Below are 56,635 nucleotides of genomic sequence, written 5' to 3'. Positions count from 1 at the left end.
CCGGTTGGGGCGTAGCCGGATGGAGAAGACCGGCGAGAGCCATACCAAGGCCTGCCGTCGCCGCGTTGAAGGTACTGCTCGAGTCGAACGGAGACCACCGATGACCATGACATTCATCAACCTGCCGGTGCGCGACCTGGCCACCGCCGCCGAGTTCTACCGGGCACTCGGTTTCACCGGTGACCAGGCGGAACTGGACGGGGACAGCATGATGCTCACCATCTCCGACAACACCCGGCTGATGCTGCACCTGCACTCGGCCTTCGAGGCGTACACCGGGGTCGCCGCCACCGACACGGCCACCAGCCGGGAGGTCATTGTGGGGCTGTCGGCGCAGAGCCGGGAGCAGGTCGACGAGCTGGTCGACCGGGCGGCGGTCGCCGGTGGGGAGGCGCTCGGGCCGGGGATGACCAACGGGCCGATGTACATGCGCGGCTTCCGGGACCTTGAGGGCCACCAGTGGTCGTTCCTGCACATGGCCAGCTGAGCGGAGGTCCGGCGGCGGCCATGTCAACCGCCGCCGGCCCCCGCTCAGTCCCGACTGCGCGCGGCGGTCGCGATGACGCTGGTGGGCACGGCCGCGGGGCGCTGGCGGCGGTTCAGCAGCACCAGGGCCACGATGAGGTACGGCCCGGCCGTCACCGCGAACGCCACCGCGTTGCCGGCCACCGTGGCGACGAGGCCATAGCAGGCGTACGTCCCGATGATCAGCACGTCGGTGGCCATCCCGGCCAGTGACGTGACGGTGGCCCGGCTGCTGCCGGTGATCCGAGCCTGGAGCCGTGCGTCGGCCAGGACGGTGGCCAGTTGCGCCGCCCCGAACGCCACCGCGAGCAGCACGAAGCCGCCCGGATGCCCGGTGAGGGCACCCCCGGCCAGCGCGACACCAACCAGGCCCAGCAGAGCGGCGTAACCCCGGTGGCCCAGCCGCTCCCCCGCCGGGGCGAGCAGCCCGCCGATGGTCACCCCTGCCCAGAGCAGCAGGAGCAGCAGCGGCACGGCCTGCGTCCCGACGCCGGTGTCCAGGGCAAGCAGCGGGGTGTACTCATCCAGGGCGCCCCAGTCGGCGGCGACCACGGCGACCAGCAGCACGGCTGCCCGTACCGGCGGGCGCGTGCGGACCTGCGCCACCCCGGCTCGCAGCGTGTCCCACCAACCCAGGTCACCGTCGTCATCCAGGTTGGCTGGTTCGCGCTCGCCGGCCGGAACGGGCGCGGCGGTCGGTGGGCGGTGCTCCGGAAACCGGGCGGCGACCGCCGCGGCGAGCAGGCAGGCGAGCACGCTGGCCACGCCGACCGCCGGGTACCCGCCGACGGCGAGCACCGGGCCGGCGAGCACTCCGGAGGCCACCACGCCCAGCACACCCGCCGTCCGCGCACGCCCGAGCACCCGCGCGTACCGGCCGACCGCGCCGAGCCGGTCCAGCTCGGTCCAGACCAGCGCCTCCAGTGCGCCAGAGACCAACGCTCCACCGGCGCCCCAGAGCAGGAAACCGACCGCGAATGCCGGGTACGACGGCACCAGCACCCAGATCGCATACCCGGCGGCGGTCACCAGCGGGGCAAGGCACAGCAGCAGCCGGCGGGACACCACGTCGGCCCACGCGCCGGAGGGCACCTCGAACAGGATGCCGGCAGCCGACCAGATGACGAAGAGCGACGAGATCTGCCCCACCGACAGCCCGGTGTCGGCGAGGAGCACCACGTACAGCGGGTAGAGCAGGACGAGGTCACTGAGGAACGCGTACCCGTAGAGGGTTGTCGTGAGCCGGCGGACCGCCGGGTCGGGCACGCGCGAGGCGATGCGGATCATGGGACCTTCCCGTGGGAGTGGAGACGGACACCGGACGTGCGGTGCCCGTGGTGGCCCACGGGTTCGGCCTACGCTGCTGGATCAATGTCGCCAGGTCATGCTCGCGATGCTAGACGCGCATCGCTGCACCGACCAACGCTTTCGGCGTGCCGGACAACGGGAAGCGGGGCGGGACCCCGAAGGGATCCCGCCCCGCCGCGTGCCGCCGCGTGTCAGCGCCAGTTCGGGTCGACCGGCGGGATGACCGTGGTGGACTCGCTGTCGTCGCTGGTGCGCTGGCCGGGCACCGCACCGCCGGCACCGGTGCTCACCACCTGGGTCGTGTCGGCATCGCCGCGGGCCGGGGTCACCACCTGGGTCGTGTCGGCATCGCCGCGGGCCGGGGTCACCACCTGGGTCGTGTCGGCATCACCGTGGGGCCGGGTCACCACCTGGGTGGCCTCCGGGTCGGCGGACGGACGTACCACTCCGGTGGCGTCCGGGTCGGCGGGGGCACCCACCACCTGCGTGGCGTCCGGGTTGACCGGCCGGGTCACCACCTGGGTGGCTTCCGGGTCGCTGGTCACGGTTGACGGTCGGGCCAACTCGGCCTCCGCGTCGCGGCGGCCGGCCCGGTAGGCGCGGGCGTGCGTGGCGATCAGCTGCGACTCCTGCTCCGCACGGGTCAGCCATCCCTCCCACCGGCTCTGCATCGGCCGGATCAGGCCACCGCCGACCCCGACGACGAGGATCCCGCCGACGGTGGCCAGCACGGCGATCAGCACGGGCGTGGTGACCGCGGTGGCCACACCGATCTGGTTCAGCGCAGCGATGACGCCGAGGCCGAGGATGAACACCGAGGCGATGTTGGCCAGCACCCGGCCGTACGACAGGCCGCCGAGCGCACCGCTGATGATGTCCTTGACGGCGTTGGCGATGGCGGCGGCGACCACGACGATGACGATCGCGACGAAGGCGCGGGGCAGCCACGAGATCACCGCGGCGAGCAGGTCGGAGATCGGGTTCGGCCCCCAGATGCCGAAGGCGAGCTGGAGGGTGAACAGCAGCACCGCGTAGTAGACGAGCTTCGCGACGATGTCGCTGGCGTCGTACCGGGAGCGACTCAACGCACGACGGATGCCGCCGCGTTCGACGGCGCGGTCGAAGCCCACCCGCTCCAGGACCTTCTCCACGATCTTCAACACGGCCTTGGCGATCAGCCAACCGGCCACCAGGATCGCCAGGAAGGCGACGGCCTTGGGCAGGAAGAGCATCACCGAGCGGAGCGCGTCACCCACCGCGTCGCTGACGTTGTCACTCATCGGGTCATTCCTCCACACGTGCGCAGCCGGGACGTCGACCCCGACCTACCCCCGCTGCCCCACGCGGAAACGCCGACCGCCCACCGCTGCCCACTGTTGGGCGGGGTCTGGCGCGCGGGTGAGGTCTGACAATATCCTTCGGGGCACGTGCGGCCACTGGAGCTACTTTTCATCCCTCGCCGTCGGCCGCAGGAGGAGATGTCATGCACGTCGACCATTCCGAAGTGGATCGCCGGACGCTGCTGCGGGCCGGTCTCGGCGCCGCCACGGTCGCCGTCGTCGGGAGCGAACTCGCCTTCCCGGGCACGGCCCAGGCCGCCCCGGGCACCGACCTGGACTGGATCATCAGCTGTGACGAGTGGGATGCCCGCCCACCGAAGGACCCGCTGTCGGTCAGCGCCATCGCCACCAACAAGATCATCGTGCACCACATGGCGTTCCCGAACGTGACCGACTACTCCCGCGAACAGGCGGTCAAACTGGCCCACGACTGCCAGGACCTGCACATCGACGGCAACGGCTGGTCCGACACCGGCCAGCACTTCACGGTGAGCCGCGGTGGCTACGTGCTGGAGGGTCGCCGGGGCAGCCTGGAACGCCTCGAAGCCGGCGACCGGCAGATGATCTCGGCGCACTGCCCGGGCGAGAACGGCCGGGCCATCGGCATCGAGAACGAGGGCACCTACGTCACCGAGACGCCACCGAAGGCACTGACCGACTCGCTGGTCAAGCTCTGCGTCGCCGTCTGCCGGCAGTACGGGCTGCACGCGCACGACATCTTCGGCCACTGGGACTTCCGCACCACCGCGTGCCCGGGCGCCGCCTTCTACCGGCAGTTCCCGGAGCTGCGTCGGCGGGTCCACGCCGCCCTCGGCACCAAGCTGGGTGAGGTTCCGGCGCGCCGCTGGCCGGACCTGTGGCGCTTCGTCAACTCCCCCTCGGTCCGGGTGGTGCAGCACCTGCTCGCCTACCGGGGCTACGCGGTGACGGTCAGCGGCCTGTTCGACGCCGCGACCGTGGCAGCCGTGCAGGACTGGCAGGCCCGCAACGGCATCGGAGTGGACGTGGACGCCACCCTCACCACACCAACCTGGGAGACGCTGGCGCCGGAACTGAACCAGCACGCCACCGGCGCGCCGGTCACGGCGGTGCAGGAAATCCTCGCCACCAAGGGGTACGCGGTCACCGTCACCGGGGCGTACGACCACGCCACCCGGGCGGCCGTGCAGGACCTGCAGGCGCTGCACGGCCTGCCCCGCAACGGCAAGCTCAGCACGAGCACGTGGTGCGCGATCGTCGGCGGGACGGTCCGCCAGTCGTTGCGGCACCGCTGATCCGGCAGCGGCGGTGCGGGGCCTACCCGCACCGCCGCCAGGCGCACCACCAGCACAAACACGGGCGCGCCTCGTTGTCCACCCTCCATCGGTCTGCGACGATGACGCCGACCAGGACCAAGGAGGGTGCTGTGCAGACGCGACTCAACCCGTACCTCAACTTCCCCGGCACCGCCCGCGAGGCGATGGAGTTCTATCACCAGGTCTTCGGCGGTGAGCTGAAGATGAACACCTTCGGCGAGTTCGGCAGCACGGAGCCGGGCCTGCAGAACCAGATCATGCACGCGATGCTGGAGGCGCCCAACGGTGTCACGCTGATGGCCTCGGACACCGCACCCGGGATGAACCACGTGCCCGGCACCAGCATCGCGATCAGCCTCAGCGGCGACAACGCCGACGAGCTGCGCGGCTACTGGGAGCAACTCTCCGGGAGCGGCACGGTGACCGTCGCACTGGAGAAGCAGATGTGGGGCGACGAGTACGGCCAGTGCGTCGACCGGTACGGCATCAACTGGATGGTCAACATCACGCAGCCACAGGCCTGACCAGCGACGAGCCGGTTTGGCTCGTGGCACGGGCGGAGAAACTGCCGGTCATGAGATGGGCCCGTCGAGCCGTACCCGCTGTCACCGCCGCCGTCGCGGCGCTCGCCGCGCGAGATCTGTTCCAGCGCGACCACGCGTTGCTGCGCAACTTCCCGGTGCTCGGCCGCGCCCGGTACCTGTTGGAGGCGATCGGGCCGGAGCTTCGGCAGTACATCGTCGCCGGCAACAACGAGGAGCGACCGTTCACCCGCGACCAGCGCCGCTGGGTGTACGCGTCGGCGAAGCAGGAGAACAACTACTTCGGCTTCGGCACGGACAACGACATCGAGTACACCTCCGGGTACCCGATCATCAAGCACCGCACGTTCGGCCGGGCCGTGCCGCCGTCGACCCCGACCGCCGGGCACGACGTGCGGCTGCCCTGCGCGAAGGTGCTCGGGGCGGCCCGGGGGCGGGCCCGCGCGTTCCGACCGGAGTCGGTGGTCAACATCTCCGGGATGAGCTTCGGTTCACTGTCCGGCAACGCCATTACCGCGCTGAACAAGGGGGCGGCGCTCGCCGGTTGCCTGCAGAACACCGGCGAGGGCGGCCTGTCGCCGTACCACCGCAACGGTGGTGACCTGGTCTTCCAGCTCGGTACGGCGTATTTCGGTTGCCGCGACGAGCATGGCCGGTTCAGCCTCGACCGGCTGAAGGACCTGGTCGCCGGCGCACCGGTGAAGGCATTGGAGATCAAGCTGAGCCAGGGCGCCAAGCCCAGCCTCGGTGGGCTGCTGCCCGGGGCGAAGGTGTCCGCCGAGATCGCCGCCACCCGGGGCATCCCGGCCGGACAGGACTGCGTCAGCCCGTCCCGGCACGCCGAGTTTTCCGACTGCGACAGCCTGCTCGACTGGGTGGAGCTGCTGGCCGCCGAGACGGGACTGCCGGTCGGCATCAAGTCGGCGGTCGGCGACCTGGACTTCTGGCAGGAGCTGGCCACCCTGATGCGCGACACCGGCCGGGGCGTCGACTTCGTGACGATCGACGGCGGCGAGGGCGGCACCGGCGCCGCGCCGCTGATCTTCACCGACTCGGTGTCGCTCCCGTTCCAACAGGGCTTCTCCCGGGTGTACAAGGTCTTCGCCGAGCACGACCTGCACGAGCAGGTGGTCTTCGTCGGCGCCGGCAAGCTCGGCCTGCCGGACAACGCCATCGTGGCCTTCGCGCTCGGCTGCGACATGGTCAACGTCGGCCGCGAGGCGATGCTGTCGATCGGCTGCATCCAGGCGCAGAAGTGCCACACCGACACCTGCCCCACCGGCGTCGCGACACAGAACGCGTGGCTCACCCGAGGCCTGGACCCGGCGTCGAAGTCGGTCCGGGCGGCCAACTATCTGCGGACGCTGCGCCGCGACCTCACGAAGGTCGCGGAGGCCTGCGGCGTGGAGCATCCCGGCCTGATCGACACGGACGCCGTGGAGATCCTGGACGGCCGCACCAGCTCCACCCCACTGCACGAGGTGTACGGCTACCGCCCGGAATGGGGGCTGCCCTCGGCGGCCGACCGCGCCGAGATCGTCCGGCTGATGGCACCGGAGGCACCGCGGGGCGGTAGTGCCCCGCCGTCGGCCACCGCCGTCGGTTGAGGGCGTGTTGTGGCGCTCTCCGCGCCGAGCCGTCGGATGCGTTAGGTGCCCCAGTCCCCAGGGATGCCAGTCGACGCGCGATAAACGTGTGGAGCCGTCGCCCGGGGGCACTCTATGGTGGCGCGGTGCTGATCAGACGCGAGACGCCCGCCGATGCCGATGCCATCCGGGCGGTGCACTCCGCCGCCTTCGCCAAGGCCGACGGCGATGGTGTACCGGTCGAGGCGACCCTGATCGACGCGCTGCGCGCCGACGAGGGCTGGCTGCCCGCGTACTCCCTGGTGGCGACCGACCTGGACGACCAGGTGGTGGGGCACGTGGTGGCCACCCGCGGTCGGGTGGCCGGCCAGCCGGTGGCGCTCGGGCTGGGACCGCTCGGCGTGCTGCCCGACTGGCAGCGGCGCGGCGTCGGCACGGCGTTGATGCACGCGGTGCTCGGCGCGGCCGACGCTCACGACGAGCCGCTGGTGGTGCTGCTCGGGCACCCCGACTACTACCCGCGGTTCGGGTTCCGGCCGGCCGTGGAGCTGGGCGTCACCCCGCCGCAGCCGTGGGGCCCGCAATACTTCCAGGCTCGCCCGATGAGCGCGTGGCGGGAGTCGATCCGCGGGGAGTTCCGCTACGCCCGCCCTTTCGAAAAGCTGTGATCCCCGCAAACATCCGCCGCCGCCGCGCCACCGATCTCGACGGCTGCGTCGCGGCGCTCGCGGAGGTTCACCGGGTCGATCGGTACCCGCTGAACTGGCCCGCCGAACCGCACCGTTGGTTACGCGAGCCGCACCCGGCGCGCGCCTGGGTCGCCGTCGACGCGGACGCGGCGATCGTCGGGCACGTCGCGGTGCACCGGGTGCCCGACCCGGCGGACGGGCCACCCACCCGGCCGACGGCCGAGGTGGCTCGTCTCTTCGTGTCGCCGGCCGCCCGGGGGTGGGCGCTGGGCAGCGCGCTGCTGGCCCGGGCCCGCCAGTGGGCGAGTGCGCGCGGGACCGACCTGGTGCTCGACGTGGCCTCCAGTGATGCTGCGGCCGCTGCCCTCTACGAGCGCACCGGATGGCGGTGCACCGGCACCAGCACGGCGTCCTGGACCGCGCCCGACGGCAGCCCGGTCCCGCTGCGCCACTACACGCTGCGCTCCGACGCCGCACCAGCCATCGCCGAGAGGCGGCGGGCGAGCAGGGCGGCGGCCTCGCGCAGCTCCGGAGGCTCCAGCACCTCCACCTCGTAACTCAGGCGGGCGACGTGCGCGGCGACCCAGTCCAGGCTCTCCCCGCCGACGACCAGCACACACCACCCGTCGCGGTCGTCCTCGACACGCCCCACCTGAGGCGGCACCAACGCCCGCACCCGGTCGGCCGGAGCGTGCACCCGCACCCGGGCGAGATACCGGTATGGCGCCTCGGTCACGGACCGCTGTACAAAGGCGACCGGGTCCGGGTGCTCGCGCGCCCGGAAACGCCAGGTCGTCGCCACCGCCGCCCGCATCCGGTCCAGGCGGAACGTGCGCCAGTCGTCGCGGTCGACGTCCCAGGCCATCAGATACCAGCGGCGGCCGGTCGTGACCATCCGGATCGGCTCGACCGTCCGTTCGCGCTCCCCACCGTCGCGGCCGGCGTAGGTGAACCGGACCCGCACCGCGTCTCGACAGGCCCGCGCGAGTGTCATCAGCAGCTCCGCGTCGATCTCGGCCACCGGGCCGATGAGGGTCTCCGTGGAGCCGTGCACCGCCCGCACCTCGGCGCGCAGCCGCGACGGCATCACCTGATCGAGCTTCGCGAGTGCCCGCAGCGCCGCCTCGCCCGCCCCGGCGACCGTGCCGCCCGAGGCGAGCCGCAGAGAGACCGCCGTCGCGATCGCCTCCTCGTCGTCGAGGAGCAACGGCGGCAGCCGGGTGCCCGCGCCGAGTTGATAGCCGCCGCCGACACCCGCCGCCGCGTGCACGGGATAGCCGAGCGTCCGCAGTCGCTGCACGTCGCGGCGCACGCAGCGGTCGGTGACCCCCAGTTCGGCGGCGAGCTCAGCGGCCGTCCAGGACGGTCGCCGTTGCAACAGCGCCAACAGACGCAGCACCCGCTCGGTCGTCGCCTCGACGGTCATGTGCCGATCGTTGCACGAATTGCGGAACGACCCTGTCCGCTAGGTGCGGGAGGCTGGGATCATGACCGACCAGATCAGGAATCAGGGAGCTGACATGGCCCGCGACATGCAGATCACGTTCGACTGCGCCGACCCGGCCGCGTTGGCGGCGTTCTGGGTTGAGGCGCTCGGCTACCAGGTGCAGGCCCCGCCCGGAGACTTCGAGTCGTGGGAGCAGGCACTGGAGGCGATGGGGGTGCCGCCGGAGAACCGTAACGACGCCTCAGCGGTGGTCGACCCCGAGGGCTCCAGGCCGCGGCTGTTCTTCCAACGGGTGCCGGAGCACAAGCAGGCGAAGAACCGCGTACACATCGATGTGCGAGCCGCTCCGGGGCTCGCGGGTGACGAGCGGATGGCGGCCCTGGAGGCAGAGGCCGAACGGCTCGTCTCGCACGGCGCCACCCGGCTCAGTCGTCACGAGCCCGCTCCCCCGCTGGGCGCCGGTCACCTCATCATGGCCGACCCCGAGGGCAACGAGTTCTGCCTCGACTGACCGCGCGTTCGCCCAGCTCACTGCCGTAATGGTCGGACGCCATGCGAACATGTGTACGTGTCGCCCGGCGCCAGCATCCTGCACGCCGACCTGGACGCGTTCTACGCGTCGGTCGAGCAACGCGACGACCCGCGCCTCCGCGGGCGGCCGGTGATCGTCGGTGGGGGCGTGGTCCTCGCGGCCAGCTACGAGGCGAAGGCGCGGGGCGTACGCAGCGCGATGGGCGGCCAGCAGGCGCGCCGGCTGTGTCCGGACGCGATCGTGGTGCCGCCCCGCATGTCGGCGTACACGGCGGCGAGCCGCGCGGTCTTCGAGATCTTCCGGCAGACCACCCCGCTGGTCGAAGGGCTCTCCATCGACGAGGCGTTCCTGGACGTGGGCGGCCTGCGGCGGCTGGTGGGGCCACCGGCCGACATCGCCGAGCGGCTGCGTCGGGAGGTTAGTGAACGGGTCCACCTGCCGATCACGGTGGGCGTGGCCCGCACGAAGTTCCTGGCGAAGGTGGCCAGCGGGGTGGCGAAGCCGGACGGGCTGCTGGTCGTCGCGCCGGACGCCGAGTTGGCGTTCCTGCACCCGCTGCCCGTGGAGCGGCTGTGGGGCGTCGGCCCGGTCACCGCCGCGAAGCTGCGGGAACGACGGATTCGTACCGTCGGCGAGGTGGCCCGACTCGGCGAGGCCGCGTTGGTGTCGATGCTCGGGGCGGGCGCCGGTCGGCACCTGCACGCTCTCGCGCACAATCGCGACCCCCGGGCGGTTCAGGTGGGGCGTCGGCGCGGCTCGATGGGCGCCCAGCACGCGCTGGGCCGTACCCCGCATGCCCCTGAGGAGCTGGATGCCATCCTCGCCGGGCTGGTCGATCGGGTCAGCCGGCGGATGCGGGCGGCCGGGCGGTCCGGTCGCACGGTGGTGCTGCGGCTGCGCTTCGGCGACTACACCCGGGCGACCCGCTCACACACCATCGGCAAGGCGACGGCGGACACGACGTCGCTGCTCACCGCCGCGCGAGCGCTGCTACGGGCCGCGCTGCCCGAGATCAATCGCCGTGGTGTCACCCTGGTCGGTGTTTCGGTGGGCAATCTGGACGACAACCCGGTACAGCCGGAGCTGCCGTTCCACCGCGAACCGGGTGCGGAGTTGGACGCCGCGGTGGACGCGGTCCGTGACCGGTTCGGATCGGCGGCGCTCACCCGTGCGGTGCTGCTCGGCCGGGATCCGGGCGTCGAGATGCCGCTGCTGCCGGATTGACCGGTCTGCGGGCCGAGTTCGGGCGACCGAGCTGCGACCGGAGACACATCACAGCAGGTCGGCGGTTTAGCCAGCCGCTGACGGGTGACCCTTGTGGGGTACAGCCTGACAAGGGGGGACCCACGATGTCCGACGACACCAGCAACCGACCGAGCCGTCACGCCGAGCGCCCGCACGACGTGACCGACCCTCTGCTCTGGCAGTTGGCGATCGACGTGCTGAGCGCCCACGAGCCGGACGACGAGGGGCAGTGCCGCAACCTCCAGTGCGCCGGGCAGTCCTGGCCGTGCACGGCTCGCACCGGCGCCGAGCAGTCTCTGCGCGTGTCCCGCAGCACGCCCGCCTCGGGCGAGATGCCCATGGACGGCGACGACAGTGACGATGTCGGCACGGCCTGGCCCGGAAAGGGCGCGGTACCGGCCCAGCGATGGGCCCGCAACGCCGACCCGGTGGCGTCGCATCGCGGGTCGAAGGCGTCCGCCTCGGCGGCGTGACGGCGGGGTGCACCGCCACGAACACGCGGCGCTGCTCAGCGCCACACACGCGAACGCTCGGCCGGTGACCCGGCCGAGCGTTCGCGTGTCATCCGTCAGAGGCTGAGCCGCTGGCCCGGGAAGATCAGACCCGGGTCGGCGCCGACCAGCTGCCGGTTGTGCTCGTACAGGGCCTGCCAGCCGCCGGCCACCCGGTGGGTGACGGCGATCTCCGACAGGGTGTCGCCCGGCTTGACCAGGTACTGGTCGCCCGCCGTCGGCGCGGTGCGCTCGTGGTTGCGGGTCGCCGGCTGCTCGCCGCGCGACGACCGCTCCTGCGGCTTGGTGGACTTCCCGGTCGACTTCGTCGATGACTTCTCGGTGGACTTGGTCGACGGCTTCGCGGTGGACTTGGTCGCGGAGCCGCCCTTCTTGCCGCAGGTCGGCCAGGCGCCGATGCCCTGCCCGTCGAGCACCTTCTCGGCGACGGCGATCTGCTCGCCGCGGCTGGCCAGGTCAGCGCGGGCGGCGTACTTCTTGCCGCCGTAACCGGCCCAGGTGCCCTGCGAGAACTGCAACCCGCCGTAGTAACCGTTGCCGGTGTTGATCTTCCAGTTGCCGCCGGACTCGCACTGGGCGATCGCGTCCCAGTTGACCGCGGCCTGAGCCGGGGCGGCCGGCCCGAAAAGGGCGACGGCGCCGGTGACCGCACCGACGGCCAGGGTGCCGACGGCGAGACGGCGGGTGGTGACCCGTCGATGACGGGGGGTGTAGACAGACGTCATGTGAGCTTCCTCCACGCCGGCGAGGTGAGCTGTCGGGTTCGGGCCGAGGAGCCCGGCCGCACGGTGGCGGCTTCACCCCGAGGTGACATGCACCGAGGAACGTTGGGTCCCCCGCTCCTGCCCGGTGACTGGGTTCCGACGACCGGGGGCAGGATTTGGCGTTGCCGGCCGTGGTGTCCGCAATGGCGAACCCGACCGACGTTAGGCACGTTCGGTGACGGTCGCCCACCCCCTGTGAACTTCTTCACCGGGCCACGCGGGGCGGGTCGCGCAGCGGTTGCGAGCGATCGACGTCTGTGCAGTCACCATCATGGACCGTTTCCGATCAGACGTCGGTCCCGGTGGTGCGTGCCGAGACGAGCGGGTGTGTGTCACCGCCCCGCTGGAACCGCTGTTGGCGAATTGACGTTCGAGCAAGAAACGGTAGATCGATGGTCGCGATGCTTCTGGGCATGCCGGGTTGACCCGAGCAGCCAAGCCCGCTCAGGAGGAGATCATGCCGATCCACCAGAACCGCACCGGGCGCCGCAGCGCCGCCGCCATCCTGCTGACCGTGCTGGCCAGCGCCGGACTCGCCGCGCTCGCGCCGACCGCCGCGCAGGCCGCCACCACCTGCACCAGCCTGACCTACTACAAGGTCGGTGGTTACCCGGGTGAGATGCACGTGCCCACCGTCGGCTGGCAGGACGGTAACAAGACCTGCTACCTGAAGTACGGCAACTCCAACAGCGCGGTCAAGGTGTTGCAGGAGGCACTGAACAACTGCTACTCGCAGTCGCTGCGGCTCGACGGCCAGTACGGCACCAACACCCGCAACGCCGTCTTGTACGCACAGCGAAAGATCAACGACACCTGGGCGTGGGCGAACATCGCCGAGGACGGCGAGTACGGCCCGCAGACCCGGGCGTGGATGGGCTTCGCGACCTTCGGGGTCAACGGTGGCCCGGTCATCCCGAACGTCTGCTACTACCCGGGCTGACCCGCGCGACGGCGCCGGTCGGAATCCCCCGTTGGATTCCGACCGGCGCCGTCGTGGCGTCTCCGGTCCCTCCCCCGCACCGGAGACTCCGGCCCTCAGCACACCCGTACGGCCTCGATACGCGTGTTCCAGGTGCCGCCGATCGCGGCCGAGTCGTACGCCAGGTTCGCCCGGTAGCCGTAGGCGTGCTGGTAGCCGAGCAGGCCGGTGGCGTTGGCGTTGTCCCAGAAGGTGGAGACGGTGCCGGACGCCCGGTTGTTCTTGATCGACTGGGCCCTGTTGCGGAAGTACGAGGGCAGCGTCACGTCGTTACAGCCGTTGTACGGCCCGTCGAGGTAGAAGACGTCACCGGAGAAGTTGATCCCGGCGTAGAGGCAGAGCAGGTTCGAGGGGCAGGCGTAGTTGGCAGCCTGGGCCGGGCTCGGGGCGGCGCCGAACGCGGCGGTCAGGGCAACCGTGGCAACCAGGGCGGACGTGAGCCTTCGCCGAATGCTTCGCACGTGAGTGACCTCCAGGTCTCGTCACGACCGCGTCGGCCGTGAGTCGAATTGCCGACATCGGATTGAGAGATGTCGCTGTGCCTACGATGATCTGCGCGGAAGGTCGACGGATTCCTGCCGGAACCTCAATCCGGCTGTGCCGGCGGGGTTGGCCGACCGGCGGCACGGGGGCGAGCGGCGATTCATGGAGATTCGAATCCTCGGACCAGTCGAGGTGTGGTCGGACGGCCAACTGATCGACGCGGGAGCGGCCCGGCAACGCGCCGTCCTCGCCGCGCTGGCGGTCGACGTGGGCCGGCCGGTTCGCGCTGAATCCCTGGTGGATCGGGTCTGGGGTGACTCCCCGCCTCCCCGGGTCCGGCACAACCTGCACGTCTACCTCGCTCGGATCCGCCGGGTGCTGACCGCTGCCGGGGCGCCGGACGCGCTGGTCCGCCGCTCCGGCGGATACCTGCTGGACCTACCGCCGGAGACGGTCGACGGACAGCACTTCGACGCACTACGGCAGCGGGCCGTCGAGCTAACCGACGACGACCCGGAGCGGGCAGCGCTGCTGCGCCGGGCAATGGTGCTGTGGCGCGGCGAGCCGCTGGCCGGGTTGCCCGGCGAATGGGCAGCCCGGGTCCGGCAGGACTGGCACCGCCGGCACACCGAAACCGTCGTGCAGTGGGCCCGCAGCCTGCTGCGCCGGGGTGAGCCGGAGGCCGTGATCGACCCGTTGACCCGGCTCGCCGACGACGACCCGCTCGACGAACCGGTCGCCGCCGCGCTACTGCAGGCGCTGGCCGCCGCCGGGCGGAGCGCACAGGCGCTGGCGTACTACGCCCGCTTACGGGACCAGTTGGCCGACGCGCTCGGCGCGGACCCGAGCACCGAGCTTCGCCAGCTGCACCAGGCCATCCTGCGCGGCGAGATCACCGTGCCGACACCCCCCGCCGAGCCGACCCCGACGCACACTGCGGCCGGCCCCGTCGCGCGGCTGGACCAGGCACACCCGGTCCCGGCGCAGTTGCCCTCGGACGTCCGGGGCTTCGCCGGACGGGCGGCGGAGCTGACCCAACTGGATGCGCTACGGACGGCTGCCGAGGCGCATCCGGGTGCGGTGCCGGTGGCGGTGATCTCCGGGCTGGCCGGGGTGGGCAAGACGGCGCTGGCCGTGCACTGGGCGCACCGGGTGGTCGAGCATTTCCCCGATGGGCAGCTCTACGCCAACCTGCAGGGCTACAGCCACAGCGGCGTGGTGCGCAGCGCGGAGCAGGTGGTGCGCGGCTTTCTGACGGCGCTCGGGGTGTCGCCCCGGGAGCTGCCGTTCGACCCGCAGGAGCAGACAGCGCTGTACCGTAGCCTGCTGGCCGGCCGACGGATGCTGATATTGCTGGACAACGCCCGGGACGCCGCGCAGGTCCGGCCGCTGCTGCCCGGGTCCGCCCACTGCCTGGTGCTGGTGACGAGCCGGGACCGGCTGACCGGCCTGGTGGCCACCGAGGGCGCCGAGCCGCTGGTGCTGGACCTGCTCACCGCCGCGGACGCGGAAGCACTGCTGCACGCACGGATCGGGGTGCGGGCCGCGATGGAACGAGCCGCCGTCGGCGAGTTGGTCGGGCTCTGCGACCGGCTGCCGTTGGCGCTGGTCGTGGTGGCGGCCCGGGCGGTTGTCCGGCCTCAGCTCTCCCTGGCCGAGCTTGGCGCGCAGTTGCGGACCGACGGTGGGCTGGGCGGGCTGGACGCGGGCGACCACGCCAGCAGCGTGCGGACGGCGCTGTCTTGGTCGTACCGCCTGTTGACCGGGCCGACCGCCCGACTCTTCCGGCTGGTGGGCGGCAGCACGGACGTGACGCTCAGTACGGCGGCCGGAGCCAGCCTCGCCAGCGTCGAGCACCGCGAGGTGCGGGCGGCCTTCGCCGAACTCGCCGACGCGCACCTGGTGCTGGAGCGGGGCCCGGACCGGTACGGGATGCACGACCTGCTGCGGGCCTTCGCGGCCGAACTCTCCGGCGAGCAGGACCCGGTCGGCGATCGGGCTGTGGCGCGGGGTCGACTCTTCGACCACTACCTGCAGAGCGCGCACGCTGCTGCCGTGCTGCTGCACCCGCACTGGGACCCGATCGCGCTGCCGCCGGCCGTCGCCGGGGTCCGACCCGAAAAGGTCAGCGATCACGGCGAGGCGACGGCATGGTTCGCCCGGGAGCGTGAGGTGCTGATCGCACTGGTCGAGCGGTGCGCGGCCAGCGGGTTCGACCGGCACGCCTGGCAGCTGGCCTGGAGTTTGACCATTTTCCTGGACCGGCAGGGCAGCTGGCACGACCAGCTGGCGGTGCAGCGTACGGCGCTGGTCGCCGCGCACCGCAGCGGCGACTTGGCCGGGCAGGCACACGCGCACCGCAGTCTGGCCCGGGCCCAGGCCCGGCTGGGCCGGCTCGACGAGGCACCCGGTCAGCTCCAGCGGGCACTGGAGCTGTTCCGGGCCCTCGACGACCCGGCCAACCAGGGGCACACGTGCCTGGACCTGGCTGAGATGGCCGACCGGCAGGGCCGGCGCGCAGAGGTCGTCCAGCACGCGGAGGGGGCGCTGACGTTGTACCGCACGGCCGGGCACCGGTACGGGCAGGCGATGGCGTTGAACGCGATCGGTTGGTACCGCGCCCAACTGGGTGAGCACGACGCCGCGATCGAGGCGTGTCGGCAGGGCTTGGTGCTGTTGCGGGAGTTCGACGACCGCCACGGTGAGGCCCCGACCTGGGACACACTGGGGTACGCGCAGCACCGCGCGGGGCGACCGGCGGAGGCGGTCGACTCGTACCGGCACGCGGTGGAGCTGTACCGGGAGTTCCGGGACCGGTACTACGAGGCGGACACGCTGGGGCACCTGGCCGAGGCGCAGGCCGAGGCCGGCGACCTGGCCGGGGCGGCCCGGAGCTGGCGGACGGCGTTGAGCATCCTCGACGACCTCGGGCACCCGGACGCGGAGCGCATCCGTCGTCGGCTCACGGACGCCGACGGACCGTGACCGGCCGGCGGGGGCCCTCTGATCGGGCGGCCCGCCGGCCGGAGGGGTACGCCTCCTACAGGGTGCGCGCCAGCCGGTCGGCGAGCGTCCGGGTGAAGCGGGCCGGGTCGGTCAGCTCACCGCCCTCGGCGAGCACCGCCAGGCCGTACAGCAGCTCGGCGGTCTCGGTCAGGGCGACGGAGTCGCTGCCCTGCTCGTGGGCCTTGCGCAGCCCGGCGACCAGCGGGTGACCGGGATTGATCTCCAGAATCCGCTTGGTCGGGGGAACCTCGTGCCCCATCGCCCGGTACATCTTCTCCAGGGTCGGGGTGAGGTCGTGGGCGTCGCCGACGACGCAGGCCGGTGAGGTGGTCAGCCGCGACGACAGGCGGACCTCGCGGACGCTGTCGGTAAGGGTGGTGCCCAACCAGTCGAGCAGCGCCGCGAACTCCTGTCGCTGCTGCTCGCGCTCGGCCTCGGCCTGCTGCTTCTCCTCATCGGTGTCCAGGTCGATCTCGCCCTTGGCGATCGAACGCAGCGGCCGGCCGTCGTACGCGCCGACCCGCTCGACCCACACCTCGTCGACCTGGTCGGTGAGCAGCAGCACCTCGTGCCCCTTGGCCCGGAACGCCTCCAGGTGCGGGGAGTTCTCGATGGCGGCCCGGGAGTCGCCGGTGGCGTACCAGATGTCGCTCTGGCCGTCCTTCATCCGCGCGACGTAGCCGGCCAGGTCGGTGGGCTCGGTCGCGTCGTTTGTGGAGGCCACCGACAGGATGTCCAGCAGGGTGTCGCGGTTGTCCGTGTCGTCGATCAGCCCTTCCTTGACCACCGCGCCAAACTCGGTCCAGAAGGTGCGGTAGCGCTCGGCGTGGTTGGCCTTCAGGTCCTTGACCGTGGCGAGGATCTTCTTCACCAGACGGCGGCGGACGATCTGGATCTGCCGGTCCTGCTGAAGGATCTCCCTTGAAATGTTCAGCGACAGGTCGTGCGCGTCGACCACGCCCTTGACGAAGCGCAGGTACGTGGGGACCAGCGCCTCGCAGTCGTCCATGATGAACACGCGCTTGACGTAGAGCTGGACGCCACGGCGGCCCTGCGGGGAGAACAGATCCAGTGGGGCGTGGCTGGGCAGGAACAGCAGCGCCTCGTACTCGAAGGTGCCCTCGCCCTTCATGTGCACGACCTCGAGCGGGTCGGCCCAGTCGTGGCTGACGTGCTTGTAGAACTCGTTGTACTCGGCGGCGTCGACCTCGTCGCGGGGCCGCGCCCAGAGCGCCTTCATCGAGTTGAGGGTCTGCACCTCGCTGGTGGCGTCCGCGCCGTCAGCGCCGGGACGCTCGACACTCATCCGGATCGGCCAGGCGATGAAGTCGGAGTATCGCTTGACGATCTCCCGGATGGTCCACTCGGCGGTGTAGTCGTGCAGGTTGTCCTCGGTGTCGACCGGCTTGAGGTGCAGCGTCACGGTGGTGCCCTGCGGCGCCTCGTCGACCGTCTCGATCGAGTACGTGCCCTCGCCGGCGGACTCCCACCGCGTACCGCCGGTCTCGCCGGCCTTGCGGGTCAGCAGGGTGACCCGGTCGGCGACCATGAACGCGGCGTAGAAGCCAACGCCGAACTGGCCGATCAGATCCTGCGAGGCGTGGGCGTCGGCGGATTCGCGCAGCTGGCGCAGCAGCTCGGCGGTGCCGGACTTGGCGATGGTGCCGATCAGCTTGACGACCTCGTCGCGGGTCATCCCGATGCCGTTGTCCCGCACGGTCAGGGTGCGGGCGTCCCGGTCGACCTCGAGTGCGACGTGCAGGTCGTCGGTGTCGGCGACGAGGTCCTTGTCGACCAGCGTGGCCAGCCTCAGCTTGTCCAGCGCGTCGGACGCGTTGGAGATTATCTCCCGCAGGAAGACGTCCTTGTTCGAATAGATCGAGTGGACCACCAACTGGAGGAGCTGACGCGCCTCGGCCTGGAACTCCAACGTCTCGGCCTGGTTACTCACACCGTCTCCCTGCTCGGCTCGTGCGGAGGTTCGCGGAAAGGATACGAGCCGTCACCGGCCGGGCGGCGGCCGCATCCGGGTCATATTCCCGATCCGGGCGCACCACCCGCGTGACATGGCTGACTTTGCCTGACAGAAGTCAGGTCGGATAGCGTGACGCCATGAAGATCGCTGGAAGTACCGCCTTCGTCACCGGCGCCAACCGCGGCTTCGGCCGGCACCTGGCCGCCGAACTCCTCGCCCGCGGCGCCACCGTCTACGCCGGCGCCCGCAACCCGGACACCGTCGACCTGCCCGGCGTGACGCCGGTGCGGCTGGACATCACCGACCCCGCCTCGATCACCGCCGCCGCCAAGCTGGCCGGCGACGTCAACCTGCTGATCAACAACGCCGGCATCGATTCCCGAACCGACCTACTGGAAGGCGACCTGGACCTCGTCCGGCTCGAACTGGAGACCCACTACGTGGGCAACCTGTCGATGGTCCGGGCGTTCGCGCCGGTCATCGCCGGCAACGGCGGCGGGACCATCCTCAACGTGCTCTCCGTGTTGTCCTGGGTGAACTTCCCCAGGCACGGGGCCTACGGCGCCGCGAAGTCGGCCGAGTGGGCGATGACCAACGCGCTGCGCCTCCAACTCGCCGAGCGGGGCATCCGGGTCGCCGGCCTGCACGTCGGCTACATGGACACCGACATGGCCGCCACGGTCACCGGCCCGAAATCCGACCCGGCGGTGATCGCCCGGATCGGGGTGGACGGCATCGAGGCCGACGCGTACGAGATCGTGACCGACGACATCAGCCGCCAGGTCCAGGCCGGGCTCGCGGGCGGGGTCTCCGCGCTCTACCCGCAACTCCCCTAACCCCCCCGGGCCCGCGCCCGCCGGGCCCGCGCCCGCCGGGCCCGCGCCCCCCGGGCCCGCGCCCGTCGCCCGTCGCCCGTCGCCCGTCGATCTAGGGCGAATCGTCGTTAGACGATCTCCATTCACAACGATCTGCCCTAGATCGACGGGCGACGGGCATGGCGCGCGGGCGTCGGGCGTCGGGCGACGCGCGACGGGCATGGCGGGCGTCGGGCGACGGGCCACGCGCGACGGGCATGGCCGCCGGGTGGAGGCGCACGGGGCGCCTCGACCCGGCGACCCGCCGTCAGCTTGCCTGCAGCGTCACGTCGTCGATCACGAAGCTGGTCTGCAGCGAGGAGTCCTCGGTGCCGGTGAACGTCAGCGTCACCGTCTGCCCGGCGTACGCGGCCACGTTGAGCGTGCGCTGAACGTAGCCGGTGGCGGCGTTGAGGTTCGAGTACGTCGCCAGCGTGGTCGAGCCCACCCGGACGGTGAGCTTGTCGTAGGCCGTGGAGGTGGTGGTCTCGGCGGTGTCGATGTGCAGCCAGAACGACAGCGTGTAGCTGGCGCACCCGGCCGGCACGGTCACCGACTGGGACAGGGTATCGGTGCGGGTGCTCCCGTACCCGTTGAGCCAGGCCTTGTACGACCCGGTCCGGGCCGGTTGGCTGCTGGAGTTGGTGATCACGCCGGAGGACGCGGTCCACGGCGTGCTGCCGCTCTCGAAGCCGCCGTTGCCGATCACCTGACCGCCTGCGCAGCCGCCGGTGCCCGTCACGGTGAGGGTGAGGCTGGCGGTGCGGGTGACCGAGCCGGTGCCGGTGACCGTGACGGTGAAGGTGCCGGTCGCCGCGCTGGCCGATGCGGTCAGGGTCATCGTGGCCGAGCCGCCGGAGGTCACCGAGGACGGGCTGAAGGAGACGCTGACCCCGCTGGGCGCACCGGAGGCCGAGAGGTTGACCGACTGGGCCGAACCGGCGGTGGTGGCGGTGGCCACCGTGGCGGTGGTGCTGGTGCCCTGCGCGACGGTGCGCGCCGTCGGGTTGACCGCGACGGAGAAGTCGTTGGTCGGGGTGCCCCCGCCCACGGCGAGCTGCCACAGCGCGTACGCGACGCCGTCCGCGGCCCGGTTCAGCACGGTGGCGCTGACGTTGGCGGTGGTGTCGCAGGCCCGGTGGTAGCACGGGTCGTAGGCGGCGTTGGCGGTGCCGCCCCACTTGGCCGCCTGGGCGCTGGTCTTGCGGGCACTGGCGCCCGCGGCGTAGCCCGAGGTGAGGATGCCGGCCTGCTGGAAGTAGTAGTCGTCGGAGCGGCCCTGACCCTCGACGTTCTCCTCGGGTTGCAGCCCCAGCGAGTCCCAGTACGCCTTCAGCGGCGCCGCCGTGGTGGACGTGACCCGGTTGATGAAGTAGCCACCGTTGACCGAGCCGACCATGTCGAAGTTGTAGTAGCCCTTGATGTAGCCCCGCTGGGTGGTGTTGAGCGAGTTGACGTAGAACCGGGAGCCGTTGAGCCCCTGCTCCTCGTCGGTCCACCAGGCGAACCGCACCCGCTTGGTCATGGTCGGGTTCTGCGCGGCGAGGACCAGCGCGTTCTCCAGCAGGGTCGACGAGCCGGTGGCGTTGTCATTGATGCCCGGGCCGGCCGAGACGCTGTCCAGGTGAGCGCCGAACATGACCACCTGGTCGGCCGGGCCGCCGGGCCACTCGGCGATGAGGTTGTTCGAGGGGTACGTGCAACTGGAGCAGTTCTGCTCGCTGACGGTGTAGCCGGCCGCCTGGAGCTTGCTCTTCACGTAGTTGAGCGAGGCGGTGTAGCCGGCCGAGCCGGCCCGCCGGTTGCCGCCGTTGCTGGTGGCGATGGAGTTGAACTGGGTCAGGTGCGCCTGGACGTTGGTGACGGAGATGTCCGGTGCTGCCAACGCGACGGCGGGCGCGGCGATCGGCCGGGCCACCGTCGTCACGGGCGTGGGTGACGCGGCCACCGGCTGGGCGGCCAGCGTCACCGTCATTCCGGCGAACACGGCAAGCGCGGCTCCCGCGCTCAGCGTTCTGCCTCTCATGGGGGCTCCTCGGGGTTGGAGAGATACCCGAGACAATTACAGATATCGATCTCATGGACATCGGTCGTTCGTCCGGAACCACCACCGGTTCGACGGTGGGTACCGGCGTCGGCACAAGTGAGTAGAGATGCCAGGATGGGTAGGTAACGCAGCAGGGGTCGTCGGGCCCGGAACGGGGGCTTGCGATGGGGCCGGGTCGAGCGTGACACGACCCAGCACTGGCCTGTTCACCGGCGGCGGTGACACCGGCAGGTTGATGGCGGAGCTGGACTGGGCCCGCACGCCGCTCGGCCCGGTGACCGGATGGCCGCAGAGCCTGCGTGCCGCGGTCCAGCTGGTGCTGTCCTCCCGGTACCCCATGCTGCTGCTCTGGGGTGAGAGCTACTCCCAGCTCTACAACGACGCGTACTCCGCGCTGATCGGCGACAAGCACCCGGCCGCGCTCGGCGACGACGTGCGGGTGACCCTGGCCGAGGGCTGGGACGTGCTCGCCCCGCTGATCCAGCAGGCCATGGCAACCGGAGTGGCCAGCTGGGTTCCCGCCCTGCGGCTGCTGCTGGAGCGGGCCGGCTACCGCGAGGAGGCGTACTTCAGCGTCTCGCACGCCCCCGCCCGGGACGACGACGGCCGCACCGTCGGCGTGCTCGCCGTGTGCAGCGAGGTCACCGAGCAGGTGGTCGGCGAACACCGACTGCGCCTGCTGCGCGACCTGTCCGTTCTCGGCGACGGACGCACCGTCGACGTGGACGCCACTGGCGCCCGGCTGATCAACGCGATCGACGGCCATCCGCTGGACGTGCCGTTCGCCGCGATCTACGTGCGTGACGGCGCGGTGCTGCGGCGGATCGCCGGCGACGGCCGGGGGCACGCGGGAGCGCTGCCGGACACCGTCGAGCTGGCCGCACCGGGTCCGGCCGCGTCCGCCTGGGGGCTGCCGGACGCCGCCGAGGGCCGACCGGCCCAGGTGACCGGCGTCGCCGACCGGCTGCCACTGCCCGCCGGCCCGTGGGGCGACCCGGTCCGCACCGCGCTGGCGCTGCCGCTGCCCTCGGGCGACGAGGATCAGCCGCTCGGCGTACTGCTGGCGGGGGTCAGCCCCAGCCGAGGGCTCGACGAGGCGTACCGGGCCTTCACCCAGCTCCTGGCCCAGCAGATCTCGGTGGCGCTGCGCAACGCACAGGAGTACGAGGAGGAGCGGCGCCGAGTCGAGGAATTGGCCGAACTGGACCGGGTCAAGACCGACTTCTTCGCCAACGTCAGCCACGAGTTCCGTACCCCGTTGACCCTCATCCTCGGCCCGCTGACCGACGCCCTCACCGACGCCAACGCCCTGCTGGCACCGGTGCAGCGGGAGCGGGCGGAGACCGCCTGGCGTAACGCCACCCGACTGTTGACCCTGGTCAACAGCCTGCTCACCTTCTCCAGCCTGGAGGCCGGGCGCGCCCGCAGCGACGCGCGCGTGGTCGACCTGGCCGCGCTCACGGCCGAGCTCACCGGTGTGTTCCGGGCCGCCGTCGAGCGGGCCGGGCTGACTCTTGAAGTGGTCTGTCCACCGCTGCCCCGGCCGGTCATGGTCGACCCGGTCAACTGGGAACGCATCGTCACGAACCTGCTGTCCAACGCCCTGAAGTACACGTTCATCGGCCGCATCCGGGTCGCCCTGGACGCCGACGATGAGGAGGTACGCCTCACCGTCGCGGACACCGGTATCGGCATCGCCGAACGAGACCTGCCGAAACTCTTCGAACGCTTCCACCGGGTGCAGGGCGCCCGCTCGCGCAGCCACGGGGGCACGGGCATCGGCCTGGCCCTGGTGCACGAGTTGGCCCGGCTTGAGGGCGGTGAGGTTCGGGTGACGAGCCGAGTGGGCGTCGGCAGCACCTTCACCGTGGCGCTGCCCTGGTCGGCGGCGCGCCGCACGGCGGTGACGAGTCCGCCACTGGACGGACGGGGTGACGCGGCCCGCGCCGCTGTCGAGGAGGCGATGGGCTGGCTCGCCGAGCCGGGCGGCAGTCTGACGGAGCCCGTCCGTGCGCCCGGGACGGCCGTGGACGAACTGGCCGGGGCGCGGATCCTGGTCGCCGACGACAACAGCGACATGCGGGCGTACCTCAGCCGGCTGCTCAGCGGGCAGGGTTGGCGGGTGCGGGCCGTCACCGACGGTCGGCAGGCCCTCGACGAGGTCCACCGCGAACTTCCGGACCTGGTCCTCACCGATGTGATGATGCCGGTGCTGGACGGCTTCGACCTGGTGCGCCGGCTGCGCGCGGACCCGGCGACCCGGGCGTTGCCGGTGCTGGTGCTCTCCGCCCGTGCCGGCGGGGAGGCCAGCGTGGAGGGCCTGAGCCTGGGCGCCGACGACTACCTGGTGAAGCCGTTCGCCGCGGCCGAGCTGATCGCCCGGATCCGGGCCGCCATTCGTCGAGCCCGCGACCGCGCCGACCCGGCCGCCGCCAACGGCACAGCGACAGTCAGCGCCGCGCCGGCGTCGGCACGGCCCACCGCGGTCAGCGCCGTCGCGTCGGCCCCGGCGGTCGACGAACCACCGGTCGAGGGGCCGTCAGCCGACGCCGTCCCGGGCACCACCGGAGAACCCGACTCGGACGCGTCCGTGGTCGCGGAGGTCCTGGCCGACCGGGACGGGCTGGGCGAGATCCTGGACGTCGGGTGGACGTACCCGTCGGCACCCACCTCGGCCGCGGCGATGCGTCGGGATGTCCGGCTGACGCTGGGTGACCTCGATGTCGACCCGGACGTGCTGGAGGATCTGCTACTCGCCACGTCGGAGGCGATGAACAACGCTGTCGAGCACGCGCAGCGGCCCAGCCGTCCGGAGGTGCGGCTGCGGGTCCAGGTGGGCGGCGGTCTGATCCGGATCTCGGTGCGGGACTTCGGCACCTGGCGGGACCGCCGACCAGCGATGGACCGGGGACGGGGCGCGCTGCTGATGAACGCCTACGGCGACGTGCGGCTGGTCTCCACCGCCGCGGGGACGACGGTGACCATCGAGCGCCGGCTGACCGACCCGGCCTGAGCGACCAGCCGCCAGCGCGTCAGAGTCGGCGGCCGTTGCCGTCGCGGGCGATGATGCCGTCGAGCCGCTCCCCCGGGGTCAGCTCGGCCGGGTCGAACCAGAAGATCACCACTTCCTTGTCGGCACTCCAGCGGGTCAGCCGGGCATCGACCTGCCGGCCATTCACCGTGCCGATGATCCGCTGGGCCGGGCCGACGAAATACCCGAAGGTGGGCACCGGCGCGGCCGATTCCCGCTCGTCGTAACCGATCTCGTGGAAGCCGGGCCCGCGGTCAGTTCCTTCGACGTCGTTGACCAGGATGTCCGTGGTCAGCGTGCCGTCCGGGGCGCGGCGACCGGCGGCCAGCCCGATGGACACCTTGGGCTGGCCGGGCACCGACACCTTGACGACGTAGTACACCCGCTGGTCGGTGCCGTGCCGCACCCCACTGTCGATCACCTGGCCCAGGGGCTTCGGGGGCGGCACGTCGGGGGCCATCGTCGGCGGTGGCGTGGGCCCCAGCGAGTTCGGCGCCATCGGCGAGACACCGGCCGGTGGCGGAGCGACGGCGACCGGCGGTGGACGCTCGGTCGTCGGCGGATCGCCTGGTCGGGCGCCGACCGCCACCACGACGACGACGGCGGCCAGCCCGGCCGCGAGCGTCGCCGCCCCGGCTCCGGCGACCCGCCGACGGGTACGCAGTCGCCGCCCCTCACGCATGACGGTGGCCAGGTCCAGCATGGCGTCGGGGCGCTCGGTCGCCCGCATGGCGTGGCGGAGCCGGTCCAGCTCGCTCATCGACGCGCCTCCTCGTCGGCCGCCCGTGGTGCGGCGGTGCGCAGCTTCTCCAAAGCTCGGGAGCTGGTGCTCTTGACCGTGCCCACGGATACGGCGAGTTCCCGGGCCACCTGCGCCTCCGGAAGGTCGAAGTAGTAGCGCAGCACGACGATGGCTCGCTCGCGAGGGCTGAGCGCGCCGAGGATGGTGATCAACCAGCGCCGGGTGGCCACCTCGTCGGCCACGTCGTCGCGCCGCTGCGGGGGGACCTCCTCGGTCGGATACTCCCGTATCGGCCGCCGCCACCCGTCGACCAGGTGGTTCACCAGGGTGCGGCGGGCGTACCCGTAGGCGTCGTCGTCGTGGATCCGGGACCACGAGGCATAGGTACGGACCAGAGCGGTCTGCGCGGCGTCCTCGGCCTGGTGGTGGTCGCCGGTCATCAGGAACGCGGCATGCACCAGTCGTGCGGACGCCGCCCGCGCGAACTCGACGAACTCCGTGTCACCCCGCGCCACCGTGAACCCTCCCCCGTGCCACACCGCTATGGACGGGGAAGGAGGGCAAAAGGTTGAGTCCGAGGAACATCAACTTTTCGCCACGGTCACCCGTCTTCTCCTCCGCGCAGCCGCCGACTGGCGCGCGAGGGGAGAGACATGTCGACGAAGGTTACCCGCCGGCGGCGTTCCGCCTCAGCGGCGTTGCTGCTGGTGCTGGCGCTGCTCACCGGATGCGAACTGCCAGCCGCCGGGCAACCCCCGACCGAGCCCGTCGCCGCCGGACCGTTGCCCGGCGGGCCACCCGCGACCACCGTTCCCGGTCGGCCGACCGGAGTCGCCGGTGTGACGCCCACCGTCGTACCTGCCGTCCCCATCAGCTACCCCGCCACCGGCGGCAACCGCTGGTCGATGGCGCCCGCCGAGACGGCACCCGCACGCGCGACCGGCGGTCGGCTGCTGCGCTACCGGGTCGCCGTGGAGCGCGACATCCGGGGCCTGCCGGTGGACGACATCGCCACGGCGATCTCCGCGACGGTGAACGACCGACGCGGGTGGACGGCCGGCGGGACGTGGCGGCTGCGCCGGGTGGGTGCCGGCGAACCGACCGACTTCACCATCTACCTGGCGACCCCCGGCACCCGCGACACACTCTGCCAGGACGTGCCGGACGGCTACACCTCGTGCCGCAACGGTGACCGGGTGGTGCTCAACGTGGCGCGCTGGGTCCAGGGAGTGCCGGGCTACGGCGCGAACCTCGCCACCTACCGGGAGTACATGGTCAACCACGAGGTGGGGCACCGGCTCGGGTTCGGTCACGAGCGGTGCCCGAGGCGGGGTCAGCCGGCGCCGGTGATGCAGCAGCAGACCCTGGGCCTTCATGGCTGCACCGCCAGCGCCTGGCCGTACCCGGATGGCAAGGTCCGCTACCGTGGGCCGGTCGGGGCGTACCGCGATGAGATCCCGCGGCGCGCGGGTGCCCACTCGGCGCACTGAGCCGACGACCCTCAGGTTCGGCGGCGGCGTTCCTGGTCGAGCCGCTCGTCCAGCCGGCCCAGCTCGTAGATGGCGTTGAGGTTGGTCGGGAGCCGGCTGACATTGTCCGGCACGGGGCCGGGATCCGGCTCGGGAGCGGGGGCCGGCGCCGGTGCGGCGGCGGGGCCTGGCGCGGCGACCGCCGGGCGGCGGTGCAGGAGCAGCAGTGCCAGGACCGCGAGGGCAGCCACGACCAGCAGGTAGTACGCGGGTGGCCAACCGTCGCGAGCGGGGTAGGCGAGCGTCGGCGGGCCAGTCGGGGCGGGGGCGTCACTGTTGGGCAGTGGCACGGTGGCTTCGCGGGCGCCCGCGCCCTCGCCACCGGCGGGGCGATCGGGTGCGACGGGTGCCGCCGGGGGTCGGACACCGGCCGACGACCTGGCGGGCGCGGGGGGCGCCGCCAGGCTGGGCAGGTCGGTGGCCGATGGCGTGGACGGCGGGGTGGCGGTCGGCGTCGGAGCCGCGCTCGGCGTGCTGCCACCCCTGAGCAGGTCGTCGACGATCCGGCCGACGCCACCGAGGAGGTCGCCGACCGGACCCGAGGTGGTCGACGGGGACGGCGCGGGCACGAGGGCGAGGGTCAGCACGAGGGCGACGACGGCAGGCATGGACCACCCCGGATGTGAGGATCTGCCAGGCACGGTACCCCAGTGCGACGGCGCGTGGTGACACACCCGCGTCGGGGCGGGGACGCGTGTCGCGCACGTCCCCGCCCGTAGTGTCCTCAATGGTCAGACGGGCAGACCTCCGACCTGGGTGGAGATCCAGGAGCGGATCGACGGCAGGTCGACGTAGATGGACGGGCCGGTGGCGCAGGTGGAGTTGTTGTTGCCGGCCCGGCTGGTCGCGCCGATCAGGTTCCACACCCCGTTGACGCGGCGCACCTGCGGCCCGCCCGAGTCGCCGTAGCAGGCGCCGGAGTTGCCGTTGGTGTTGTTGGTGCAGATCTCGTACGGGCCGTTGATGCCGGAGCAGCGGGTGTCGGCCACGATGGACGTGTCCAGCTCGTTGGCGACCGCAGGGGCTGATCCGCAGCCCCGGGGCGCGCAGGTCTGACCCCAGCCGATGATCCGGGTGGCGGTGCCGACCGCGCCGGAGGTGCTCGGGATCGGGGCCGGGGCGTAAGCGACCGAGCTGGCCAGTTGCAGCAGCTTGACGTCGACGCTCGGGTGGTTGACCGCACGGGTCACCCCGACGACGGTGCCGCCGCTGGTGCGGTTGACGCTGCCCACCCGCACCGACGACGGCGTCGAGCAGTGCTTGGCGGTGACCGCCCAGTTGGCCTTGATCAGCGTGCCGGTGCAGCCGGAGACGTACACCATGAACGGGTAGTTCTCCGAGGCCGCCCGACCGCCGACCACCGTCGGGCCGATGTCCGAGGCGCCGCTCCAGGTGTACGTCTCACCGACCGCGGGCGCGGCCAGTGTGCCGGCGAACAGCGAGTTCACCCGGCTCGCCTCGGCCGAACTGGGGTTCGCGTTGCGACAGGAGACCGGGGCGCTGCTGCCGGACATCAGGTCGGTGCAGAGGCCGGTGCGCCGGTCCGGCAGGCCGAGGATGTGGCCGATCTCGTGGGCGGCGATCCGGTTGCGGTCGTAGCCCTGGTTGACGGCCGTGCGGCCCATCCAGATCCGGCCCGAGCCGAGGCCGGTGGGCTGCGCCCGGGGCCAGCCGTCGTCGACGGTGATGGTGATGCTGGCCGGGGTGCCGGCCTGGAGCCGAACGGTGCTGACCCGGCTATTCCAGATCTGCGCCGCCTGGTCGAAGTTGGTGCGGAACTCGCCGGTCCGGCTCGCGTCGTAGTAGACGGTCCGCACGGCGGCGGCCGGTGCGCCGGTGGCGAGCTGCACCCCGGCGGCGGCCAGCACGGCCACCAGCACGGCCTGCACCGTACGTCTCAGTTGTCGTCGGAACATCACGCACTCCCCTGCGGTCGTCCGGCGACCATCGGCCACCGGTCATCGATGTACGTAAATGCTAAAGCCACGACGATCGATGTCCGGCATAGCGGAACCCTCATACCGAAGACCACGCAAGCGCCGTGGCGGCCTCGCGTCGCGCCTCGCCGACCGGCCTCAGATGGCAGCCGCACCGCCAGCGGCGATGAGCGTCTCGGCCGCCGTTGTGCGGGCGTAGAGAACGAAGCGTCCGGCGCGATGGGTGCCCACCAGGCCGGCGTCGCGCAGCGCGCCGAGATGCTGTGACACGGTGCCCGACGTGAGCCCGCATCGATTGGCAAGTTCCAGGGTCGAGGTCGGGACCGCCAGCTCATGCAACAGCTCCGCCCGGGTGCGACCCAGCACCCGGGCCAGCCCTCGCCCGTGCGGGGTCGGATCCCGTTCCCAGAGCGTGGCCACCGCCCGCGCCGGGAAGCGCAGCACCGGCTGTCCCGGAGACCCGAAGTTCGACCACACCCGGCGGCCGATGAAGACCGACGGTACGAGCAGCAGGCCCCGCCCGTCGAGTCGCACCGTGCCAGCCAGGACGACGTGCTCCACCGACAGCGTGTCGGCCTCCAACCGGACGAAGGGGTCGAGTTGGTTGAGCAGGCCGTGCACGCCGTCGCTGGCCATTCGCCGTGCGCCGAGCAGCACTTCCCGCTCCAGCAGGGTGCGCATCCTGGGCCAGTAGGGAGCGATGACCGCATCGGTGTACGCCCGGATCGCCGCGGCGAGGCGCCTCAGCTCGGCTGACGGGTCGACATAGAGCGCGGTCAGAGACGACGAACGCGGACCGGGTAGCGCGTCGAGACTGGACCGTACCGCCTCGGGAGGGGTAGCGACGAGCGTCGCCAACTCGACGTCGAGGGTGGGCTGCGACGTGGCTGGGGGCGGGCAGACGAAGGTCGGGATGATGGGTGTCGGCACCTGCACCAGGTCGGCGAAGAGTCGCCAGTCCACCCCGGTCAGGCGCGGCCGGACCCGCTCGTACCAGGCCAGATGCTCGGGAAACTGCTGCGGCCGCTTGACGACCCGCACACTGGCCACCGCCTCCCACAGCGGTGACACCGCGAATCGGATCATCGCCATGTCCCGCGCGTCCAGACCCACCAGCATCATTGGTGCCCCCCGATGGATTCGGCGAACGTCAAATCTATCGGCCGCGAGCATCGGGCCCGGCACCGTACATGCCATGACCACCACCCCGACGACCACTTCTGAGCACCGGGCAGACCCCTGGCCCAGTTCCTTCCGCCTGCTCTACACCGCCGCTCTCATCGACGGCGCCGGCTTCCACATCGGTCAGTTGGCGCTGCCGGTGTTGGCCGTGTCCCTGCTGGCGGCAAGCCCCGGTCAGGTCGGGCTGCTCAGTGCGCTGAGCACCGCCGCGTTCCTGCTGATCGGCCTACCGGCCGGAGTCTGGATCGACCGGCTGCCGCGCCGCGCCGTCCTGGTCACCGCCGATCTCACCCGGGCGGCGCTGGTCGCATCCGTGCCGGTGGCCTGGTGGGCCGGCTGGTTGAGCATCCCGCAGCTCTACCTTGTGGTGCTACTGACCGGCGTCGGCACCGTCTTCGCCGACGTCGCCGCGCAGAGCTATCTGCCGGAGCTGGTCGGCCGGGGCCGGCTGGTAGCGGCGAACTCGCTCCTGATGAGCACCAACGCGACCATGCAGATCGCCGGACGAGGGCTCGGCGGGCTCGTCGTGCAGGCACTCACGGCACCGGTCGCGATCGTGCTGGACGCCGTGACCTTCGTTGTCTCCGGGGTGATCCTGGCCCGCATCCGTGCCGACGCACCCCGCCGACGTCCGCCACGCGCGGCGGGCGGTTTCGCCCGGCAACTCGCTGCCGGTGTCCGGCATGTGGCCACCAACCCGCTGCTCCGCCCGCTCGCCATCTCGACCTCGAGCATCAACCTGACCATGCAGCTGACCACCACCATGCTGCCGGTGGTCTTCCTGCGCGAGCTCGGGCTTGGTGCCGCCGCCCTCGGCCTCTTCCTCGGCGCTGGCGGGATCGGTGCCCTGCTCGGCGCGGTGACCGCCCGCCCACTCGCGGAGCGGGTCGGACACGGTCGCGCGCTCTGGCTGCCCGGCCTGCTCGTCGCACCGCTCGGCGGGTTGGTCACGCTGATTGATACCGGGCCGATGCTCTGGGTGGCGGCGTGCGGCTGGCTGGCGCTGGCCTGGCGAACGGGGGTGGCCAACGTGATCGGGATCAGTCTGCGCCAGGGCGCAACCCCGGACGCGCTGCTTGGGCGGATGAACGCCACCTTCCGGTTCCTGCTCACCGGGTCGCTCACCATCGGCGCGGTGCTCGCCGGCGTGCTCGGTGAGTACGTGGACGTCCGAACCGCGCTGGTGGCCGGTGCGGTCGCCAACGCGATGACCTGGCTCCCGGTGTTCTGCTCACCGCTGCGCACGCTGGACCGGCCGCCCACGGCCGATTGATCCTCATCCGCTGTTACGTGGCGGTTACGTCGCGGCGAAGTACCCGTGTCGAGGCAGGACGACGGTGGCAGCAGCGGAGGGTCACCGGCAGCGCCGCCGCGACGTGGCCCCGAACATCGAACGGAGAAACCACCATGAGGATCAGGAGTGCACTGACAGCGTTGGCGGTCGTGCTCGCCGGGCTGGTCGCCGGCGCGGGCAGCAGCACCGCCGCGGGCAGCACGACCAGTTCGGCGTACTGCGGGATCACCTGGGGCAGCGCGGAGAAGTCGGCCGGAACGCTGAGCGACGCCCCGCTGGTCGACGTACGGACCGGCCGGCACGACTGCTACGACCGGGTGGTGTTCGAGTTCGCCGGCCCGGTCGACGGTTACGCGGTCGGCTACGGCGAGACGTGGACCGAGGGCGAGGGGCTGGCTTTGTCGCCGTACACCGCCGGGGGCGCGCTGCTGCGGGTCTCGCTGCGGGCCCCCGCGTACGACGCCGCCCACCAGGGCACCGTGCCCTACGCGGTCGGAGCGCACGTCGCGAACGTACTGCGCTACACGACGCTGCGCGACGTCGTCTTCGGCGGCAGCTTCGAGGGCTACAGCACCTTCGCGGTCGGCGTACGGGCTCGGTTGCCGTTCCGCGTGATCGTGCTGGCCGGCCCCGGCACCCACAGCCGGGTCGTGCTCGACGTGGCCCACCAGTGGCAGGAGTGAGCAGCAGGCTGCCCGTCCGGAGGCGACACCACGCCCCGGGCGGGCACGGCCGGACGGTTCGCTGCCGTCCGGCCGGGCGAGCCTCAGCTCCGGGAGCCCTGCAGTGCCTGGTCGGGTGCCTCTTCGGGCGACTCGTCCGCCAGGTGCCAGACCTCTCGCATCGGGGCCCACCAGTGCCCCGATCCGGGTTCGGCGAGCGACTCCTGACACGGGTCGGTCAGCTTCCACCACTCCTGCGTCTGCGGGTCCGCGGCGATGAGCCGCTGGTCGGCGTCGTAGTCGTCACCGACGTACTCGTAGTAGCCGACGAGCAGGTCGTCGTGGAGGAAGATGGTGTAGTTGCGGAAGTTCGCCTCGCGTAGCGTCTGCTCGACGCTCGGCCAGACGGCGGCGTGTAACCGCAGGTAGGTTTCCCGCTGGTCCGGGCGGAGCCGGATCACACAGCCATAACGTTGCACGTCGTGCCTCTCGTGTGAGCTGACCAAGTCGAGAGCAAGGTAGTGCACCTCCTGCCGCCGTTGCAGGATGCCCGGCGCGCGGCGGTGGCCCGGCCGGCCGCCGACACCGACCGTTTTGCCAGGTCTGTGGACCGTGGCGGCGGGTCTACCCTCACACCATGGAGGGCCGCGTGCTGGTGGTCGAGGACGACGCCTCCATCCGGGAGGTCACCGCCCTCGGTCTGCGCCGCGCCGGCTTCCGGGTCGACACCGCCGTCGACGGGCGGCAGGCCCTGGTGGCCTGGCGAGCCCACCCGGTCGATCTGATCGTGCTGGACGTCATGCTGCCCGGTCTGGACGGTCTGGAGGTCTGCCGGGAGATCCGGCGTACCAGTCAGGTGCCGATCCTGATGTTGACCGCGCGCACCGACACGATCGACGTGGTGGTCGGGCTGGAGTGCGGCGCGGACGACTACCTGCGTAAGCCCTTCGACCTGCCCGAGTTGGTGGCGAGGGTCCGCTCGGTGCTGCGCAGGGCGAGCGCGCCGGTCGCGTCGACCATGATCGAGGTCGGGACCCTGGAGATCGACCCCGGCAGCTTCGTGGTCCGCCGAAATGGTCGGGAGGTCGCGCTGACCTCCACCGAGTTCCGCCTGTTGCTGGAGCTGGCCCGCCGACCCGGCCAGGTCTTCACCCGGGAACTGCTGCTGGACCTGGTCTGGAACCACAACTTCCTCGGCGACTCCCGACTGGTCGACGTCGCGATGCAGCGGCTGCGCGCCAAGATCGAGGACGACCCGGCGCAGCCACGGCTGATCCGTACCGTGCGCGGCGCCGGCTACAAGTTGTCCATGGGCTGACAGGAGGGTCGGCGATGGCCGGACGCGCGGTGGCACCGGGCCGTCTGCGGCGCCGGCTGACGATCGCGTTCGTCCTGGTCGCCGGGGTTTCGGCCGGCCTGCTCGCCGGCGGGACCGGGCTGCTGCTACGGCAGTCCTGGTTGGACGCGTCACTACAGGAGGCCGCCGCCGACGCCCGCTACCAACTCGTCCTCGCCGGACAGTTCCTCCCGCTGACCGAGCAGCGCAGCACCGATCTGCTCACCAGCTTCGAGGCCAGCGGACGGCACGTGGTGCTCGTCGACGGCCCGAGCCGTCCCTCGCACCCCGCGTACGCGCCGGCGCTCGGCACCGAATTGCGGGCCACGGTCGCGGGCGGGCAGCTCGGCTACCAGCGCTCCGCGCCGACGGAGCGTCCTCGACTGTTGGTGGTCGGCGGGCGCATTCCCGGCTCGACCGCCGAGCTGTACGTGCTCACCGTGGAGGACGACGTCGCCACCGACCTGGGTCAGCTGCGTACCGCACTGGTGGCTGGCTGGGTGCTCGTGGTGTTGCTCGCCGCCGGGGTGGGTCACGCGCTGGCCCGCCGCACGTTGGAGCCGGTGGGTCGGGCCAGTCGGGCCGCTCGGGCGCTCACCGAGGGGCTGCTCGCCACCCGCCTGCCGGTACGCGGGCGCGACGAGTTCAGCGTCTGGGCGGCGTCGTTCAACGAGATGGCCGAGGCGCTGGAGTCGAAGATCGCCGCCCTGTCGGCTGCGCAGGCCCGGGAGCGGCGGTTCACCGCCGATGTCGCGCACGAGCTGCGTACCCCGGTGACCGCCCTGGTGGCCGCGGCGTCGCTGCTGCGCGAGCACCTGGACCAGCTGCCCGACGACGCGCGACCGGCCGCGCGCCTGCTGGTCGGCGACGTGGTCCGGCTGCGCCGGCTGGTGGAGGATCTGATGGAGATCTCCCGGCTGGACGCCGGCCGGGAGCAACCAGCCGTCGGGCCCGTCGACGCGTCGGCGCTGCTGCACGGGATCGTCGCCGCGCGCGGTTGGTCGGAGCGGGTACTGGTCACCGGCGACTCGGTCACGCTGCGCACCGACCCGCGCCGGCTGGAGCGCGTGCTGGCCAACCTGATCGCCAACGCGATCGAGCACGGCGGCGGAGAGATCCGGGCCAGCGTGGCCGGGGCAGGCCCGCTGGTCGTCTTCGAGGTCACCGACCAGGGGCCGGGCATCCCGGCGGAGCACCTGCCCCGCGTGTTCGACCGGTTCCACCAGGTCGACCCGTCCCGCTCCGCGCCGGGCAGTGGGCTCGGGCTGGCCATCGCGCGGGAACACGCCGCTCTGCTCGGCGGCGTGCTGAGCGTCCGCAGCGGGCCCGACGTCGGCACCTGTTTCCGACTGGAACTGCCGGCCCACGGTCCCGCCGCGCCACAGAGCGACGACGGCGAGCAGCGGCACGCCGGCACGGTGGCGGGCGGTGCGCGATGAGCCGGCGAGGTGCCGCCCGGGCGATCACGCCGGTGCTCGTCGCCGCGCTGCTCGTGACCGCGTGCGGCACACCGCGCTCCGGTGCGCTCGGTCCGGCGCCCACCGGTGCACCCACGAGCGCGGCACCGTCGAGCGCCGCACCGAGCGGACGTCCGGATCCGACCCGCACCGTGCCATCGGACCCGCCACGGTCACCCACGAAAGCCGCGCCGACGTCGGCCAGCACCAGCACCGGTGACACCGTGACCATTGAGCTGTGGTTCGTCCGCGCCGGGCAGCTCGTCCCGACCCGGCGGACCCGGCCGGCCACGGTCGCGACGTCCCGACTGGCGCTGACCGAGCTGGCCGCCGGCCCCACGCCGGCAGAGGCTGCCACCGGGCTGACCACCCTGCTCCCGGTCGGCGTCGAGGTCACCCGGATCACCGACGGCGTGGCGACACTGCGGGTCGCGTCCGCCGACGATCCGGTGAACCGGCGGCTACGCGAGGCGCAGGTGGTGTGGACGCTCACCCAGTTCCCCACCGTGCGGCAGGTCCGCTTCGGCGACGGGCCCCCGGTCGACCGAGCCGACTACACCGGTCTGCTGCCGCCGATCGTGGTCACCGGCCCGATCCCCGGCGACCGTGTCTCCACCCCACTCACCGTCACCGGCAGCGCCGACGTGTTCGAGGCCACGGTGAGTGTCCGGGTGTTGGACGCCGCCGGCCGGGAGGTGGCCACCGGTTTCGGCACCGCCAGTTGCGGCAGCGGCTGCCGGGGCGCGTACCGCGTGGTGGTCGGTTGGCGCACGGCTCGGGAGCAGAAAGGCACGGTCGAGGTGTACGAGGTGTCCGCCCGCGACGGCTCGCGGATCAACACGATGGCCGTGCCGGTGATCCTCGCGCCCGGCGGCTGACCACCGGGTTCACCCGCCGGCCATCTGCTCGAAACGCAATCGTTTCGTCTACTCGGTGCGATGCAACTCACGAAAACCTGCGCGTTCGGACAACCGGGAACTAGTGTCGGTACGACATCGTTTCGCGGGGGGTTCGGGGATGCTGGGTGGTCAGCAGGTGGGCGTGGGTGCCGGGGTGCCGGCGGCCCGGGCTCCGCGGTGCACCGCCAGCGACCTGTTCGCCGTGGTCATCGACCTGCTGCGCGAGGTCGGCTTCGACCGGCTGACGATCGACGCCGTCGCCGCCCGCGCCCACGTCAGCAAGGCCACCATCTACCGGCGCTGGGACGGCAAGGCGGAGTTGGTCGTCGCCGCCCTGCGCGACCGGCAGGTGGGCGTGCACAACCCACCCGACACCGGCTCCCTGCGCGGCGACCTGATCGAGTTGCTGCGCGCCACGGCCGCGATCTGTGCGGCCGACTGCGATCTCATGCAGGCGTTGGCCTTCGCCATGCGGACCAATCCGGAGCTGGAACGCCTGGTGCGTCACCAGGTGCTGCCCGCCGGGCGGGTGGCCAGCACGGCCATCCTGGTCCGCGCCGCCGCCCGGGGTGAGATCCCGCCGGAGGCCGGCGAACGGGAGCTGTTCCACGAGCTGGCGCCCGCGCTCTCCCTGTCCCGCATCGTCGCGTCCGGCCTACCCGCCGATGACGCGTTCCTCACCCAGGTCGTCGACCAGGTGCTGATTCCGGTGCTCCGCTATCAGCCCGACCGGCCGTCTCAGGCCTGATCCAACGACACTCGCAACACGGAAGGCTTCACCATGCCCGGAACTACCTCGACCGCCCCCGGCGCACCCGGCGCCGGGACGTCGACAGGCGCACCGCACCCGCGGCGCTGGATCGCGCTGGCGGTCATCGCGGTCTCGCAGCTGATGGTGGTCCTGGACGCCACCATCGTGAACATCGCACTGCCGCAGGCCCAGGCGGACCTGGGCATCAACGACGCGAACCGGCAGTGGGTGGTCACCGCCTACACGCTGGCCTTCGGCGGTCTGCTGCTGCTCGGCGGCCGCATCGCCGACTACTGGGGGCGCAAGCGCACCTTCCTGGTCGGCATGACCGGTTTCGCGCTCGCCTCGGCGCTGGGCGGTCTGGCCACCACCGGCGGGATGCTCTTCGCCGCCCGCGCACTGCAGGGTGCCTTCGGCGCGCTGCTCGCCCCGGCCGCGCTGGCACTGCTCACCGTCCTGTTCACCGAGACCACCGAACGTGCCAAGGCCTTCGCGGTGTACGGCGCGATCGCCGGCGGTGGATCCGCCGTCGGTCTGCTGCTCGGTGGGGTGCTCACCGAGTACGCCGACTGGCGCTGGTGCCTGCTGGTCAACATCCCCGTCGCCGCCATCGCCATCGCCTTCGCGCTCCCACTGGTGCCGGAGAGCCGGGCACACGGCAACACCCGATACGACGTACCCGGTGCGATCGTGGTGACCGCCGGCCTGGTCTCCCTGGTGTACGGCTTCACCAAGGCCGCCGAGAACGGCTGGGACGCCACAGCGACGCTCGGCTTCATCGCCGCGGGCGTGGTGCTGCTCGCCGCCTTCGTGGTGATCGAGATGCGCTCCAGCCACCCGCTGCTGCCAATGCGGATCCTCCTGGACCGCAACCGGGGCGGCGCGTTCCTCACCTCCACGCTCATCGGCGCCGGCCTGTTCGGGGCGTTCCTCTTCCTGACCTTCTACTTCCAGGTGGTGCTTCAGTACAAGCCCCTCGAAGCGGGTCTCGCGTCGCTGCCGGTCACCGCCGGTGTGCTGATCGCCGCGGGTGGCGCCAGCCAGCTGATGCCACGGTTGGGTGCCAAGCCGCTGATGGTCGCCGGTACGGTGCTCGCCGCCGTGGGCATGCTGGTCCTGACCCAGATCGACGTGAACACCTCGTTCCTCACCCACCTGCTGCCCGCCCAGGTCATCCTGGGCCTGGGCCTGGGCTTCACCTTCGTCCCGTTGTCCAGCCTCGCCCTGGTCGGGGTGCCGGAGCACGACGCCGGCGCGGCCAGCGCGACGCTCAACGCCACCCAGCAGATCGGTGGCTCCCTGGGCACCGCGCTGCTGAACACCATGTACACCAGCGCGGTCGCCGCCTACCTGGTCGGCCGGGCACCGACCCCGGTCAACCAGATCGAGGCGCTGGTGCACGGTTACAGCGTGGCGTTCGCCTGGGGCGCGGCGCTGATCGTGCTCGCCGGGCTGGCCACCCTGTTCCTGGTGAAGGTGCGCAAGGAGGACGTCCCGACCGGCAACACCGTGCACATGGGCTGAGCCGGCCGGCGGCCACCTCCGGTAACGTCCCGACCACCGTCGAAAGTCTGTTTGAGGAGATTTATGCCCACCCCTGCTGACCAGATCATCACGGCTCTGCGCGCCGGCCACGAGGAGCTCGCCGCGCTCGTCCGGGACCTCAAGGAAGACGACCTGCTCCGGCCGTCGGGGGCCAGCGAGTGGCAGGTGTCCCAGGTGCTGAGCCACCTGGGCAGCGGCGCCGAGATCACCCTGGCGTCGTTGGACGCCGCCCGCACCGGCGCACCCGGCCCGGACGGGGACTTCAACCGCGGCGTCTGGCAGCGCTGGGACGCGATGTCCCCGGCCGAGCACGCCGCCGGGTTCCTCGCCACCAACGAGCGGCTGGTCGAGGCGTACGAGGCGCTGGACGCCGACACCCGAGCCTCGCTGCGGATCGACCTCGGCTTCCTGCCGGAACCGGTCGACCTGGCCACCGCGGGCCGGTTCCGGCTCAGTGAGTTCGCCCTGCACCAGTGGGACGTCGAGGTGGCGTTCAACCCGTTCGCGGCGGTGACGCCGGAGGCGGTGTCGCTGCTGCTCGACCAGATCGGCGGGATGCTGGCCTGGACCAGTCGACCGCAGGAGCTGGCCGGCCGGGAGGCCACCCTGCTGGTCCGGCTGCACGAACCCGAGCAGGTGTACGGGCTGCGGCTGGGCGAGAAAATCGAGCTGGTCGACGCGCCGGAGCAGCCCGACGGCGAGCTGACCGCCCCGGCCGAGGCGTGGCTGCGGCTGGCCACCGGACGACTCGGGCCCGCCAACACCCCGGAGGGGGTGCGGGTGACAGGCCCGGTGCCCCTGGCCGACCTGCGCCGGGTCTTCGCCGGCTTCTGAGGAGATGCCGCGCGGGCCGGTCACCCCGACCCGCGCGGCCTGTCGACCCCGTCAGCCCTTCACGCAGACCACCTGCTTGAGGTGCGCCACCACCTCGACCAGATCCTCCTGCTGGGCCATCACCTCGGTGATGTCCTTGTACGCGCCGGGAATCTCGTCGACCACCCCGGCGTCCTTACGGCACTCCACCCCGGCGGTCTGCGCGGCCAGGTCGTCCGTGCTGAAGGTCCGCTTGGCCTGCGCCCGCGACATCCGCCGCCCGGCCCCGTGCGAGGCCGAGCAGTACGCGTCCGGGTTCCCCCGACCCCGCACGATGTACGACCCGGTGCCCATCGACCCGGGGATGATGCCCAGGTCGCCCCGCCCGGCCCGGATCGCACCCTTGCGGGTGACCAGCACGTCCACGCCGTCGTAGCTCTCCTCGGCGACGTAGTTGTGGTGGCACGAGATGGGCTCGTCGTAACCGACCTGCGGGAAGTGCTCGCGCACCACGCCGCAGAGCAGGGCCAGCATGACCGCACGGTTACGCCGCGCGTACTCCTGCGCCCAGAACAGGTCCCGCCGGTAGGCGTCCATCTCCGGCGTACCGACCAGGAACACCGCCAGGTCCCGGTCGGGCAGGTCCACGTTGTGCGGCAGACCCCGCGCCACCCCGATGTGCCGCTCAGCCAGCTCCTTGCCGATGTTGCGCGATCCGGAGTGCAGCATGAGCCACACCCGGCCCTCGTCGGCGCCACCCTGCTCCAGGCAGACCTCGATGAAGTGGTTGCCTCCGCCGAGGGTGCCGAGCTGCCGCTGCGCCCTGGTCTCCAGCTGCGCGACCCGCCGGTCCAGCCCGGCGAAACGGCCCCAGAAGTCGTCCCAACCGGCCTGCTCCAGGCCCCGCACCCGGCGCGGGTCGACCGCGTTGTCCCGCTGGGTGAAGCCGACCGGGATGGTGGCCTCGATCGCGGAGCGCAGCCCGGCCAGGTCGTCCGGCAGGTCGGCGGCGGTCAGCGACGTGCGGACCGCCGACATCCCGCAGCCGATGTCCACGCCGACGGCGGCCGGCGAGACGGCCTGCCGCATCGCGATCACGGAGCCGACCGTGGCGCCCTTGCCGAAGTGCACGTCGGGCATGACGGCGACGCCCTGCACCCAGGGCAGCGCGCCGATGTTGCGCAGCTGCCGGGCGGCCTGTGGCTCGATGGCGTACGGGTCGGTCCAGACCCGGACCGGTGCCCGGGTACCGGCGAGGGGGGTGAATCCCATCGTGGTCTCCTTGTGGTTGTCCGGGGCCCGGCTGCCGTATGCGGATACGAAACGGCCGCCCGATCCCCGTGGGATGGGCGGCCGGCGGACGCGTCAGCGTCGGCGTCAGTCGCGCCACCCCGGCTCGATGCCGCGCGCTGGGCGGCAGGCATGGGTTGTGGCGTTGGTGAGCACAGGGGCGCCGGCAGCGAGCAAGCGCCGCGCGGCATCGGTGCGGACGCAACGTGGCACGGCGTACTCCCTCCGGGTGTGATCGGTTGACCTTGCACCGACGAGAGTAGGAGGGACGCGGTACGTCCGCAATGGATATCGCCGCTACCGGCCGCCGACCCGGCGGGCGACCGCCAGCAGGTACTCCTTGCGGTCCAACGGATTGTGGTCCCACCGGGGCCGGGTGGGGGCCGGGCCGCGCACCGGCCGGTACCGGTCGAACGCGGTCTCCAGGACGCCCTCGCCCCGGGTCAGCGCCGGCAGCCGACGCTCCAGCGCGTGCACCCGGCCCGCCGGGATCTCCCCCTCCACCAGGTACGACGTGCCGTGCCCGGTGGTGTTGGTCGGCACCGCGTCCAGCCGGGCGAGCGCGGGAAGCAGGGTGCCGAGGACGTCGCCCGGCACCTCCAGCCGGAATCGGTGCACCGGCTCGTGGACCCGGGTGCCGGCCCGGGTGAGTGCGGTCATCAACACCAGCGGGGTGAGATTGCGGAAGTCCCCCGCTGTGCTGGACATGGTCTTGTCGAAGGTGCCGTGGGAGTGGCTCTGCCGGGCCCAGTAGCCGGCATGGGTCATCGCGACCTCGCAGTCCGGGACCTGCCAGCCGTACGGTCCCTGACGCAGCGTCCGGTGCACGGTCTCCTCGACGGCGGCGAAGAAGGCCGGCGGCATCGATCCCAGCTCGACGCCGAGCCGGAAGCTCACCCCGGCGCCGGCCGGTGCCGGGGCCACCCGCAGCCCGACGGTGGCCAGGAACGGGTTGGGCGCCACGGCGATCACCTCGACCGCCGCGCCGACGCCGTACAGGCGCTCCACGTGCACCGTGCTGCTCTCCCGGAAGGTCACCGCCACCCCGAAGTCGTCGGCCAGGGTGGCCTGGATGACCTCCTTCTGCACCTCGCCGTAGAGCGAGAGGGTCATCTCGTGCTGCCGGTCGTCCTGCCGCAGGTTGATCAGCGGATCCTGCTCGGCGAGCTGGCTCAGCGCGGCGTGGGCAGCGACCCAGTCGGCGGGCCGCGCCGGGACCACGACGGTCTCCAGGGTGGGCGGCGCGAAGTGACGGTCCCCGCCAGCACGCTCCGGCGGTACGCCGACCGGGTCGCCGATCCGCGCGTCCGTGAGGCCCCACAGTCGGGCGATGTGGCCCGCGCCGACCGAGGACGCCGCGACGTCGGCTCCGTCGGCGACGACGCGTACGGCGGTGACCAGGGCCGCGGCGGCCGCGCCGACACGGATCCGGTCCCGGACCCGGATGGTGCCGGCGAAGAGCCGGACCAGGGCGACCTTCTCCCCCGCCGGGCCGCGCTCGATGGCGAACACGGTGCCGGAGACCGGGGCGTCGACGTCACCCTGGACCGTGGGCAGCAACTCGGTGATCCCGGCGATGAGCGCGTCCACCCCGGCGCCGGTGATGGCCGAGCCGGCGAACACGGGCTGAACCAGCGCACGCCCGGTCCGCGCCGCCAGCGCACGGCGCAGTCGGGGGTACGGCAACGACGACGTGTCCGCCACCCAGTCGGCGAGCAGCGCGTCGTCCTGCCCGGCGAGCAGGTCGAGCAGTCGGCCGGTGAAGGTGTCGTCGGCGGGGCCGTACGGCGTGCAGTGGGCATGACGTGTGCCGGGCGCCGCCACCGATCCCATCGCCACCACGGCCGGGGTGAGCTTCTCCGCGACGGCCCGCAGCACCCGCTCGGGGTCGGCCCCGGCCCGGTCGACCTTGTTCACGAAGATCAGCGTGGGGATGCGCAGCCGCCGCAGCGCACGCATCAACACCCGGGTCTGCGGTTGGACCCCCTCCACCGCGGAGATCACCAGCACCGCGCCGTCGAGCACGCCGAGCACCCGCTCGACCTCGGCGATGAAATCCGGGTGACCGGGCGTGTCGATCAGGTTGACGGTCACGTCGTCCAGCACGAAGGAGACGACGGCCGAGCGGATGGTGATCCCGCGTTGCCGCTCCAACGCCAGGGAGTCGGTGCGGGTGCTGCCCGCGTCGACACTGCCGAGCTGGTCGGTCACACCGACGTCGTGCAACAGCCGCTCGGTCAGGCTGGTCTTACCGGCATCGACGTGAGCCAGGATGCCGAGGTTCAGGGTTTTCACGCAGCGTCAGGTCCTTCAGGTAGGCAACAGATCCCATCTGGTCGGACATCGACGCAGCGCGCATTGTTACTCCCTGCAGGTTGGTGGCGGTTTCGGGTAGTTCAGCAGACCGCCACGGCGTGGGCAACGGATTTACCGGCGCAACCGCTCCCCTGCCGACTCGCCGGGTACGCCAGTCGGTTCTACGGTTGCGGCACCAGCCGGAAGGACTGCGCCGCGGTGCCGTTGCAGGTGTACTGGACGAGCTGGACGCTGTCCGCCGTGGATGCGCCCGGCACGTCGAGACACTTGCCGCTGAGGCGGTTGACCAGGCGGTAGTAGCCGCCGCCTTCCGATTCGGCCCGCCACTGCTGGTTGTTGCCGCTGCTGTAGGACCAGAGCTGGATCGGCGCCGAGTCGGCGGTCGACACGTTGGTCACGTCGAGCACCTGAGCGCTGTTGTTGCGATTGTTGACCCGCAGGTAGCCGCCGCTGGTCGGCGCGAACTGGTACTGCTGGGCGGTGCTGCTGTTGCACGCGTACTGCTGGATGGCTGTGCCGTTCGCGCTGGCGGCGGCCCGCGCGTCCACGCACTTGCCGCTGCCCCGGTTGACCACGATGTGCCAGGCGGTCGGCGAGATCGGGCCGGCCGTGGGGGTCGGCGTGGGCGTCGGGGTGGGGCCGGCGCCGACGCCGGCGAGCCAGTGCAGCCCGTCGATCAGCAGGCGGTTCTGCTGCGCGCTGTCGAAGGTGGAGGACAGCCCGGTGTTGGTGCTGTAGTCCATCGCGTTGTGGCCGAAGTTGGCGTAGAGCATCTTGTACTGCCGGTTGCTCCACACCAGCGGGTAGTAGCCGCCGTACCAGGACTGGTTGGGGTCGGTGCCGACCGGGAAGCTGGACGGGTCGATCGACGCGAGGATGTCGATGTTCGGGTTCTGCCGCAGGTCGTTGCTCCAGGAGTACCACTCGCTGATCGACGAGGGGAAGGTCGCCGGGAGGTTCCGGGTGGCGGCGTGGGTGCGGTTGTCGGCGCGCAGCGTGACCCGGGTGGGACCCCAGGTGTTCGTCTGGAACGCGCCGGTGCCGAGGAAGGTGTTGTAGTACCAGCTCCAGCTCGACGGGTTGGTGTTGAACGCCGTCACGTGGAAGCCCATCCACGCCCCACCGTTGCGCATGTACTGCTCGAACGCGGGACGTTGTGCGGCGGGCGGCGCGTCGTCGAGGAACATGATGACCTTGTACTGGGCCAGGTTGGCGGTGTTCAGCAGGCCCCAGTTGGTGGTCGACTCCCAGGAGAAGCCGTACTGGGCGGCGGCCTGCGGGAACCAGGCCCGGGCGTCCCGGTCGAAGTCGATGTGCGCGGCGTCCCAGGTGCCGTTGTAAAAGGCCAGGACCTTGAACGTCGGCGCGGCCTGCGCGCTGTGCGAGGCGTTGACCGCGAGGCCGGCGGTCAGCGCGACGACGAGGGCGACGAACAACGACAAGATCCGTCTGGTACGGGAGGAGAGTTCTGCGATCACCTGATCGTCCCTTCGGTCGGGACGCGCGCCGCCGCGTCGAGGCAAACCATCTGTTCACAAGGTTTACAGATCGATGAGAGGTTATTCCCCGGGGCCGAGTGGCGTCAATCGCGGGCCGGCCGATCGGGTGGGATTCCTGCGGCAACGGGTACCCCGGCCGGATGACCAGCCCCGACGCCGTCGACGTCGACCAGCCGCTCGCCGTGGACGTGCCCGCCGCACCGCACGACGCCAGCGGCGAGCGGGTGCCGACTCGCGACCTGGCCAGCCTCGCGCCGCCGGCCAGGTCGGCGCGCCGCTGGACCCCGAGCCGGGTGGTGGCCACCCCGGCCGCACTTGAGCACCCGCACGGCCAGCGGATCGTCGCCCAGGTCGAGGCACAGGGCATCGAGGTGGAGCACCTGCGGTCCAACCGGCTCAGCGGGGTACGTGGGCAGACCGACCGGGAGACGTACGCCCGGGCCAAGGCGACCATGGCGATCGTGGTGAGCCCACCATCGCGGCGCGCCCTGCAACCCATCGCGCCCAGCGCCGACTGGCGGGTCGACCTGGCCGAGGGGTGCCCGGCGCACTGCCAGTACTGCTATCTCGCCGGATCGCTGTCCGGCCCGCCGGTGACCCGGGTGTACGCGGACCTCGACGACATCCTGGACGGGCTGGCGGCGTACGCCGGGCGCGGAACGGTGACCAGCCGCAACGCGCGGCGCGCCGACGAGGGCACCACCTTCGAGGCGTCCTGCTACACCGACCCCCTGGCGCTGGAGCACCTGACCGGAAGCTGGCGGCGGGCGGTGCAGCACTTCGCCGGCTGGGACGCGCCGGTGCAGCTGCGCTGGACCACCAAGTACGCCGACGTGGACACCTTCGTCGGGCTGCCGCACGCCGGCCGGACCCGGGTCCGGTTCAGCGTCAACTGCGGCCCGGTCAGCGAACGGTTCGAGGGCGGCACCGCCCGCGTGCCGGACCGACTGGCCGCGCTGCGCCGGCTCGCCCTCGACGGCTACCCGGTCGGGCTGACCATCGCGCCGATCATCGCTCTGCCCGACTGGCGGGAACGCTACGGCGAGTTGCTCGACCAGGTCCGCGCGGCGGTCGACGGGGTGCCGGAGCTGGACCTGACCGCGAGCTGATCACCCACCGGTTCACTCCCGGCAGTAAGGAGGTGCTGCTCGGCTGGTACCCCCGGACCCGGCTGGAGATGGACGAGGAGTCGCGCACCCAAAAGCGCGGCAAGTTCGGCGCGGTGAAGTACGTCTACCCGCGGGACACGATGGCCGAGCTGCGCGGCTGGTTCTCCGCTGAACTGGCGGCGCGCGTGCCGGCCTGCCGGATCCTCTACTGGACCTGACCAGTTCCTCGTCCTTGAACGCTGGTTGGGTAACCCCTTGTTTCTTCGGATCCGCGATCACCTCAGGATCCGCTCGGGTGCCGGCGGAGGATCCGCCCGCGAGACGCTTTCGAGCTGATGTCGTAAACGGATCAGCGGTCGGCTGCCGCCACCGCGGCCGAGACGCCACCCGATGTCACAAACGACTCAGCTCCAAAGCGTCGTACGACCCCTCGCCCACGAACCAACCTCGGCCACCACCACCGCCCCCACGAAGCACGTATAGACCGTGCAAGGCTGCATGACGAGGCACTAGCCAACACCGGCGCAGGCTCTCCCGCTCGTCGCCGGCAACCGGAGGGCCGATCCGTTCGGTGGTCGTAAAAGTGATCATCCCGGGTGGCACCGAGGGCGGTGGTGCCGGGCCGCGCGTCAGCCGACCGACGCGCGGGCCACCGGCGCGGCGAAGAACGTGTCCGGATACGGCTCCTCGCGGTAGCTGTAGTGCCACCACTCACGGTCGTAGTTCACGAACCCGGCCCCGGTCATCAGCCGCTGCAGCAACCGACGGTTGTCTCGGGCTGTCCCTGTGATGCGAGGGTCCGCTGTGTGCGCCCGGGCGTCGAAACAGTCGAAGCCCGTACCCATGTCGATGCTGTTGTCCGCGAAGCGCTGCCCCCGCGGTGCGGTGCAGGCGACCAGCGGCTGCCCGTCCCGGTACGGGGGTTGGCTGGCGGCCGGCTCGTCGACCAGGGTGAGGTCGACGGTGCTGCCCCGGCTGTGCGCGGTGGGCGCCCCGATGTAACCCTCGGCGAAGAGCCGGTTCTTGGCCACGTCCGGGTAGAACTCGGCCTTGGTCTGCTGCTCGCCGGGGCGCTTCGACCAGGCGACGAAGTCGTCCACCGCCGGCTGCGGGCGGTAGCAGTCGTACACCTTGAGGCTGTGCCCACTGGCCAGCGCGGCGTCCTGCACGCGGCGCAACGCCTCGGCCGCCTGCCGGGTGAGCAGACACAGCGGCTCGCGGTAGCCGGTGATCGGCCGGCCGACGAAGTTGTGGGCCGTCGCGTACCGGATGTCGGCGTGGATACGCGGGTCGAGGTCGGTCAGCACCACGAACCCCGGCAGCCGCTCGGCGGGCGTGGGGGTGGGGGTGGGACTTACCGACGCCGACTGCGGCACGGCCGGCGCGGGGCGAGGCTCCGGCCGCGAGCAGCCGCCGAGCAGCGCGACGAGCGCGAGCACGACGGCGATGCGGTTACGCACCAGTCCTGTCTATCAGCCCAGCTCAGGCCGCCGCGCCAGCTCAGGTCAAGTCGATCCGGTAATCCAGGCTGACCCTGTCGGCTGGAATGGTGATGTCAGCGACCTCTACAACTCGGTCTTCTACGTAGGTCTGCCTGGTGATGACCAGTACCGGCGCACCACCGGGCATGCCTAGCTGCTCCACCTCATCGGCCAGCGCCATCCGCGCTCGCACCTGTTCGCGTACCGCCGTGATGTCGTAGCCGAGCGAGTGGAGCTGGGACGTGTTGCCGCCGGGCCAGGGTTCGTTGTCGGGGTCAGCTACCGGGGTGTCCGCAACCATCTCCAGCAGGAGGTACGAGGTAGACATCTGCTGCGGCATACCGTGCGTCCTGAAGACGAATCGTCGCTCCAGCAGCATCGTGCCCGGGTCTACGCCAAACAGCTCGGCAACCGCTTCGGTCGCTGGCGCTTCCCGGAATTCCCTGTCCAAGGTGTACGCCGACCACTCAACCCGTTGATCCGCGGTGAACGACGTCCCGAGTTCACCGCGCCGCACCTGTTCAAGTTCAGCCCGATAGCGGTCAGAACCCAAACGACGGACCGGCATCCTCGGTCGGGCGTACGTACCCCGCCCCTTCTCGGAAACCGTCAGACCCTCTGCGCGCAACAGCGCCAAGGCTTCCCGCACCGTCCCTCTGGCCACCGAGAACTCAGCCATCAGCGTCGATTCACTGGGCAGCAGCGCACCAGGCGGGATCGCACCGGACATGACCCGGCTGCGTAGTTCGGCTGCAACCAGACGATAACGAGCTGACTGCGGGTGCGGGGTAGGCACGTTGGCCACGGTACTCCCGATCTTCCTGAGGACCTTTCCGCCTCGCCACAGCATACCTGTCTGGACAGGTTGGCTAGACAGGCCCTAGGGTGGTAGCGAGACCAGCACAGAGAGTGATCTAGGGGTAGGTGACGCTGTGCCGGTCTCCCGCTGAGCAGGGAGGACATGTGAGCCGATGGACGTGGTTCCAACGGTCAGACGAACCGATCGACGAGGGATGACCGTCATGATGGCTGAGGAGATCCGCCCCGAACCGCCGTTCCTCGTGATCATGGCGAGCTATGTGGTCGACTTCCACCACCGCAACGTCTGTCCCAAGTGCAGTCCGGACAGCCCGTGCCCCCGACTCACCGAGGCGGGCGAACACCTGAGGGCTTGGCGAGACCGTAGAGAAAAGCAGTCGTGAAGTCGGGCGACACTCTGCTCATCGGCAGCGACGCAAGTCCTCAGTTCGGCATCCCCATTCAGTTCCGACTGATCCGGGTACTCGACCGCCCTACTTATCACGGCTGGGCCTGGGTGGACGGTTACGAGTTGAACCGCCGCGGTGATGCTGTCGCTCGTCGGGAGTTGTTTCTACAGCCGGCAGGGGTCACGGTGCTAGCCTCGGCCCTTTAGCAAAGGGTGGCTGGCTAGGTGTCCGGGAACGCGAAAGCGCTTGCAGGGTGCCGGCGCGCGACTGCTCGCCGATCTTGCGGATAAGACTGACGAAACCACTGGTCAACCCAAGAATCCGCCACGCGGTCGCGTCGGAGGCGATCCTGCAGAGCGCAATCACTATCGGAAGAGGAGAAGATGGGCCGCTTCGCGTACTGGATGAACGTGTCCCTCGACCTGCGGATCGAGCAAGCTCCTGGTGACAACGGTGCTGGCGAGTGGCTGCGCATCGACGAGGAACTGCACCGCGAGTTCAACGCGCGGGCGCGAGCGCTCGCGCTCCTGGTCCAGGGTCGGGTCATCTACGAGACGATGGAGGAGTACTGGCCACGGGCGCGCGAGGACGCGTCGCTGCCGGACTACATGCGTGAGTACGGCGAGATCTGGACCGCCAAGCCCAAGGTGCTCGTCTCCCGCACCCGCCATCGCGCCGATCACCACACCAGGATCATCGGCGGAGACGACGCGATCGAGCAACTCGCCGCCCTGCGCGCCGAGACCGACGGCACCATCGGTGTGGGCGGCGCGACGCTCGCGACACAGCTGCTCCGGGCAGGGCTTCTTGACGAGCTGCTGCTCTTCACCCACCCGGCAATCCTCGGCTTGGGCAGGCCGCTGTTCGACGACTACGACGTGCCGATCGAGCTCGATCTGCTTGAGCAGCGATCGTTCAAGCAGGGCGTCACGATGCATCACTACGCCATCCGCGAGACGCGCGAACAATAGGTCCCACCCCAAAGCTCTGGAGTGGGACCTGCTGCCTTTCGAGGGGTCGGTGCGCCCAGGCCACGGGCCGACGGTGAACAGCGGATGCAGCCGCCGGGTGTGGTCCACCTGCCGGACCGGCCCGGTCAGCGCGACGGTCGCCACGAGCTGCGTTGGGGTGCTGGACGAAGACAGCCGCAGCTCCACCTCGCCCGGCTCGACCACCCTTGCCCCGTCCCGTCCCGTGAACGAGAGCAGGTCGGCCGGCACGGTGACGTCGACCCGGCAGCACGTGCCGGCGTCCAGCGGCACCCGCAGGTAGCCGAGCCGCTCCAGCTCATGGAGGAGAGGGCGACGACGAGCACCAGCGGCACGATCGCGAAGAAGACCCGATAAACTTCCGGAGCTTTTCCGTAACTGCGCCGAACGCTAGAACGACCTGGCGTGTCGTCAACCCCCATCGGTGAGGCAAGATGACGCGTGGAACGGGCACGCCGTTCCGGGACACTCGGTTGACGACGTCTGTGGTCGTTCTTCCTGACCGGTGAAGGAGACGCGGGTGGGCGCGGACGACGGACGCAGGGTGACCATCACCGCGATCGCACGGGAGGCCGGAGTGTCGGTGCCGACCGTGTCACGGGTGCTCAACGGTCGCTCCGATGTGGCCCCGGACACCCGGGAGCGGGTCGAGGAACTACTGCGCCACCACGGCTACCGGCGTCGCAGCAGCCGCAGCGTCCGCCGCGCCGGCCTCGTCGATCTGGTCTTCAACGACCTGGACAGCCCCTGGGCCGTGGAAATCATCCGGGGCGTGGAGGATGTCGGGCACGGCGCGGGTGTCGGCACGGTGGTCTCCGCGATCCACCGGCAGCCCACCGCGGCCCGGCAGTGGTTGCAGAACCTCCGCACCCGGGCCACCGACGGGGTCATCTTCGTGACCTCGCACCTGAGCCCGCCGCTGCACGCGCAGCTACGCCGTCTCAACGTGCCGGTGGTGGTCGTCGACCCGGCCGGGGTGCCGGCCATGGACGTGCCGACGATCGGCGCCACCAACTGGGCCGGCGGGCTCGCCGCGACCGAACACCTGCTCTCGATCGGGCACCGACGCATCGGCTTCGTGGCCGGGCCGACGCACCTGCTCTGCAGCCGGGCCCGGCTCGACGGCTACCGGGCTGGCCTGGAGGCCGCCGGGGTGTCGGTGGACGACGCACTGATCTGCGCCGGTGACTTCTACCACGCCTCCGGGTTCGCCGCCGGGGCTGCGTTGCTCGACCTCGCCGATCCGCCGACCGGCATCTTCGCCGCCAGCGACCAGATGGCCTTCGGCGTCTACGAGGCCATCCGGCGCCGAGGGCTGCGAGTCCCCGACGACGTCAGCGTCGTCGGCTTCGACGACCTGCCGGAGGCCCGGTGGGCCTCGCCACCGCTGACCACCGTGCGGCAACCGTTGGTCGAGATGGGACGGTTGGCGGCGCGGACCGTGCTGCGCCTGGCCCAGGGCGAGGGCATCGACTCGCCACGGGTCGAGCTCGCCACGGAACTGGTCGTCCGCGACAGCACCACCGCCCCCACCGACCGGGTCGCCTGACCCGTCGTGACGGCCGGAACTGCACCGGAAAGCGGTTGAACCGGTTCCGATTCGCTTCCGAAAGTTCCGGCGTAGGGCGAGCTGGCGCGGTGAGCGACCGAGGTCGCCCACCGCGCCGGACGGTCAGTGGTGGTGGTGCGAGCGGACGGCCTTGCGGATCTCCACCGGCAGCGCGGGCGCGCCGTCGACCGGTGCCGGGTCCTCGGCGGTCGGCGCCACTCCCCCGGCGGCGATCCGGTCCAGGGTCGCCAGGCCGGCCCCGTCGATCTCGCCGAAGATCGTGTAGTTGGGGCGGAGCGCGGAGTTGGCGTACACCAGGAAGAACTGGCTGCCGTTGGTGTCCGGGCCGGCGTTGGCCATGGCCAGCACGCCCCGGGCGTAGACCCGGCGTTCCCCGGTCGGGTCGGTGGGCGCAGGCGGCAGGTCGGTCGGCAGCTCGTCGCGGTACCGGTATCCCGGGCCACCCTCGCCGGTGCCGGACGGGTCACCGCACTGCAACACGCTCAGCGTGGGGTATGCGGTGAGCCGGTGGCACGAGGTGCGGTCGTAGAAGCGCTTGGCGACCAGGTGCAGGAAGCTCTGCACTGTGCACGGCGCGGCGGCCCGGTCCAGGGTCAAGCCGATCGGCCCGTGGTTGGTCGCCAGCGTCACCCGGACACTGCCCCGGGCCGGGGTGCGTCGCGGGTCGGGCGGCAGCGGCACCGGCCGGGCGGCCGGCTCGTCGGGCGTCTCGGCGTACGCGCACGGGCCGTGGGTGGTGCGCGGCGGCCGGGTGGCGGCGTCACGGGCGGTGGGCGGCGCGGCGGACGCGGTGACCGCATCGGCCGACGGGCCTGGCGCGGCGACCGCGGTGGCGGACGCGCCGACGACCAGCGCGCCGGCGAGCACGGTCACCCCCGCGAGGCGGGTCAGCGCGCGCATCGGCCGGCGGGATGCCGCCACGCCGGGGCGCGGTTCGAGTTCACTCGACACAGGGATCCTCCTGGACTCGTGGTGCCAGAAAGACCGGAGTCTATGGAGGACAGCGCCTGATGTCGATCCGTCAGGGCAACTGGCGGCGACGCCGCCACAGCAGCCCGCCCAACAGCGCCAGCACGCTCGCGCCGCTCAACGCCGTCACCGACCAGAGCCACCCCGAGCCGGGACGCGTCGGCCCGCTGGCCGCCGCCGGCCGAGGCGCACCGGGCGCCGCCAGCGCGGACGCCGCCGCCGACGGCGTGGCGGTCAGCTCGCCCGGCTCGACCAGCCGACCGACGGAGGCGTCGCGGGGCAGCGTGAAGCCCCAGTCCAGCAGGGCCGCACCCTGCTCCCAGCCACGCACCGGCGTCGACTCCGCACCCAGCAACGTCACCACCAGCCGACGCCCGCCGCGCTCCGCCGCACCCACGTAGGTGTGCCGGGCCAGGTCGGTGAAGCCGGTCTTGCCCCCGAGCGCACCCGGGTACCGGTAGATGAGCTGGTTCTCGTTCTGGATCTGGAAACCCTTGGTGCGCTGCGCCGGCTGGGCCGGAATGGGAGCCAGGTCGGTCAGCGCGTACCGGCGGAAGGTCGGCTCGGCGAAGCAGGCGCGGGCGATCAGCGCCAGGTCGTACGCGCTGGTGAACTGCCCCTTGCCGTCCAGCCCGGACGGGGTGACCGCGTGCGTCTGGAGCGCGCCGAGGCGGTGCGCCTGCTCGTTCATGGCGCGTACCCCGGCGGCCGCGTCGTCCGTCCCGCTGCCCAGCCGGGCCAGCGCGTTGGCCGCCTCGTTGCCCGAGTTGAGCAGCAGGCCGAGCCAGATGGTCTCGATGGTGTAGCGGCCACCCTCGACCAGCCCGACCGCGGAGGAGCCGGGTTCGATGTTCATGTCGTCCGAGGTGACGGTGACCGTCTGCTTCGGGTCCAGCCGGGGCAGCATCGTGGCCGCCAGCAGGAGCTTCTGCACGCTGGCCGGGGTGCCGTACTCGTGTGGGCCGCAACCGCCGAGCACCTGGCCGCTGTCCAGGTCGGCGACCAGCCACGACGTGGCGGTGACCCCCGGTGGTGCGGCGACGCCAGCCGGCACGACCAGGCCGGTCGTGTCCAGCGCCGCGCCGCCGACCGCCCGCTGCTCCGGCACGGCGGGCGGGGGCGAGGGCCGGGGCGGACGGGACATCGCCGGCGCTGGCACCCGGGGGCACCGCACGATCGACGCGGCGGACGCTCCCGCGGCGGCGACCGGCGCGGGAGCGAGCAGGATGGTGGACGCCGTGGCCGCCAGCAGCGCAGCTCTCATGAGACCGACCCTAGTCAACAAGATCGCCCGGCGGGACGGGATGCCGTGGTCGATCAACCCGCGTCGCCGCGACCGCGCAGATAGTCGTACAGCGCGGCACTCCCCCGCAGCCGCCTCAGGCTGCGGGTGTGCAGCTCCTGCTCGCGGCGGGCAAGCTCGGCGCGGACCCGCTGGGCGCTGCCGGTGGTCCGCAGTTCCCCCAACACCGCCGCGATGATCTCGAACGGGTACGCGCCCCGGCGCAGCAACGCGATGACCTGCGCGGCGCGCAGCTCGGCCTCGTCGTACACCCGGTATCTGGTGCCCGGGGTGCGCGCCGGCCGCAGCAGCCCGCGCTCCTCCCACAGCCGCAGCTGCGGGGTCCGGACCCCGACCAGGGCGGCGACCTCGCCGATGCGGGCGCCCCCGCGTGGTGCGGGCCGGGCCTCCGGTGGGCTGGCCAGCACGGTCTCGAAGGCGCCGAGCACCCGACGGATCTCAGCACGTTCCCGGTCCAACTCGGCGTGGCCGCCGTCGAGCGCCGCGAGGGCCGCCGGCAGGTCACCCCGGTGCACCGCGGCCATGATCTCCCGGGTACGGCTCCAGCCGTGCCCCTCGGCCAGCCGCCGCGCCACGGTCAGCGCCCGTGCGTGCTCACTTGTGAAGATCCGGTAGCCGCTCGCGGTACGCCGCACCGGCGGCAGCACGCCCAACTCGACGTAGTTGCGCACCTGCTGCACCGAGATCCCGACGGTCGCCGCGAGGTCGACGGCGCGCAGGCGGTCCTCCGGTGCGGCATCCACGCGAGCAACGGTACCGGTTGTCACGTGATTTGAGACTTATCGGGTTGTCCTGCAGCGGGCCGCGCTGTAATTCCGGCGAAAGTCTCTACATGCAGATGAATGAGACAATGTAATCCGTCAGCCCAGCGGGAGGCTTTCCCGCCATGACCTCGTGAAGGGTTCGCATGTCGCAGCCAGCATGGTCCGACGCCGACAGCCACGACATGATCGAGGTACGCGGAGCGCGGGAGAACAACCTCGCCAACGTCTCGGTCGACATCCCCAAGCGCCGGTTGACCGTCTTCACCGGTGTCTCCGGGTCAGGCAAGTCGTCGCTGGTCTTCGGCACCATCGCCGCCGAGTCCCAGCGCATGATCAACGAGACCTACAGCGCGTTCCTCCAGTCGTTCATGCCGAACCTCAACCGGCCGGACGTCGACTCGCTGCGCAACCTCAGCGCGGCCATCGTCGTCGACCAGGAGCGGATGGGGGTCAACTCCCGCTCCACCGTCGGCACCGCCACCGACGGGTACGCCATGCTGCGGATCGTCTTCAGCCGGCTCGGCGTGCCGTCGGTGGGCGGCGCGGGTGCGTTCAGCTTCAACCTGGCCGAAGGCATGTGCCTCACCTGCGAAGGGCTGGGCCGGGTCTCCGACCTCGACGTGAACGAGTTGGTGGACGTCGAACGCTCACTCAACGACGGCGCGATCACGGTGCCCAACTTCGCCGTCGACTCCTGGTACTGGCAGACCATCGTCGGCTCCGGCCTGTTCGACCCCGACATCAAGCTGCAGGACTACACGCCTTCCCAGTGGGAGGACTTCCTGCACAAGCCGGCCACCAAGATCAAGGTGGGCAGCAACAACTGGACGTACGAGGGCCTCGCGGTCAAGGTCAAGCGGCTCCTCCTGGCCAAGGACCGCGAGTCGATGCAACCGCACATCCGCGCCTTCGTCGACCGCGCGGTCACCTTCGCCACCTGCGGCGACTGCGGCGGCACCCGGCTCAACGCGGCGGCCCTGTCATCGCGGATCGCCGGGCACAACATCGCCGAGTGCTCAGCCATGCAGATCAGCGACCTGGCCGCCTTCCTCCGGGGCGTCGACGACCCGGCCGTGGCGCCGCTGATCGCCAACCTGCGGGACCTGCTGGACTCCCTCGTCGAAATCGGGCTCGGCTACCTCAGCCTGAACCGCGAGTCGGCAACCCTGTCCGGCGGGGAGGCGCAACGGGTGAAAATGGTCCGACACCTCGGCTCCAGCCTCTCCGACGTCACGTACGTCTTCGACGAACCCACCGTCGGCCTGCACCCGCACGACATCGCCCGGATGAACGACCTGCTGCTGCGGCTACGCGACAAGGGCAACACCGTGCTGGTGGTGGAACACAAGCCGGAGACGATCGCGATCGCCGACCACGTGGTCGACCTCGGGCCGGGGGCCGGCACCGACGGTGGCCGGATCTGCTTCACCGGCGACATCCCCGGGCTGCGCCGCTCCGACACGCTCACTGGCCGACACCTGGATCACCGGGTGACCCTGCGCGACGAGGTACGCCGACCGACCGGGCAGCTCGCCATCCGCCAGGCCGACCTGCACAACCTGCGCGACGTGGACGTGGACATCCCCCTCGGGGTGCTCAGCGTGGTCACCGGCGTGGCCGGCTCCGGCAAGAGCTCGCTGATCCACGGGTCGCTGCGCGGCCGCTCCGGTGTCGTGATCGTGGACCAGTCCCCGATCCGTGGGTCACGACGCAGCAACCCGGCCACCTACAGTGGGCTGCTCGACCCGATCCGTACCGCCTTCGCCAAGGCCAACGGGGTCAAGGCCGCGCTGTTCAGCGCCAACTCGGAGGGCGCCTGCCCGGCCTGCAAGGGGATCGGGCTGATCTACACGGACCTGGCGATGATGGCCGGCGTGGCGAGCATCTGCGAACGGTGCGAGGGGCGACGCTTCACCGACGAGGTGCTCACGTACACGCTGCGCGGCAAGAACATCAGCGAGGTGCTGGCCATGTCGGTCACCGAGGCGCACGGGTTCTTTCCCAACGGGGCGGCGCACCAGATCCTCGGCCGGCTGGTCGACGTCGGGCTGGGCTACCTCAGCCTCGGCCAGCCACTGACCACCCTGTCAGGCGGAGAGCGGCAGAGACTCAAGCTCGCCATCCACCTGGCGGAGAAGACCAGCACGTACGTCCTGGACGAGCCGACCACGGGCCTTCACCTTGCTGACGTGGACCAACTGTTGGCCCTGCTCGACCGGATGGTCGACGCCGGCAACACGGTGATCGTCATCGAGCACCACCAGGCGGTCATGGCGCACGCGGACTGGCTCATCGACCTCGGCCCGGGCGCCGGGCACGACGGCGGCCAGATCGTCTTCACCGGCACGCCCGCCGAACTGGTCGCCCACGGCGACACCCTCACCGCCAACCACCTACGCGAGTACGTCCACGAGCCGGCGATGGTCGCCAAGAGGTAGCCGGGCGCGCGGGCTGCTTCCGCGGTACGGCCCGGGGCGGATGCTGCTCAGGCGACGCGCCGCAGCCAGCGCCGCTGCCAGGGAGTCTCCACCGCCTTCGGGTGGTAGCCCGCCCGAACCCAAGGCACCGCCCGCTCGGCCGGCAGGCCGTCGAGGATCGCCAACGCGGCCAACGCCGTACCGGTACGCCCCACCCCACCCCGACAGGCCACCTCGACGCGCTCACCGTCATGTGCCCGTTGCAGCGCCACCCGCAGGGCGGCGAGGGCATCCGCCCGATCGAGCGGTACCCAGAAGTCGGGCCACCGGACCCTCCGATACGGCCAGGCCGGCTCCGGCCCGGGCGCCAACAACAGGGCGAAGTCGGCGGGCGAGGCCTCCGCACCGATACGGCGCCCGCGCACGGTCGCCCCACTGGGGAGTACGAACACACCCGACTGCTCGGACCAGGACTCAGCGACAGTCATTTGAGCATTGTGCCGCCACTGTCGAACGGGTGGGCACAGACAGCGCCGCCCCCGGCTGGTGGGCCGGGGGCGGCGCTGGTGTCGGTGTGCAGGTCGCCTCTCGGCGAGTGGCACGACGCGGCTCCAGCCGAACGGTATTCCGCGAAGGCAATATTAGGTGAGGCCCGGGGACACTGAGTCACACCGACACTGTCCACAACCAGCCCGGCCCCCACCTTGTTCCGCACCGCCCCCGCCGCCATCCCACCACCGCCGCACCCCACCACACCACGGCCGCGCCACCGCGCCACCCCACAGCCAAGCCGCACGAGATCTTGGACAGTTTCCGTCAGCGGGGCCCGCCCAGCTAACGGAAACAGTCCAAGATCTGCGGGGCCGTCGGTTGAGGCAGGGTCATTCGCCGCCCGCACCGGCCAGCGCGTCGCGCGCAACCACCAACCACCAACCGGCGCCGGGTGCAGGGCGTGGAAACGCCGCTGGCCGGCATCCCCGGGTTGGGGTGCCGGCCAGCGGTTTGGGTTCATGTGGGTCAGCTGTTCCAGTGCTGGGCGACCAGGTCGGTGGCCTGCTGCTCCCACTGGGCGTACGCGTCCGGGTAGGCCGAGACCTGCACGGTCTGCGCGGCCTGGGTCAGGGGCATGTCCTGCCACCCGTCGACCTGCTTCAGGCCCTTCAGGAACGCGGTGGTGGAGTAGGCGGGGTCGGTGATCTGCTCCGGCGTACCCCAACCACTGGTCGGACGCTGCTGGAACAGACCCAGCGAGTCGTGGTCGTTGGCGTCGCCGAGGTGACCCAGGTTCTCCAGCTTCGACTCCTGCAGGCTCGTGGCAATCGAGATGACCGCGGCCCGCTCCGGCAGACCAGCCTTCTTCGTCGCCGCGATGATCGCCTTGACGTTGGCGGTCTGCTCATCGTTCAGGGTGAT

50 protein-coding genes, 1 pseudogene and 1 riboswitch are annotated in these 56,635 nt (G+C 71.4%); of the genes and pseudogenes, 27 read left to right on the top strand and 24 right to left on the bottom strand.

Annotated features, from left to right (window positions below; translation table 11 throughout):
• Window positions 1-100 precede the first annotated feature (100 nt).
• A complete protein-coding gene (locus ABZS37_RS25540) occupies window positions 101-487 on the top strand; it encodes a VOC family protein (protein WP_355172884.1) in 387 nt (128 codons plus the stop codon).
• Window positions 488-531: 44 nt separating this feature from the next.
• Here ABZS37_RS25540 and ABZS37_RS25535 read toward each other — a convergent pair whose 3' ends face one another.
• Window positions 532-1,812 carry an MFS transporter gene (locus tag ABZS37_RS25535; protein WP_355172882.1) on the bottom strand — a complete coding sequence of 427 codons (1,281 nt, stop codon included), beginning with the start codon at window positions 1,810-1,812 and terminating at the stop codon, window positions 532-534.
• A 212-nt stretch (window positions 1,813-2,024) separates the two neighbouring features.
• Window positions 2,025-3,113 carry a hypothetical protein gene (locus ABZS37_RS25530; protein ID WP_355172880.1) on the bottom strand — a complete coding sequence of 363 codons (1,089 nt, stop codon included), beginning with the start codon at window positions 3,111-3,113 and terminating at the stop codon, window positions 2,025-2,027.
• 203 nt (window positions 3,114-3,316) lie between these two features.
• Here ABZS37_RS25530 and ABZS37_RS25525 point away from each other — a divergent pair, with 203 nt between their 5' ends.
• The 5 genes from ABZS37_RS25525 to ABZS37_RS25505 all read left to right on the top strand — a co-directional run bounded on the left by ABZS37_RS25525 (window position 3,317) and on the right by ABZS37_RS25505 (window position 7,842).
• Window positions 3,317-4,447: an N-acetylmuramoyl-L-alanine amidase gene (locus ABZS37_RS25525; protein ID WP_355172878.1), complete on the top strand. Its 1,131-nt coding sequence runs from the start codon at window positions 3,317-3,319 to the stop codon at window positions 4,445-4,447.
• A 131-nt stretch (window positions 4,448-4,578) separates the two neighbouring features.
• The gene (locus ABZS37_RS25520; protein WP_355172876.1) at window positions 4,579-4,992 is read left to right on the top strand and encodes a VOC family protein; all 414 of its coding nucleotides are present in this window, start codon (window positions 4,579-4,581) and stop codon (window positions 4,990-4,992) included.
• 50 nt (window positions 4,993-5,042) lie between these two features.
• Window positions 5,043-6,617 (top strand): FMN-binding glutamate synthase family protein, encoded by a 1,575-nt coding sequence (locus ABZS37_RS25515; protein ID WP_355172874.1) that lies wholly within the window; start codon window positions 5,043-5,045, stop codon window positions 6,615-6,617.
• A 125-nt stretch (window positions 6,618-6,742) separates the two neighbouring features.
• The gene (locus tag ABZS37_RS25510; RefSeq protein ID WP_355172872.1) at window positions 6,743-7,264 is read left to right on the top strand and encodes an N-acetyltransferase; all 522 of its coding nucleotides are present in this window, start codon (window positions 6,743-6,745) and stop codon (window positions 7,262-7,264) included.
• Complete coding sequence (locus ABZS37_RS25505) at window positions 7,261-7,842, top strand: GNAT family N-acetyltransferase (RefSeq protein WP_355172870.1); 582 nt, start codon at window positions 7,261-7,263, stop codon at window positions 7,840-7,842. The genes ABZS37_RS25510 and ABZS37_RS25505 overlap by 4 nt, the downstream gene beginning before the upstream one ends.
• Here ABZS37_RS25505 and ABZS37_RS25500 read toward each other — a convergent pair.
• Window positions 7,737-8,711, bottom strand: a complete 975-nt coding sequence (locus ABZS37_RS25500) for a YafY family protein (RefSeq protein WP_355172868.1) — start codon at window positions 8,709-8,711, stop codon at window positions 7,737-7,739. The genes ABZS37_RS25505 and ABZS37_RS25500 overlap by 106 nt on opposite strands.
• 94 nt (window positions 8,712-8,805) lie before the next feature.
• Between ABZS37_RS25500 and ABZS37_RS25495 the strand changes: the two genes are divergently transcribed.
• The 3 genes from ABZS37_RS25495 (at window position 8,806) to ABZS37_RS25485 (ending at window position 10,982) form a co-directional block, all read left to right on the top strand.
• Window positions 8,806-9,243 (top strand): VOC family protein, encoded by a 438-nt coding sequence (locus ABZS37_RS25495; RefSeq protein WP_355172954.1) that lies wholly within the window; start codon window positions 8,806-8,808, stop codon window positions 9,241-9,243.
• A gap of 57 nt (window positions 9,244-9,300) precedes the next feature.
• The gene (dinB, locus tag ABZS37_RS25490) at window positions 9,301-10,488 is read left to right on the top strand and encodes a DNA polymerase IV (protein ID WP_355172866.1); all 1,188 of its coding nucleotides are present in this window, start codon (window positions 9,301-9,303) and stop codon (window positions 10,486-10,488) included.
• 125 nt (window positions 10,489-10,613) lie between these two features.
• The gene (locus tag ABZS37_RS25485; RefSeq protein ID WP_355172864.1) at window positions 10,614-10,982 is read left to right on the top strand and encodes a hypothetical protein; all 369 of its coding nucleotides are present in this window, start codon (window positions 10,614-10,616) and stop codon (window positions 10,980-10,982) included.
• A gap of 95 nt (window positions 10,983-11,077) precedes the next feature.
• Here ABZS37_RS25485 and ABZS37_RS25480 read toward each other — a convergent pair whose 3' ends face one another.
• Window positions 11,078-11,746 (bottom strand): transglycosylase family protein, encoded by a 669-nt coding sequence (locus ABZS37_RS25480; RefSeq protein ID WP_355172862.1) that lies wholly within the window; start codon window positions 11,744-11,746, stop codon window positions 11,078-11,080.
• Window positions 11,746-11,917: riboswitch (cyclic di-AMP (ydaO/yuaA leader) on the bottom strand. (Overlaps the previous gene by 1 nt.)
• A gap of 325 nt (window positions 11,918-12,242) precedes the next feature.
• On the opposite strand from ABZS37_RS25480, the gene ABZS37_RS25475 reads away from it, so the two are divergent.
• Window positions 12,243-12,725 carry a peptidoglycan-binding domain-containing protein gene (locus ABZS37_RS25475; RefSeq protein WP_355172860.1) on the top strand — a complete coding sequence of 161 codons (483 nt, stop codon included), beginning with the start codon at window positions 12,243-12,245 and terminating at the stop codon, window positions 12,723-12,725.
• A 95-nt stretch (window positions 12,726-12,820) separates the two neighbouring features.
• On the opposite strand, the gene ABZS37_RS25470 is transcribed toward ABZS37_RS25475, so the two are convergent.
• Entirely contained in the window at window positions 12,821-13,225 is a 405-nt protein-coding gene (locus tag ABZS37_RS25470) for a peptidase inhibitor family I36 protein (RefSeq protein WP_355172858.1), read from the bottom strand.
• A 184-nt stretch (window positions 13,226-13,409) separates the two neighbouring features.
• Here ABZS37_RS25470 and ABZS37_RS25465 point away from each other — a divergent pair, with 184 nt between their 5' ends.
• Window positions 13,410-16,232 (top strand): BTAD domain-containing putative transcriptional regulator, encoded by a 2,823-nt coding sequence (locus ABZS37_RS25465; RefSeq protein ID WP_355172856.1) that lies wholly within the window; start codon window positions 13,410-13,412, stop codon window positions 16,230-16,232.
• Window positions 16,233-16,287: 55 nt separating this feature from the next.
• Here ABZS37_RS25465 and htpG read toward each other — a convergent pair whose 3' ends face one another.
• Complete coding sequence (gene htpG / locus ABZS37_RS25460) at window positions 16,288-18,204, bottom strand: molecular chaperone HtpG (protein ID WP_355172854.1); 1,917 nt, start codon at window positions 18,202-18,204, stop codon at window positions 16,288-16,290.
• Window positions 18,205-18,365: 161 nt separating this feature from the next.
• On the opposite strand from htpG, the gene ABZS37_RS25455 reads away from it, so the two are divergent.
• Window positions 18,366-19,064 (top strand): SDR family oxidoreductase, encoded by a 699-nt coding sequence (locus ABZS37_RS25455; protein WP_355172852.1) that lies wholly within the window; start codon window positions 18,366-18,368, stop codon window positions 19,062-19,064.
• Between the two features lie 286 nt (window positions 19,065-19,350).
• Here ABZS37_RS25455 and ABZS37_RS25450 read toward each other — a convergent pair whose 3' ends face one another.
• Entirely contained in the window at window positions 19,351-21,108 is a 1,758-nt protein-coding gene (locus ABZS37_RS25450; RefSeq protein WP_355172850.1) for a M28 family peptidase, read from the bottom strand.
• Between the two features lie 202 nt (window positions 21,109-21,310).
• On the opposite strand from ABZS37_RS25450, the gene ABZS37_RS25445 reads away from it, so the two are divergent.
• The gene (locus ABZS37_RS25445; RefSeq protein ID WP_355172848.1) at window positions 21,311-24,142 is read left to right on the top strand and encodes an ATP-binding protein; all 2,832 of its coding nucleotides are present in this window, start codon (window positions 21,311-21,313) and stop codon (window positions 24,140-24,142) included.
• A 19-nt stretch (window positions 24,143-24,161) separates the two neighbouring features.
• Here the strand turns inward: ABZS37_RS25445 and ABZS37_RS25440 are convergent, their stop codons facing one another.
• Window positions 24,162-24,920 carry a hypothetical protein gene (locus tag ABZS37_RS25440; RefSeq protein ID WP_355172846.1) on the bottom strand — a complete coding sequence of 253 codons (759 nt, stop codon included), beginning with the start codon at window positions 24,918-24,920 and terminating at the stop codon, window positions 24,162-24,164.
• Window positions 24,917-25,417, bottom strand: coding sequence for a SigE family RNA polymerase sigma factor (locus ABZS37_RS25435; RefSeq protein ID WP_355172844.1), 501 nt, complete (start codon window positions 25,415-25,417; stop codon window positions 24,917-24,919). Before ABZS37_RS25435 ends, ABZS37_RS25440 begins: the two co-directional genes overlap by 4 nt.
• A 138-nt stretch (window positions 25,418-25,555) precedes the next feature.
• On the opposite strand from ABZS37_RS25435, the gene ABZS37_RS25430 reads away from it, so the two are divergent.
• On the top strand, window positions 25,556-26,392 hold the full coding sequence (locus ABZS37_RS25430) for a DUF3152 domain-containing protein (protein WP_355172842.1): 837 nt from the start codon (window positions 25,556-25,558) through the stop codon (window positions 26,390-26,392).
• Window positions 26,393-26,403: 11 nt separating this feature from the next.
• On the opposite strand, the gene ABZS37_RS25425 is transcribed toward ABZS37_RS25430, so the two are convergent.
• The 3 genes from ABZS37_RS25425 to ABZS37_RS25415 all read right to left on the bottom strand — a co-directional run bounded on the left by ABZS37_RS25425 (window position 26,404) and on the right by ABZS37_RS25415 (window position 29,490).
• A complete protein-coding gene (locus tag ABZS37_RS25425) occupies window positions 26,404-27,039 on the bottom strand; it encodes a hypothetical protein (RefSeq protein WP_355172840.1) in 636 nt (211 codons plus the stop codon).
• Between the two features lie 123 nt (window positions 27,040-27,162).
• Window positions 27,163-28,347 (bottom strand): snapalysin family zinc-dependent metalloprotease, encoded by a 1,185-nt coding sequence (locus ABZS37_RS25420; protein WP_355172838.1) that lies wholly within the window; start codon window positions 28,345-28,347, stop codon window positions 27,163-27,165.
• Window positions 28,348-28,506: 159 nt separating this feature from the next.
• Window positions 28,507-29,490 (bottom strand): helix-turn-helix domain-containing protein, encoded by a 984-nt coding sequence (locus ABZS37_RS25415; RefSeq protein WP_355172836.1) that lies wholly within the window; start codon window positions 29,488-29,490, stop codon window positions 28,507-28,509.
• Between the two features lie 73 nt (window positions 29,491-29,563).
• Between ABZS37_RS25415 and ABZS37_RS25410 the strand changes: the two genes are divergently transcribed.
• Together ABZS37_RS25410 and ABZS37_RS25405 are read left to right on the top strand one after the other, a co-directional pair.
• Window positions 29,564-30,823: an MFS transporter gene (locus ABZS37_RS25410; protein ID WP_355172834.1), complete on the top strand. Its 1,260-nt coding sequence runs from the start codon at window positions 29,564-29,566 to the stop codon at window positions 30,821-30,823.
• A 134-nt stretch (window positions 30,824-30,957) separates the two neighbouring features.
• Window positions 30,958-31,527 (top strand): hypothetical protein, encoded by a 570-nt coding sequence (locus ABZS37_RS25405; RefSeq protein WP_355172832.1) that lies wholly within the window; start codon window positions 30,958-30,960, stop codon window positions 31,525-31,527.
• Window positions 31,528-31,610: 83 nt separating this feature from the next.
• On the opposite strand, the gene ABZS37_RS25400 is transcribed toward ABZS37_RS25405, so the two are convergent.
• Window positions 31,611-31,967, bottom strand: coding sequence for an L-rhamnose mutarotase (locus ABZS37_RS25400; RefSeq protein ID WP_355172830.1), 357 nt, complete (start codon window positions 31,965-31,967; stop codon window positions 31,611-31,613).
• A 176-nt stretch (window positions 31,968-32,143) separates the two neighbouring features.
• Between ABZS37_RS25400 and ABZS37_RS25395 the strand changes: the two genes are divergently transcribed.
• From ABZS37_RS25395 to ABZS37_RS25370, 6 genes are all read left to right on the top strand, one after another.
• On the top strand, window positions 32,144-32,824 hold the full coding sequence (locus ABZS37_RS25395) for a response regulator transcription factor (RefSeq protein WP_355172828.1): 681 nt from the start codon (window positions 32,144-32,146) through the stop codon (window positions 32,822-32,824).
• A gap of 14 nt (window positions 32,825-32,838) precedes the next feature.
• Window positions 32,839-34,281: a HAMP domain-containing sensor histidine kinase gene (locus ABZS37_RS25390; RefSeq protein WP_355172826.1), complete on the top strand. Its 1,443-nt coding sequence runs from the start codon at window positions 32,839-32,841 to the stop codon at window positions 34,279-34,281.
• Window positions 34,278-35,177 (top strand): Gmad2 immunoglobulin-like domain-containing protein, encoded by a 900-nt coding sequence (locus tag ABZS37_RS25385; RefSeq protein WP_355172824.1) that lies wholly within the window; start codon window positions 34,278-34,280, stop codon window positions 35,175-35,177. The genes ABZS37_RS25390 and ABZS37_RS25385 overlap by 4 nt, the downstream gene beginning before the upstream one ends.
• Before the next feature lie 139 nt (window positions 35,178-35,316).
• Window positions 35,317-35,946 carry a TetR/AcrR family transcriptional regulator gene (locus ABZS37_RS25380; protein WP_355172822.1) on the top strand — a complete coding sequence of 210 codons (630 nt, stop codon included), beginning with the start codon at window positions 35,317-35,319 and terminating at the stop codon, window positions 35,944-35,946.
• A gap of 33 nt (window positions 35,947-35,979) precedes the next feature.
• On the top strand, window positions 35,980-37,473 hold the full coding sequence (locus tag ABZS37_RS25375) for an MFS transporter (RefSeq protein ID WP_355172820.1): 1,494 nt from the start codon (window positions 35,980-35,982) through the stop codon (window positions 37,471-37,473).
• Between the two features lie 63 nt (window positions 37,474-37,536).
• Window positions 37,537-38,328, top strand: coding sequence for a maleylpyruvate isomerase family mycothiol-dependent enzyme (locus ABZS37_RS25370; protein ID WP_355172818.1), 792 nt, complete (start codon window positions 37,537-37,539; stop codon window positions 38,326-38,328).
• A gap of 51 nt (window positions 38,329-38,379) precedes the next feature.
• Here the strand turns inward: ABZS37_RS25370 and ABZS37_RS25365 are convergent, their stop codons facing one another.
• The 3 genes from ABZS37_RS25365 to ABZS37_RS25355 all read right to left on the bottom strand — a co-directional run bounded on the left by ABZS37_RS25365 (window position 38,380) and on the right by ABZS37_RS25355 (window position 43,355).
• Entirely contained in the window at window positions 38,380-39,579 is a 1,200-nt protein-coding gene (locus tag ABZS37_RS25365) for an RtcB family protein (protein WP_355172816.1), read from the bottom strand.
• A gap of 315 nt (window positions 39,580-39,894) precedes the next feature.
• Window positions 39,895-41,892 (bottom strand): translation factor GTPase family protein, encoded by a 1,998-nt coding sequence (locus ABZS37_RS25360; protein WP_355172814.1) that lies wholly within the window; start codon window positions 41,890-41,892, stop codon window positions 39,895-39,897.
• A 182-nt stretch (window positions 41,893-42,074) separates the two neighbouring features.
• Entirely contained in the window at window positions 42,075-43,355 is a 1,281-nt protein-coding gene (locus ABZS37_RS25355; protein ID WP_355172812.1) for an RICIN domain-containing protein, read from the bottom strand.
• Window positions 43,356-43,552: 197 nt separating this feature from the next.
• On the opposite strand from ABZS37_RS25355, the gene ABZS37_RS25350 reads away from it, so the two are divergent.
• The gene (locus ABZS37_RS25350; protein WP_355172810.1) at window positions 43,553-44,521 is read left to right on the top strand and encodes a spore photoproduct lyase family protein; all 969 of its coding nucleotides are present in this window, start codon (window positions 43,553-43,555) and stop codon (window positions 44,519-44,521) included.
• Window positions 44,522-44,553: 32 nt separating this feature from the next.
• Window positions 44,554-44,739: a spore photoproduct lyase family protein gene (locus tag ABZS37_RS25345; RefSeq protein WP_355172808.1), complete on the top strand. Its 186-nt coding sequence runs from the start codon at window positions 44,554-44,556 to the stop codon at window positions 44,737-44,739.
• A gap of 411 nt (window positions 44,740-45,150) precedes the next feature.
• On the opposite strand, the gene ABZS37_RS25340 is transcribed toward ABZS37_RS25345, so the two are convergent.
• Together ABZS37_RS25340 and ABZS37_RS25335 are read right to left on the bottom strand one after the other, a co-directional pair.
• Complete coding sequence (locus ABZS37_RS25340; RefSeq protein ID WP_355172806.1) at window positions 45,151-45,981, bottom strand: M15 family metallopeptidase; 831 nt, start codon at window positions 45,979-45,981, stop codon at window positions 45,151-45,153.
• Between the two features lie 40 nt (window positions 45,982-46,021).
• Window positions 46,022-46,798 carry a GntR family transcriptional regulator gene (locus ABZS37_RS25335; RefSeq protein WP_355172804.1) on the bottom strand — a complete coding sequence of 259 codons (777 nt, stop codon included), beginning with the start codon at window positions 46,796-46,798 and terminating at the stop codon, window positions 46,022-46,024.
• A gap of 795 nt (window positions 46,799-47,593) precedes the next feature.
• Between ABZS37_RS25335 and ABZS37_RS25330 the strand changes: the two genes are divergently transcribed.
• The gene (locus ABZS37_RS25330; protein ID WP_355172802.1) at window positions 47,594-48,181 is read left to right on the top strand and encodes a dihydrofolate reductase family protein; all 588 of its coding nucleotides are present in this window, start codon (window positions 47,594-47,596) and stop codon (window positions 48,179-48,181) included.
• 171 nt (window positions 48,182-48,352) lie between these two features.
• Here the strand turns inward: ABZS37_RS25330 and ABZS37_RS25325 are convergent.
• A pseudogene (locus tag ABZS37_RS25325) lies at window positions 48,353-48,472 on the bottom strand (hypothetical protein); the annotation flags it as partial.
• A 247-nt stretch (window positions 48,473-48,719) separates the two neighbouring features.
• Here ABZS37_RS25325 and ABZS37_RS25320 point away from each other — a divergent pair.
• Window positions 48,720-49,748 carry a LacI family DNA-binding transcriptional regulator gene (locus tag ABZS37_RS25320; RefSeq protein ID WP_355172800.1) on the top strand — a complete coding sequence of 343 codons (1,029 nt, stop codon included), beginning with the start codon at window positions 48,720-48,722 and terminating at the stop codon, window positions 49,746-49,748.
• A gap of 123 nt (window positions 49,749-49,871) precedes the next feature.
• On the opposite strand, the gene ABZS37_RS25315 is transcribed toward ABZS37_RS25320, so the two are convergent.
• The 3 genes from ABZS37_RS25315 to ABZS37_RS25305 all read right to left on the bottom strand — a co-directional run bounded on the left by ABZS37_RS25315 (window position 49,872) and on the right by ABZS37_RS25305 (window position 52,784).
• Window positions 49,872-50,669 carry a peptidylprolyl isomerase gene (locus ABZS37_RS25315; RefSeq protein WP_355172952.1) on the bottom strand — a complete coding sequence of 266 codons (798 nt, stop codon included), beginning with the start codon at window positions 50,667-50,669 and terminating at the stop codon, window positions 49,872-49,874.
• Between the two features lie 121 nt (window positions 50,670-50,790).
• Entirely contained in the window at window positions 50,791-52,002 is a 1,212-nt protein-coding gene (locus ABZS37_RS25310; protein ID WP_355172798.1) for a D-alanyl-D-alanine carboxypeptidase, read from the bottom strand.
• 53 nt (window positions 52,003-52,055) lie between these two features.
• A complete protein-coding gene (locus ABZS37_RS25305) occupies window positions 52,056-52,784 on the bottom strand; it encodes a MerR family transcriptional regulator (protein WP_355172796.1) in 729 nt (242 codons plus the stop codon).
• 164 nt (window positions 52,785-52,948) lie between these two features.
• On the opposite strand from ABZS37_RS25305, the gene ABZS37_RS25300 reads away from it, so the two are divergent.
• Window positions 52,949-55,243 (top strand): excinuclease ABC subunit UvrA, encoded by a 2,295-nt coding sequence (locus ABZS37_RS25300; RefSeq protein ID WP_355172794.1) that lies wholly within the window; start codon window positions 52,949-52,951, stop codon window positions 55,241-55,243.
• 47 nt (window positions 55,244-55,290) lie between these two features.
• On the opposite strand, the gene ABZS37_RS25295 is transcribed toward ABZS37_RS25300, so the two are convergent.
• Together ABZS37_RS25295 and ABZS37_RS25290 are read right to left on the bottom strand one after the other, a co-directional pair.
• Window positions 55,291-55,710 (bottom strand): protein-tyrosine phosphatase family protein, encoded by a 420-nt coding sequence (locus ABZS37_RS25295; protein WP_355172792.1) that lies wholly within the window; start codon window positions 55,708-55,710, stop codon window positions 55,291-55,293.
• A 529-nt stretch (window positions 55,711-56,239) separates the two neighbouring features.
• Window positions 56,240-56,635 (bottom strand): hypothetical protein (locus ABZS37_RS25290; RefSeq protein WP_355172790.1); only part of this gene is annotated, 396 nt, incomplete at its 5' end.

This window comes from Micromonospora sp. NPDC005413, from assembly GCF_040606435.1.
Lineage (GTDB): Bacteria > Actinomycetota > Actinomycetes > Mycobacteriales > Micromonosporaceae > Micromonospora.
Note: the sequence above shows the minus strand (reverse complement) of the source record. Positions and strands in the feature narration are given on the sequence as shown.

Excerpts from the sequence above, each read along its gene's own strand:
- ABZS37_RS25540 (WP_355172884.1), top strand. The coding sequence starts at position 101 with ATGACCATGACATTCATCAACCTGCCGGTGCGCGACCTGGCCACCGCC.
- ABZS37_RS25535 (WP_355172882.1), bottom strand. The coding sequence starts at position 1,812 with ATGATCCGCATCGCCTCGCGCGTGCCCGACCCGGCGGTCCGCCGGCTC.
- ABZS37_RS25530 (WP_355172880.1), bottom strand. The coding sequence starts at position 3,113 with ATGAGTGACAACGTCAGCGACGCGGTGGGTGACGCGCTCCGCTCGGTG.
- ABZS37_RS25525 (WP_355172878.1), top strand. The coding sequence starts at position 3,317 with ATGCACGTCGACCATTCCGAAGTGGATCGCCGGACGCTGCTGCGGGCC.
- ABZS37_RS25515 (WP_355172874.1), top strand. The coding sequence starts at position 5,043 with ATGAGATGGGCCCGTCGAGCCGTACCCGCTGTCACCGCCGCCGTCGCG.
- ABZS37_RS25500 (WP_355172868.1), bottom strand. The coding sequence starts at position 8,711 with ATGACCGTCGAGGCGACGACCGAGCGGGTGCTGCGTCTGTTGGCGCTG.
- ABZS37_RS25495 (WP_355172954.1), top strand. The coding sequence starts at position 8,806 with ATGGCCCGCGACATGCAGATCACGTTCGACTGCGCCGACCCGGCCGCG.
- ABZS37_RS25485 (WP_355172864.1), top strand. The coding sequence starts at position 10,614 with ATGTCCGACGACACCAGCAACCGACCGAGCCGTCACGCCGAGCGCCCG.
- ABZS37_RS25480 (WP_355172862.1), bottom strand. The coding sequence starts at position 11,746 with ATGACGTCTGTCTACACCCCCCGTCATCGACGGGTCACCACCCGCCGT.
- ABZS37_RS25475 (WP_355172860.1), top strand. The coding sequence starts at position 12,243 with ATGCCGATCCACCAGAACCGCACCGGGCGCCGCAGCGCCGCCGCCATC.
- ABZS37_RS25465 (WP_355172856.1), top strand. The coding sequence starts at position 13,410 with ATGGAGATTCGAATCCTCGGACCAGTCGAGGTGTGGTCGGACGGCCAA.
- ABZS37_RS25455 (WP_355172852.1), top strand. The coding sequence starts at position 18,366 with ATGAAGATCGCTGGAAGTACCGCCTTCGTCACCGGCGCCAACCGCGGC.
- ABZS37_RS25450 (WP_355172850.1), bottom strand. The coding sequence starts at position 21,108 with ATGAGAGGCAGAACGCTGAGCGCGGGAGCCGCGCTTGCCGTGTTCGCC.
- ABZS37_RS25440 (WP_355172846.1), bottom strand. The coding sequence starts at position 24,920 with ATGAGCGAGCTGGACCGGCTCCGCCACGCCATGCGGGCGACCGAGCGC.
- ABZS37_RS25430 (WP_355172842.1), top strand. The coding sequence starts at position 25,556 with ATGTCGACGAAGGTTACCCGCCGGCGGCGTTCCGCCTCAGCGGCGTTG.
- ABZS37_RS25425 (WP_355172840.1), bottom strand. The coding sequence starts at position 27,039 with ATGCCTGCCGTCGTCGCCCTCGTGCTGACCCTCGCCCTCGTGCCCGCG.
- ABZS37_RS25420 (WP_355172838.1), bottom strand. The coding sequence starts at position 28,347 with ATGTTCCGACGACAACTGAGACGTACGGTGCAGGCCGTGCTGGTGGCC.
- ABZS37_RS25415 (WP_355172836.1), bottom strand. The coding sequence starts at position 29,490 with ATGATGCTGGTGGGTCTGGACGCGCGGGACATGGCGATGATCCGATTC.
- ABZS37_RS25410 (WP_355172834.1), top strand. The coding sequence starts at position 29,564 with ATGACCACCACCCCGACGACCACTTCTGAGCACCGGGCAGACCCCTGG.
- ABZS37_RS25405 (WP_355172832.1), top strand. The coding sequence starts at position 30,958 with ATGAGGATCAGGAGTGCACTGACAGCGTTGGCGGTCGTGCTCGCCGGG.
- ABZS37_RS25395 (WP_355172828.1), top strand. The coding sequence starts at position 32,144 with ATGGAGGGCCGCGTGCTGGTGGTCGAGGACGACGCCTCCATCCGGGAG.
- ABZS37_RS25390 (WP_355172826.1), top strand. The coding sequence starts at position 32,839 with ATGGCCGGACGCGCGGTGGCACCGGGCCGTCTGCGGCGCCGGCTGACG.
- ABZS37_RS25385 (WP_355172824.1), top strand. The coding sequence starts at position 34,278 with ATGAGCCGGCGAGGTGCCGCCCGGGCGATCACGCCGGTGCTCGTCGCC.
- ABZS37_RS25380 (WP_355172822.1), top strand. The coding sequence starts at position 35,317 with ATGCTGGGTGGTCAGCAGGTGGGCGTGGGTGCCGGGGTGCCGGCGGCC.
- ABZS37_RS25375 (WP_355172820.1), top strand. The coding sequence starts at position 35,980 with ATGCCCGGAACTACCTCGACCGCCCCCGGCGCACCCGGCGCCGGGACG.
- ABZS37_RS25370 (WP_355172818.1), top strand. The coding sequence starts at position 37,537 with ATGCCCACCCCTGCTGACCAGATCATCACGGCTCTGCGCGCCGGCCAC.
- ABZS37_RS25365 (WP_355172816.1), bottom strand. The coding sequence starts at position 39,579 with ATGGGATTCACCCCCCTCGCCGGTACCCGGGCACCGGTCCGGGTCTGG.
- ABZS37_RS25350 (WP_355172810.1), top strand. The coding sequence starts at position 43,553 with ATGACCAGCCCCGACGCCGTCGACGTCGACCAGCCGCTCGCCGTGGAC.
- ABZS37_RS25330 (WP_355172802.1), top strand. The coding sequence starts at position 47,594 with ATGGGCCGCTTCGCGTACTGGATGAACGTGTCCCTCGACCTGCGGATC.
- ABZS37_RS25315 (WP_355172952.1), bottom strand. The coding sequence starts at position 50,669 with ATGCGCGCGCTGACCCGCCTCGCGGGGGTGACCGTGCTCGCCGGCGCG.
- ABZS37_RS25310 (WP_355172798.1), bottom strand. The coding sequence starts at position 52,002 with ATGAGAGCTGCGCTGCTGGCGGCCACGGCGTCCACCATCCTGCTCGCT.
- ABZS37_RS25300 (WP_355172794.1), top strand. The coding sequence starts at position 52,949 with ATGTCGCAGCCAGCATGGTCCGACGCCGACAGCCACGACATGATCGAG.
- ABZS37_RS25295 (WP_355172792.1), bottom strand. The coding sequence starts at position 55,710 with ATGACTGTCGCTGAGTCCTGGTCCGAGCAGTCGGGTGTGTTCGTACTC.